56 protein-coding genes and 4 tRNA genes (2 of these 60 running past the window's edge) are annotated in these 55756 nt (G+C 65.1%); 42 read left to right on the forward strand and 18 right to left on the reverse strand.

Annotation, left to right across the window (positions count from 1 at the left end; translation table 11 throughout):
- Nucleotides 1-818 carry the 5' portion of a hypothetical protein gene (locus tag AB4Y63_RS15625; protein ID WP_441791984.1) on the reverse strand. Its footprint begins 757 nt before the window's first position, so the window shows 818 of its 1575 coding nt (coding positions 1-818); the start codon lies at nt 816-818; its stop codon lies beyond the left edge, outside the window.
- A gap of 287 nt (nt 819-1105) precedes the next feature.
- Between AB4Y63_RS15625 and AB4Y63_RS15630 the strand changes: the two genes are divergently transcribed.
- The 3 genes from AB4Y63_RS15630 (at nt 1106) to AB4Y63_RS15640 (ending at nt 4274) form a co-directional block, all read left to right on the forward strand.
- Nucleotides 1106-2332: an O-antigen ligase family protein gene (locus AB4Y63_RS15630; RefSeq protein ID WP_441791985.1), complete on the forward strand. Its 1227-nt coding sequence runs from the start codon at nt 1106-1108 to the stop codon at nt 2330-2332.
- Between the two features lie 91 nt (nt 2333-2423).
- Nucleotides 2424-3335, forward strand: a complete 912-nt coding sequence (locus AB4Y63_RS15635) for a glycosyltransferase family 2 protein (RefSeq protein WP_441792049.1) — start codon at nt 2424-2426, stop codon at nt 3333-3335.
- Between the two features lie 39 nt (nt 3336-3374).
- Nucleotides 3375-4274 (forward strand): glycosyltransferase family 2 protein, encoded by a 900-nt coding sequence (locus AB4Y63_RS15640; protein ID WP_441791986.1) that lies wholly within the window; start codon nt 3375-3377, stop codon nt 4272-4274.
- Here AB4Y63_RS15640 and AB4Y63_RS15645 read toward each other — a convergent pair.
- From AB4Y63_RS15645 to AB4Y63_RS15665, 5 genes are all read right to left on the reverse strand, one after another.
- Nucleotides 4271-4768, reverse strand: a complete 498-nt coding sequence (locus AB4Y63_RS15645; protein WP_441791987.1) for an adenylyltransferase/cytidyltransferase family protein — start codon at nt 4766-4768, stop codon at nt 4271-4273. The two genes, AB4Y63_RS15640 and AB4Y63_RS15645, sit on opposite strands and share 4 nt — an antisense overlap.
- A gap of 44 nt (nt 4769-4812) precedes the next feature.
- A complete protein-coding gene (locus tag AB4Y63_RS15650; protein WP_441791988.1) occupies nt 4813-6363 on the reverse strand; it encodes a sugar transferase in 1551 nt (516 codons plus the stop codon).
- 449 nt (nt 6364-6812) lie between these two features.
- Nucleotides 6813-6885: transfer RNA gene (locus AB4Y63_RS15655), tRNA-Phe, on the reverse strand.
- Nucleotides 6886-6950: 65 nt separating this feature from the next.
- A tRNA-Asp gene (locus AB4Y63_RS15660) sits at nt 6951-7027 on the reverse strand.
- 94 nt (nt 7028-7121) lie between these two features.
- Nucleotides 7122-7194: transfer RNA gene (locus AB4Y63_RS15665), tRNA-Glu, on the reverse strand.
- A gap of 285 nt (nt 7195-7479) precedes the next feature.
- Between AB4Y63_RS15665 and AB4Y63_RS15670 the strand changes: the two genes are divergently transcribed.
- Both AB4Y63_RS15670 and AB4Y63_RS15675 read left to right on the forward strand, forming a co-directional pair.
- Entirely contained in the window at nt 7480-8802 is a 1323-nt protein-coding gene (locus tag AB4Y63_RS15670) for a peptidoglycan DD-metalloendopeptidase family protein (RefSeq protein WP_441791989.1), read from the forward strand.
- 25 nt (nt 8803-8827) lie between these two features.
- The gene (locus AB4Y63_RS15675) at nt 8828-10147 is read left to right on the forward strand and encodes a C40 family peptidase (protein ID WP_441791990.1); all 1320 of its coding nucleotides are present in this window, start codon (nt 8828-8830) and stop codon (nt 10145-10147) included.
- A gap of 77 nt (nt 10148-10224) precedes the next feature.
- Here AB4Y63_RS15675 and ppa read toward each other — a convergent pair whose 3' ends face one another.
- Nucleotides 10225-10716 carry an inorganic diphosphatase gene (gene ppa, locus AB4Y63_RS15680; RefSeq protein ID WP_441791991.1) on the reverse strand — a complete coding sequence of 164 codons (492 nt, stop codon included), beginning with the start codon at nt 10714-10716 and terminating at the stop codon, nt 10225-10227.
- A 181-nt stretch (nt 10717-10897) separates the two neighbouring features.
- Between ppa and tilS the strand changes: the two genes are divergently transcribed.
- The 17 genes from tilS (at nt 10898) to cls (ending at nt 26440) form a co-directional block, all read left to right on the forward strand.
- On the forward strand, nt 10898-11965 hold the full coding sequence (gene tilS / locus AB4Y63_RS15685; protein ID WP_441791992.1) for a tRNA lysidine(34) synthetase TilS: 1068 nt from the start codon (nt 10898-10900) through the stop codon (nt 11963-11965).
- Nucleotides 11946-12497, forward strand: coding sequence for a hypoxanthine phosphoribosyltransferase (gene hpt / locus AB4Y63_RS15690; RefSeq protein ID WP_441791993.1), 552 nt, complete (start codon nt 11946-11948; stop codon nt 12495-12497). Before tilS ends, hpt begins: the two co-directional genes overlap by 20 nt.
- A gap of 107 nt (nt 12498-12604) precedes the next feature.
- A complete protein-coding gene (ftsH, locus tag AB4Y63_RS15695) occupies nt 12605-14617 on the forward strand; it encodes an ATP-dependent zinc metalloprotease FtsH (protein ID WP_441791994.1) in 2013 nt (670 codons plus the stop codon).
- Nucleotides 14618-14623: 6 nt separating this feature from the next.
- A complete protein-coding gene (gene folE, locus AB4Y63_RS15700; protein WP_441791995.1) occupies nt 14624-15193 on the forward strand; it encodes a GTP cyclohydrolase I FolE in 570 nt (189 codons plus the stop codon).
- The gene (gene folP, locus AB4Y63_RS15705; protein ID WP_441791996.1) at nt 15190-15996 is read left to right on the forward strand and encodes a dihydropteroate synthase; all 807 of its coding nucleotides are present in this window, start codon (nt 15190-15192) and stop codon (nt 15994-15996) included. The genes folE and folP overlap by 4 nt, the downstream gene beginning before the upstream one ends.
- Complete coding sequence (gene folB / locus AB4Y63_RS15710) at nt 15993-16403, forward strand: dihydroneopterin aldolase (protein ID WP_441791997.1); 411 nt, start codon at nt 15993-15995, stop codon at nt 16401-16403. Before folP ends, folB begins: the two co-directional genes overlap by 4 nt.
- Nucleotides 16400-16975, forward strand: coding sequence for a 2-amino-4-hydroxy-6-hydroxymethyldihydropteridine diphosphokinase (gene folK, locus AB4Y63_RS15715; RefSeq protein WP_441791998.1), 576 nt, complete (start codon nt 16400-16402; stop codon nt 16973-16975). Before folB ends, folK begins: the two co-directional genes overlap by 4 nt.
- Complete coding sequence (locus AB4Y63_RS15720; protein WP_441791999.1) at nt 16972-17457, forward strand: DUF3180 domain-containing protein; 486 nt, start codon at nt 16972-16974, stop codon at nt 17455-17457. Before folK ends, AB4Y63_RS15720 begins: the two co-directional genes overlap by 4 nt.
- Nucleotides 17450-18031, forward strand: coding sequence for a PH domain-containing protein (locus AB4Y63_RS15725; protein WP_441792000.1), 582 nt, complete (start codon nt 17450-17452; stop codon nt 18029-18031). The genes AB4Y63_RS15720 and AB4Y63_RS15725 overlap by 8 nt, the downstream gene beginning before the upstream one ends.
- The gene (locus AB4Y63_RS15730) at nt 18028-19830 is read left to right on the forward strand and encodes a PH domain-containing protein (protein WP_441792001.1); all 1803 of its coding nucleotides are present in this window, start codon (nt 18028-18030) and stop codon (nt 19828-19830) included. Before AB4Y63_RS15725 ends, AB4Y63_RS15730 begins: the two co-directional genes overlap by 4 nt.
- Nucleotides 19827-20603: a Rossmann-like and DUF2520 domain-containing protein gene (locus AB4Y63_RS15735; protein WP_441792002.1), complete on the forward strand. Its 777-nt coding sequence runs from the start codon at nt 19827-19829 to the stop codon at nt 20601-20603. Before AB4Y63_RS15730 ends, AB4Y63_RS15735 begins: the two co-directional genes overlap by 4 nt.
- Nucleotides 20603-21541, forward strand: a complete 939-nt coding sequence (panC, locus tag AB4Y63_RS15740) for a pantoate--beta-alanine ligase (protein ID WP_441792003.1) — start codon at nt 20603-20605, stop codon at nt 21539-21541. The genes AB4Y63_RS15735 and panC overlap by 1 nt, the downstream gene beginning before the upstream one ends.
- Nucleotides 21542-21773: 232 nt before the next feature.
- On the forward strand, nt 21774-23243 hold the full coding sequence (gene lysS, locus AB4Y63_RS15745) for a lysine--tRNA ligase (protein WP_441792050.1): 1470 nt from the start codon (nt 21774-21776) through the stop codon (nt 23241-23243).
- Nucleotides 23243-23407: a hypothetical protein gene (locus tag AB4Y63_RS15750; RefSeq protein ID WP_441792004.1), complete on the forward strand. Its 165-nt coding sequence runs from the start codon at nt 23243-23245 to the stop codon at nt 23405-23407. Before lysS ends, AB4Y63_RS15750 begins: the two co-directional genes overlap by 1 nt.
- A gap of 265 nt (nt 23408-23672) precedes the next feature.
- The gene (locus tag AB4Y63_RS15755) at nt 23673-24554 is read left to right on the forward strand and encodes an endonuclease domain-containing protein (RefSeq protein WP_441792005.1); all 882 of its coding nucleotides are present in this window, start codon (nt 23673-23675) and stop codon (nt 24552-24554) included.
- A gap of 227 nt (nt 24555-24781) precedes the next feature.
- Nucleotides 24782-24958 carry a hypothetical protein gene (locus AB4Y63_RS15760; RefSeq protein ID WP_441792006.1) on the forward strand — a complete coding sequence of 59 codons (177 nt, stop codon included), beginning with the start codon at nt 24782-24784 and terminating at the stop codon, nt 24956-24958.
- A 27-nt stretch (nt 24959-24985) separates the two neighbouring features.
- The gene (cls, locus tag AB4Y63_RS15765) at nt 24986-26440 is read left to right on the forward strand and encodes a cardiolipin synthase (protein WP_441792007.1); all 1455 of its coding nucleotides are present in this window, start codon (nt 24986-24988) and stop codon (nt 26438-26440) included.
- Between the two features lie 76 nt (nt 26441-26516).
- Here the strand turns inward: cls and AB4Y63_RS15770 are convergent, their stop codons facing one another.
- A complete protein-coding gene (locus tag AB4Y63_RS15770; protein ID WP_441792008.1) occupies nt 26517-27491 on the reverse strand; it encodes a pirin family protein in 975 nt (324 codons plus the stop codon).
- A 280-nt stretch (nt 27492-27771) separates the two neighbouring features.
- Here AB4Y63_RS15770 and AB4Y63_RS15775 point away from each other — a divergent pair, with 280 nt between their 5' ends.
- Nucleotides 27772-28149 (forward strand): SHOCT domain-containing protein, encoded by a 378-nt coding sequence (locus tag AB4Y63_RS15775; RefSeq protein ID WP_441792009.1) that lies wholly within the window; start codon nt 27772-27774, stop codon nt 28147-28149.
- Nucleotides 28150-28286: 137 nt separating this feature from the next.
- On the opposite strand, the gene AB4Y63_RS15780 is transcribed toward AB4Y63_RS15775, so the two are convergent.
- Complete coding sequence (locus AB4Y63_RS15780; RefSeq protein ID WP_441792010.1) at nt 28287-28523, reverse strand: helix-turn-helix domain-containing protein; 237 nt, start codon at nt 28521-28523, stop codon at nt 28287-28289.
- Nucleotides 28523-29140: a hypothetical protein gene (locus tag AB4Y63_RS15785; protein WP_441792011.1), complete on the reverse strand. Its 618-nt coding sequence runs from the start codon at nt 29138-29140 to the stop codon at nt 28523-28525. Before AB4Y63_RS15785 ends, AB4Y63_RS15780 begins: the two co-directional genes overlap by 1 nt.
- Nucleotides 29141-29337: 197 nt before the next feature.
- On the opposite strand from AB4Y63_RS15785, the gene AB4Y63_RS15790 reads away from it, so the two are divergent.
- From AB4Y63_RS15790 to AB4Y63_RS15805, 4 genes are all read left to right on the forward strand, one after another.
- Complete coding sequence (locus AB4Y63_RS15790) at nt 29338-31863, forward strand: ATP-dependent Clp protease ATP-binding subunit (protein WP_441792012.1); 2526 nt, start codon at nt 29338-29340, stop codon at nt 31861-31863.
- A 219-nt stretch (nt 31864-32082) separates the two neighbouring features.
- Complete coding sequence (locus tag AB4Y63_RS15795; protein WP_441792013.1) at nt 32083-32595, forward strand: amino-acid N-acetyltransferase; 513 nt, start codon at nt 32083-32085, stop codon at nt 32593-32595.
- Between the two features lie 163 nt (nt 32596-32758).
- Nucleotides 32759-33385, forward strand: a complete 627-nt coding sequence (locus AB4Y63_RS15800; RefSeq protein WP_441792014.1) for a hypothetical protein — start codon at nt 32759-32761, stop codon at nt 33383-33385.
- Nucleotides 33386-33458: 73 nt separating this feature from the next.
- Nucleotides 33459-33908, forward strand: coding sequence for a dehydrogenase (locus AB4Y63_RS15805; RefSeq protein ID WP_441792015.1), 450 nt, complete (start codon nt 33459-33461; stop codon nt 33906-33908).
- Between the two features lie 65 nt (nt 33909-33973).
- On the opposite strand, the gene radA is transcribed toward AB4Y63_RS15805, so the two are convergent.
- Both radA and AB4Y63_RS15815 read right to left on the reverse strand, forming a co-directional pair.
- Nucleotides 33974-35335, reverse strand: coding sequence for a DNA repair protein RadA (radA, locus tag AB4Y63_RS15810; protein ID WP_441792016.1), 1362 nt, complete (start codon nt 35333-35335; stop codon nt 33974-33976).
- Nucleotides 35336-35345: 10 nt separating this feature from the next.
- The gene (locus AB4Y63_RS15815; protein ID WP_441792017.1) at nt 35346-36212 is read right to left on the reverse strand and encodes an SGNH/GDSL hydrolase family protein; all 867 of its coding nucleotides are present in this window, start codon (nt 36210-36212) and stop codon (nt 35346-35348) included.
- A 156-nt stretch (nt 36213-36368) separates the two neighbouring features.
- Here AB4Y63_RS15815 and AB4Y63_RS15820 point away from each other — a divergent pair.
- Together AB4Y63_RS15820 and AB4Y63_RS15825 are read left to right on the forward strand one after the other, a co-directional pair.
- A tRNA-Ser gene (locus AB4Y63_RS15820) sits at nt 36369-36458 on the forward strand.
- A 252-nt stretch (nt 36459-36710) separates the two neighbouring features.
- Nucleotides 36711-37439: a GNAT family N-acetyltransferase gene (locus AB4Y63_RS15825; protein WP_441792018.1), complete on the forward strand. Its 729-nt coding sequence runs from the start codon at nt 36711-36713 to the stop codon at nt 37437-37439.
- Between the two features lie 140 nt (nt 37440-37579).
- On the opposite strand, the gene AB4Y63_RS15830 is transcribed toward AB4Y63_RS15825, so the two are convergent.
- Nucleotides 37580-38065, reverse strand: a complete 486-nt coding sequence (locus tag AB4Y63_RS15830) for an Lrp/AsnC family transcriptional regulator (protein WP_441792019.1) — start codon at nt 38063-38065, stop codon at nt 37580-37582.
- A gap of 149 nt (nt 38066-38214) precedes the next feature.
- Here AB4Y63_RS15830 and ald point away from each other — a divergent pair, with 149 nt between their 5' ends.
- Nucleotides 38215-39330 carry an alanine dehydrogenase gene (ald, locus tag AB4Y63_RS15835; protein WP_441792020.1) on the forward strand — a complete coding sequence of 372 codons (1116 nt, stop codon included), beginning with the start codon at nt 38215-38217 and terminating at the stop codon, nt 39328-39330.
- Between the two features lie 137 nt (nt 39331-39467).
- On the opposite strand, the gene AB4Y63_RS15840 is transcribed toward ald, so the two are convergent.
- Nucleotides 39468-40463, reverse strand: a complete 996-nt coding sequence (locus AB4Y63_RS15840) for a LacI family DNA-binding transcriptional regulator (RefSeq protein ID WP_441792021.1) — start codon at nt 40461-40463, stop codon at nt 39468-39470.
- Nucleotides 40464-40620: 157 nt separating this feature from the next.
- Here AB4Y63_RS15840 and AB4Y63_RS15845 point away from each other — a divergent pair, with 157 nt between their 5' ends.
- From AB4Y63_RS15845 to AB4Y63_RS15875, 7 genes are read left to right on the forward strand one after another with little or no spacing between them, the layout of a single operon-like run.
- The gene (locus AB4Y63_RS15845) at nt 40621-41898 is read left to right on the forward strand and encodes an adenosylhomocysteinase (protein WP_441792022.1); all 1278 of its coding nucleotides are present in this window, start codon (nt 40621-40623) and stop codon (nt 41896-41898) included.
- Entirely contained in the window at nt 41895-43130 is a 1236-nt protein-coding gene (locus AB4Y63_RS15850) for an adenosylhomocysteinase (RefSeq protein ID WP_441792023.1), read from the forward strand. The genes AB4Y63_RS15845 and AB4Y63_RS15850 overlap by 4 nt, the downstream gene beginning before the upstream one ends.
- An 18-nt stretch (nt 43131-43148) precedes the next feature.
- Complete coding sequence (locus tag AB4Y63_RS15855) at nt 43149-44459, forward strand: ABC transporter substrate-binding protein (RefSeq protein WP_441792024.1); 1311 nt, start codon at nt 43149-43151, stop codon at nt 44457-44459.
- Between the two features lie 42 nt (nt 44460-44501).
- Nucleotides 44502-45578, forward strand: coding sequence for a carbohydrate ABC transporter permease (locus AB4Y63_RS15860; protein ID WP_441792025.1), 1077 nt, complete (start codon nt 44502-44504; stop codon nt 45576-45578).
- Nucleotides 45575-46405: a carbohydrate ABC transporter permease gene (locus AB4Y63_RS15865; RefSeq protein ID WP_441792026.1), complete on the forward strand. Its 831-nt coding sequence runs from the start codon at nt 45575-45577 to the stop codon at nt 46403-46405. Before AB4Y63_RS15860 ends, AB4Y63_RS15865 begins: the two co-directional genes overlap by 4 nt.
- On the forward strand, nt 46395-47720 hold the full coding sequence (locus AB4Y63_RS15870) for an amidohydrolase family protein (protein WP_441792027.1): 1326 nt from the start codon (nt 46395-46397) through the stop codon (nt 47718-47720). Before AB4Y63_RS15865 ends, AB4Y63_RS15870 begins: the two co-directional genes overlap by 11 nt.
- 4 nt (nt 47721-47724) lie before the next feature.
- The gene (locus AB4Y63_RS15875) at nt 47725-48126 is read left to right on the forward strand and encodes a hypothetical protein (protein WP_441792028.1); all 402 of its coding nucleotides are present in this window, start codon (nt 47725-47727) and stop codon (nt 48124-48126) included.
- A gap of 30 nt (nt 48127-48156) precedes the next feature.
- Here the strand turns inward: AB4Y63_RS15875 and AB4Y63_RS15880 are convergent, their stop codons facing one another.
- Nucleotides 48157-48564, reverse strand: coding sequence for a hypothetical protein (locus tag AB4Y63_RS15880; protein ID WP_441792029.1), 408 nt, complete (start codon nt 48562-48564; stop codon nt 48157-48159).
- Nucleotides 48565-48785: 221 nt separating this feature from the next.
- Here AB4Y63_RS15880 and AB4Y63_RS15885 point away from each other — a divergent pair, with 221 nt between their 5' ends.
- Entirely contained in the window at nt 48786-49841 is a 1056-nt protein-coding gene (locus tag AB4Y63_RS15885) for an ATP-binding cassette domain-containing protein (protein ID WP_441792030.1), read from the forward strand.
- Nucleotides 49838-50704, forward strand: a complete 867-nt coding sequence (locus tag AB4Y63_RS15890; RefSeq protein WP_441792031.1) for an ABC transporter permease — start codon at nt 49838-49840, stop codon at nt 50702-50704. The genes AB4Y63_RS15885 and AB4Y63_RS15890 overlap by 4 nt, the downstream gene beginning before the upstream one ends.
- A 24-nt stretch (nt 50705-50728) precedes the next feature.
- Here AB4Y63_RS15890 and AB4Y63_RS15895 read toward each other — a convergent pair whose 3' ends face one another.
- Nucleotides 50729-51526, reverse strand: a complete 798-nt coding sequence (locus AB4Y63_RS15895; protein ID WP_441792032.1) for a LysR substrate-binding domain-containing protein — start codon at nt 51524-51526, stop codon at nt 50729-50731.
- A gap of 86 nt (nt 51527-51612) precedes the next feature.
- Here AB4Y63_RS15895 and AB4Y63_RS15900 point away from each other — a divergent pair, with 86 nt between their 5' ends.
- A complete protein-coding gene (locus tag AB4Y63_RS15900; protein ID WP_441792033.1) occupies nt 51613-52050 on the forward strand; it encodes a DUF5997 family protein in 438 nt (145 codons plus the stop codon).
- A gap of 99 nt (nt 52051-52149) precedes the next feature.
- Here AB4Y63_RS15900 and AB4Y63_RS15905 read toward each other — a convergent pair whose 3' ends face one another.
- On the reverse strand, nt 52150-52806 hold the full coding sequence (locus tag AB4Y63_RS15905) for an alpha/beta hydrolase (RefSeq protein ID WP_441792034.1): 657 nt from the start codon (nt 52804-52806) through the stop codon (nt 52150-52152).
- A 151-nt stretch (nt 52807-52957) separates the two neighbouring features.
- Between AB4Y63_RS15905 and AB4Y63_RS15910 the strand changes: the two genes are divergently transcribed.
- Nucleotides 52958-53539, forward strand: coding sequence for an NUDIX hydrolase family protein (locus AB4Y63_RS15910; protein ID WP_441792035.1), 582 nt, complete (start codon nt 52958-52960; stop codon nt 53537-53539).
- A 115-nt stretch (nt 53540-53654) separates the two neighbouring features.
- Here AB4Y63_RS15910 and AB4Y63_RS15915 read toward each other — a convergent pair whose 3' ends face one another.
- Complete coding sequence (locus AB4Y63_RS15915; RefSeq protein ID WP_441792036.1) at nt 53655-55115, reverse strand: carboxylesterase/lipase family protein; 1461 nt, start codon at nt 55113-55115, stop codon at nt 53655-53657.
- A gap of 185 nt (nt 55116-55300) precedes the next feature.
- Between AB4Y63_RS15915 and AB4Y63_RS15920 the strand changes: the two genes are divergently transcribed.
- A protein-coding gene (locus AB4Y63_RS15920) for a TetR/AcrR family transcriptional regulator (RefSeq protein ID WP_441792037.1) crosses the window boundary here: on the forward strand, nt 55301-55756 show its 5' portion. 165 nt of this gene lie beyond the right edge of the window; the window shows 456 of its 621 coding nt (coding positions 1-456); the start codon lies at nt 55301-55303; the stop codon falls past the right edge of the window.

Below are 55756 nucleotides of genomic sequence, written 5' to 3' on the forward strand. Positions count from 1 at the left end.
TCCTGGGCGTTCCGGAGCCGACGGTCAAATGGGTTGACGATGAAGGCGGCGATGAGGCCCAGAACGCCGCCGACCAGCAATCCGGCTCCCAGTGTTTGTGTCTTGCTCGGTTTCACCACGACGTCATTCTGGGAGGCCGTGGTGAGCACCGATCCTCCGGCAGTGTCGATCTGAGCCAGCACGCTCTTCTGGGTGAGAAGGGTGTTGAGCTCCATGGTGATGAGGTCGCGATCGCTTGCCGCCTGGTTCGCTTCGGTCGTTCCCGATTTCGATGAGCTGATCCGGGAATTCGCATTCGCGAGCTCCTCGCCCAGCTGGGTTCGGCGAGTTTCGACTCCTTTCAGGAGCGCGTCGAGTTTCGTTTGGGCTTGGGCAGTGCGATAGGCGAGGTAAGCGCCGGCGACGGCATCGGCACCGGCCTGCGCCTCGGCCGCGGTGGGAGCGGTGAACGCGATGTGCACGACCGAAGCGCCGGTGACCGCATCGACCGAAACGTTGCGTCGTACCTCGGCAGCCGACGCCCCCGTTCCCATCTCGTTCGCGGCATCCTTTGCAACCGAGTAAGACGTTGCGATCTGGGTCTCCGTCGTTCCGTCGAGAAGGCTGGATGCCTGCTTGGACGCATTGAACGGATCGGTCGAGATGATATTGATATTGACGTCGGCGGTGGCGGTGGCTCTAGTCGGAGTCAGCAGGAGAAAGAACCCAGCAATCAGGCCGCCGAGAAGCACTGATGCCACGATCACCAGCCACTGCCGTCGAAGTACGCGGACGTAATATTCCAGGCCCAGTGTCGATCCCTCTGCTGACTGCGACATGCTCTGCGTACCCCCACTGTCGGTCAGGCTCGAGCCGGCTGCTCAAATGCACCTAGTTGTGTCGGTTCGCCCGGAATTGACTCCCTCCGGGGTGTAGCTCCATATACTAATCTCCTCGAGAAGCAAAATCGGTGCCAGAGGGCGGTGTTCGTCCGCAGGAGGTGGCCACAAGCGTGCGAGACGGATTCGCAGGTCGGAGCGCTGTTCGAGCGTCAGAGTCCGAACTTTCCGCGCGCTTTGGCGGTACCGGGCGAGTCGATCAGCTTCCCCGCTGGCCGTTCACTGCGATGTTCGTGCTCTTCCCGCTCTGGTGGCTGCTGGGCCCGGGCGAAGCAGTCTGGATCGGGCTGGCCGCGGTGATGGTTTTCTATCTGGCGCGCCACGGGCATGTCGAAGTGCCTCGTGGTTTCGGGATCTGGCTGCTCTTTCTGGTCTGGATGGCCTGCTCGGTAGTCGGGATCGATACCGGTGGGCGTCTACTCGGTTTTCTCTACCGGGCGCTGCTCTATCTCACCGTCACCGTAGTGTTTGTCTACGTCTACAACGCCAGATCGAGATTGACCGTGCGCTATGTCGCGGGGGTGTTGACGGTGTTCTGGCTGATTGTCGTCGCCGGCGGGTATCTGGGAGTGCTCGTTCCGCTGTTCACCGTGCACACTCCGTTCGGCCTCCTCTTCTCGCCGACGATCAGCTCGAACGAGTTGGTGCAGGAAATGGTGGTGCGCCGCGTCTCTCAATACAATCCGACGGGTTGGCTCAAGCTCGACCCGCGACCGAGCGCGCCGTTTCTCTATACCAACGGCTGGGGCAATGCGTACTCGATGCTGACGCCGATCGTGGTCGGTTACCTGGTTCTCGTGCGGAGGGAACGACGGTTCTGGTGGTTACTCCTCGCCATCCCTGTGTCATTCGTTCCGGCATTTCTGACCTTGAACCGGGGGATGTTCATCGGGCTCGGGCTCGCCGTCGTCTACGTCAGTGTGCGGGCAATTGCCCGGGGCAGCCTCAAAGCGATTCTCATGGTGGCCGGGTTGGTGATGCTGGTGGCGGTGGCCTTCGCCGTGCTTCCGATCGAGCAGCGGCTGACCGACCGCGTCGAGATGAGTTCGTCGACGCAGGACCGGGCGAGTCTCTATGCGGAGACGTTCACGCGCACCCTGGATTCGCCCCTGTTCGGGTACGGAGCACCCCGGCCGTCGGCGTCACCGTACATACCGGCGGCCGGCACCCAGGGTCAAGTGTGGATGGTCATGTTCTCGCACGGATTTCCGGCGGTGATTCTCTTCATGGGGTGGCTGGTCTGGGCTTTCTGCGCGTCGTTTCGGGCACGGGATCCGGTGCGAGTGGCATGCAACACGGTCTTACTCGTCGTCATCGTGGAGTCGGCCTATTACGGAATCATGGCGACGGGCCTGTCGCTGGCGATGATCGCCGCAGCGCTCACCATGCGTCCCGGATCGGATCGAGCGCCGGAAACTCAAGCTGAGCTGTCCTCAGTTCGTCGGCTACACTAACGCCACGGTTGTCGAACCATGGTTGTCACACGTGTCGACTTTTCGACGCGCAGGAGGCGGGGACAGGGTGGCAGAGCAGCAGGGCGAGCAGATGCCTCGCGTCAGTGTCGTGATTGCGACTCGAGGCAGGCCCCAGATGCTGCGCAATGCAGTCCGAGCAGTGCTCGGCCAGGACTATGCCGGTGCGATCGACGTGACCGTGGTCTCTGACCGCATTGAAATCGATCCACTCGACGACGTCGAGGTTCCGCTCCTGCGACGCCGGTTGCGAACCGTGGCGAACACTCGTTCACCCGGCCTGGCCGGCGGCCGGAACACCGGAATCCTCGCCTCCGATGGCGAGCTTGTCGCCTTCTGCGACGATGACGACGAATGGTTGCCATCGAAACTCGCTCGTCAGATCGAGCTGTGGAGGGAGCATCCCGACGCGATTCTCATCGCGACGGGCATCCGGATCGCCACGTCGGGCCGACTCGTGGACCGGATTCCTCCGGAACGCACCGAGTTCGCCGACTTGATCAGATCCCGGCTGACGGAGCTTCACCCGTCGTCATTTCTGTTCCGGAGATCAGACGTGACCGGCCCGATCGGCCTGGTCGACGAGGAGCTGCCCGCTTCCTACGGGGAAGACTACGACTTCCTCCTGCGGGCGTCGCGCGTCGGGCTCATCCGGGCAGTGCCGGAGCCCCTGGTCGTTGTGCATTGGAACCGCACGTCATTCTTCGACGGCAAGTGGGAAGGGATCGTCGACGGTCTCACCTACCTGCTGAACAAACATCCCGAATTCACCCAGAGCGCGATCGGGTCAGCGCGGATCGAAGGCCAAATCGCGTTTGCGATGGCGGCGCTCGGGCGACGGCCGGAGGCGAAGCAGTGGGCCAGACGAACGATCGGACATGATCGATCTCAATTGAGGGCTTACGCGGCGTGGGCGATTGCAACAGGTCTTGTGCCGGCGGGCCCTCTGGTGTCGGCGGTCAACCGGCATGGTCGCGGGCTGTGAGATGAGCCGACAGAGTGGCCTCGGCGGAGGTGTTCCTCCATGCCACGGTTGAGCGTGATCGTTCCCGTGAAGAACGGCGAGCTGACGATCGCGAGGGCCCTCGACTCCACGCTGAGGGCGCTGCCCGCCGATTCCGAAATCGTGGTTTTCAACGACGGAAGCACCGACGCTACTCTCTCGCTCGTGCAGTCCTACGATTCCCGGGTGGTGCGCGTGATCACCGCACCTCAGTCGGTGGGGGTCGCGACCGCGTTGAACCTGCTGCTTGAACACACCGACAGCGAATTTGTCGCGCGCATGGATGCCGATGACATCACACTGCGGGGGAGATTTCACTATCAGCGCCGCGCGATATCTCCGGCGGCCGAGGTCAACTTCACGACGGTTCTCAATTGGCGACCGGATGCCCGCCGAATTGGTCTTGCGGCTCCGCTGGCGATCAGCGCGCGCGCGCTTCCATTTCACCTGTTGCTGACAAATCCGGTTTCACACCCCACCATGTTCGCGCGACGCGACGCGCTGACACGAGTGGGCGGATATCGGCCAGTGCCGGCGGAGGACTATGACCTGTGGCTGCGCCTAGCTGCAGCCGGTGTGGGGATACGGCGCCTGCCGCGGCCGACTCTGCTGTACCGCGTGCATCCGGGGCAGGTCACTGCCTCGCTGGCGTGGAGACATGCGTCGTGGACCGACCCTGACGTTGCGTCGGCGTTCGCCGACCTCAGCCAGTCGGTTCTTGGCCGTTCATTCAGAAGGCTGACCACGCTCGGCTTCAGCCCAGACATCACTCCGGCGGATTTCGAGCGTTCGCTTGCCGACTTCGCACGGGCGTTTCGAGCGTCGACGATGCGCTTGCCCCGATCGGAGCAGCTCATCGTCAATCGAAAACTCGGCCAACGAATCGAAACGGTGCGCGCAATGAGAGCGAATGTTGGTTAGGCCTGACCGTGCCGGGGCGCCGACCTCGCGAGCCGTGGAGGGAAGCCCCGGCGGCGGAGGAGTGTGGCGGAACCGAGGGTGTCGAGCGAGTCCAGGGCGCGCCGGAGGGTCGTGCTCGACGTCTCCATGGTGTACGGGAAGTAGACGACTTCGACACCGACCGCGGCGAATTCGCGCTCGAGCTTCCGACCGCGCTCTGTGCCCTTCCAGTCGTCGCCCTTGAAATAGACGTCGAAACGCACCTCGCGCCAGGTGTCGAGCTTGTTCGGGAGCCGCTCTTCCACCGCCTCATCGACGAACGAGATATGTCGCACGATCTCCAAGCGTTCCCCCAGGGGGACCACCGGTCCGCGGCCTTTCGTCTGCAGGAGCATTTCGTCGGAGACGACGCCGGCGATGAGGTGGTCGCACTGGCTTTTCGCATGCTTGAGAATGTTCAGGTGGCCGACATGGAACAGGTCGAAGGCCCCGCCGGCATATCCAACACGTGACACGTTCACTCCTCGTACAATTCGATTCAGGATGCCTTCGGCGCCGGTCAGTAGGCGCCAACGGGACGAATGACTGTCTTGACAGTGCGCCAGATGATCATCAAGTCGCCGGCAAGCGACCAGTTCTCGACGTAGTAGAGGTCGAGCCTGACGCTGTCTTCCCAGCTCAGGTTCGAACGACCATTCACCTGCCACATTCCGGTTAGTCCGGGCTTGATGTAGAGGCGGCGATGCACATGGGTCTCGTAGGACAGCACCTCGGCCGGCAGCGGCGGTCGCGGACCGACCACACTCATCTGGCCGACGAGGATGTTCCAGATCTGCGGAAGTTCATCGAGGGAGTACTTGCGGAGCACCCGGCCGACCCGCGTCACCCGGGGATCGTTGCGCAGTTTGAAGAGAACTCCGGAAGCCTCGTTCTGGTCGAGAAGGCCGGCCAGGTCGTCTTCGGCAGTGGCCACCATCGACCGGAACTTCAGAATGCGGAAGGTGCGACCGCCGCGTCCGCATCGCTCCTGCCGGAAGAGCACAGGGCCGGGGCTGTCGAGCTTAATCAGCAGCGCGATGAGGAGCAGCAAAGGCGCAAACACGAGGAGGGCTGTCGCGGACAGCACGACATCGACGAAGCGTTTCAACGCGTGCTTGGCGCCGTCGAAATGGGGGATTTCGACATGGATGAGGGGAAGTCCCTCAACCGGCCGAAAATGGATTCGTGGTCCGGCGATGTCGGTCAACCGGCTGGAGAGGACGAGTTCGGCCGACGTGGATTCGAGGTCCCAGCCGAGATTGCGGATGAATTGGCTGCCGCCTTGCGGTTGGCCCGCGACGACGACAGTGTCCACGCCCAGTGTCGCGGCCGCGGCCGCCACATGCTCAAAATCGGACACGATGGGAACGCAATGGCCGCCCACGGTGATGGTCTCTGGCTGATCCGACTCGAGGGCCACGCCGACGACGTAGTAGGCGGCACCGGATTTGTCATCGATCTGACCGACAACGTATTCGACGTCCTCGCGATTGCCCACGACGATGGCGCGGGCCAGGTAGTGGCCGAAGCGTCTCTGGCGAAGCAGCCATTTGCGCCAGAGCCACCGTTCGAGCAGCAATCCGACCATGCCGAGCGGAAGCGCAAGCATGAAGTAGCCGCGTGCGATCTCGACCTGGAAGACCAGGAAGCCGATGGCCAGCAGCCCGAAGGCGAGCGCGCTCGCATTCATCACCTGGCGGTACTCGGCAGCTCCGACGCCGATCACCCGGGAATCGCGGGTGTGAAACGCGCCGAGGGCGACAATCCACGCGGCAATGATGAGCACCGAGATCGACCAGTACTCGACGTGAAGTGAACTCGGGGTCACGGTGCTCGCGCCGCCGAAGCGCACGATCAACGCGAGGCTGACGGCGATCATGATGATGCTGATGTCGGTGAACTGGAGACGTGCGCGATAGCGCTTCGCCCAGACCAGCCCTGCCGAGAGGGCGTCGACAGGGGGAAAGAACACCGCCGGTGCCGGAGGTGGCGTCGGGATCAGACGAAGAACCGGCGGGGGTGCGCTCGCCGCGCTCGATGAGGCCTGATCGCGTGGCTTCGGGTCAGTCATCCGGCGCTCACCCCCCATGCAGCGCGGTGCCCCTGGGGGTGTCGCTGCGGAGGCGCTGACGCGCTCGTCCTGATGGATTCGGGCCTATTGGGTCGACAGAATCGTCGACACATTGTCGATGTTTTCACTAGCCATTCCCTGCAATTCGGGTGTACAGGTTATGTTTCAGGTTGCATCGGGCTCACGGCCTAGGGGACCGATCCGCCGACGATGAATAGCTGACAAATTCTCAGCTAGACACAGGCTGACATTAGCGTGAATCGCGCGCGGGGCGCTGTGCCCCAATCGGGGGGCGTGAAGTGAGCCCACGGTCATCGACGTGAATGAGGGCTGGATCCGGCGACGGCCTCGAGCGCTGCATCGGCTGGGCGGGCGGAAAAGTCACGCCTGATTCGAGCCGGCTTAAATGAATAATGGCCACCCGCGGTAGAAGCCCGCAGATGGCCAAGTGGCTCCGACCGGCATCGATCCGGTGACCTTTCGATTTTCAGTCGAACGCTCTACCAACTGAGCTACAGAGCCAGAAAACTGCTTCGAGAAGCCGCTTTCTAAGGCAAAAGCCCTTCCTCTCAGAAGGGCTTTCAGCCTGGCGACCCTGACGGGACTTGAACCCGCGACCTCCGCCGTGACAGGGCGGCACGCTAACCAACTGCGCTACAGGGCCTCGATGTAGACAAGTCTACATTTAGTTTTACAACTCGAGATTTACTGCTATTTGTTCACTTGCTTGATATTACTATACTGCGTATTTAATTGTGTGACCCCAACGGGATTCGAACCCGTGTTAACGCCGTGAAAGGGCGCCGTCCTAGGCCGCTAAACGATGGGGCCGAGAGGTCATAACGTGTATGACTTCCGACGCATAAGCATACGCAGAGTTCGGCCGAATGCCCAAATCGAAAACCGCCTGGCGTGTCGCGTGACACCTCGAGGTGGTCTCCGGCAGGCATGCGTTGATTTGGCGACCCTCGGCGAATGGTCGAAGGTTTTCGGTGCCTCCGAGATAGATTCGGGATTCTTGCTGGGCGAGAGTTGCCTGGAGTTGTTAGTGTGAAAAAAGACGACGCGAGTGACGGAAGTCAAGATCACACGCCCGAACGGGGAGTTATGTACCGGATGCCGACCGCACTGAGCACGAAGATGCGAGAAAAACGCGCACGCATCCTGTCGGTGGTCGGGCTGGCGACATCGCTTGTTCTCGCATTCAGTTTGATTGCGCCGTCGGTCAGCGCTCAGGCCGCCGCCTACCCCAGCTGGCAGGACCTCCAGGCCGCGAAGTCGAATACCGCCGCCGCCGCCGCGCAAGTTGAGTCGATCAAGGCGCTGCTCGTTGGGCTGCAAGCGGAGAAGGCACGGACCGAAGCCGAGGCGCTCGCTCGCAGTATCGAATTCCAAACGGCCCAAGACAAATTCGATGCGGCGGCGCGCCGGGCCACAGATCTGCAGGAACAAGCCGACTCAAGCAAGACCACCGCCGACACCGCGACGCGCCAAGCCGGTCAACTGGCCGCCCAGCTCTATCGCAGCGGAGGCACCGACCTCAGCGTCAATCTGCTTCTCGACGGAACTGGCGCCGGTGAAGGGGCCACTGAGCTTTTGTCGAAGCTGGGCAGCATGAGCAAACTCGTGCAGCGCAGCTCCGAGGTGTATGAACAGGCCCAGAGCGCCACAAATATTGCCCGGTCGCTGGGTGACCAAGCAACTGTCGCTCGCGCCGAGCGGGAAAAACTGCGGGTCGCTGCAGAAACGGCCATGGACGCAGCGCAGGCCGCGTCGGATGCGGCAGGGGTCGCACTTGCCGAGTCAGAAGCGAAGAGCATCGAACTAGACCAACAGCTCAAGTTCATGCAGGATGCACAGGCGACAACAGCCAATGCGTATGAGGCTGGTGTTGCGGAACGTGCCCGGCTCGCCGCGGAGGCGGCCGCCGCTGCGGCCGCGGCTGCAGGAGGTGCCGGAGGCGGTGGTGGCGGGAGCGGCAGCGCCGGGCCGGGCCTTGGCGGGGGTTACATCAGTTCACAGGGGTGGGCTGTTCCGGCCAGCGGGCGCATCACTGACGTCTTCGGTCAGCGACCAATCATTTGCGGTGGGGGCAGTTGCAGCAACCCTTATCATTCAGGCACCGACATCGGAACCGGCTGCTACTCACCGATCTATGCCGCGAACGGCGGCGAGGTGACATACTCGGGCCGCAATGGGACATACGGAAACTACATCCAGATCGACCACGGGGGTGGAGTGTCAACCGGATACGCGCACATTCGGGACGGAGGACTTTTTGTCAGTAAGGGACAGCGAGTCGACGTGGGGCAGAACATTGCGAGTTCCGGCACGACCGGTGCCTCCGACGGCTGCCACCTGCACTTCGAAGTACGAATCAACGGGCAACGTGTCGATGCCCAACCGTTCATGGCATCGATGGGAGCACCCCTTGGCTAGTAACAAGACTCGACCTCTGTCGCGTGTGAAACCGGCCACACTCTTCGCGGCAGTCGCCGTGGGCGCCGTCACGGCAACCGTCGGCATCTCTGCCCCGGCGGCGATCGCCGACCCGGGATACCCGAGCTGGGATGAGGTCGCGAAGGCCAAGCAGAACGAGGCCGCGAAGCGCGCACAGATCGACGCGATCTCCGGACTGCTCGACGGGCTGCGGGCATCCGCTGAAGCTGCCACCAAGACGTCGCTGATCGCCGCAGAGGCCTATCGAGTGACCCAGGACAAGCTCGACGCCGCGACGCTGCGTGAGGCGACGCTGAAAACACAGGCAAAGGATGCGCAGGCCGCTGCGGAAACCTCACGGATGCGCGCCGGGTTGATTGCCGCGCACCTGGCGAAGTCCGGTGCGCAGGATCTCTCGGTCAAGTTGTTTCTCAACGGCAGCTCCGCCGACGATCTGCTGCAGCAGCTCGGCACCGCCAGCAAACTCAGCGAGCAGTCAGCGACCATCTACCGCACGGCGATGCAGGACAAGAACGAGGCGACGTCGCTCGGTGAACAGGCGACTGCGGCCACCGCGGAGCGCACCCGGCTCGTCGGCGAATCCAAGTCGACGTTCGAAACGGCCAATGCAGCCTCGCAAGCCTCTAACGCCGCCTACGAAACCGAGCAGAAGAAGTCGAACGAGTTGTTCGAGCAGCTCGCGCTGTTGAACGACACGACGGCATCGGCCGAGCGCGAGTACCGTGCGGGGCTCGATGCCAAGAAGGCCGCCGATGCTCTGGCCGAAGCCGAAAAGAACAAGCCGGGGCCACCGCCCACGAACCCGAACCCGCCGACGAATCCCAACCCGCCCGTGAACCCGCCGGTCACGCCGCCGGTGAACCCGAACCCGCCCGTGACTCCGCCCGTGACTCCGCCCGTGACTCCGCCGGTGAGTCCGCCGGTTGTCGCACCCCCGAACGCGAGCGCGGTGGAGACGGCGATCGCCTTCGCCCGCAACCAGCTCGGCAAGCGGTACCAGCTCGGCGGTGCGGGCCCGGATGAATGGGACTGCTCCGGGCTGACGATGAAGGCCTACGGTGCCGCCGGTGTCTCCATCGGGAGTCACTCGGCGACGAATCAGTACTACACGATGATGAATCGGAACCGCCTGGTTCCGTTCTCGCAGGCTCAAGTTGGCGACCTGGTCTTCTGGGAAGGTCGCCCCGGCGACTTCTATCACGTCGCGATTTACATGGGCGGCGGTCAGATTCTTGAGGCCCCCGATGTCGGCAAGCCAGTGCGCATCCACTCGATCTGGAGCTGGAACGACGTCGCGGCGTACGTCGGTCGTCCGACCGGCTAGCCGATCGCGACATCCATTGAATTGAAGAAGGCCCCCTGGATCTCGATCCAGGGGGCCTTCTTCACGTGTGCAGGAGGCTAGTGGCCTTCGGTAGCCAGCTTCTCGATGCCGTCGCGGATGATCTGGTCGGCCTCAGCGGCGTCGCCCCAACCCTCGGTCTTGACCCACTTGCCGGGCTCGAGGTCCTTGTAGTGCTCGAAGAAGTGCTCGATTTCCTTGCGGGTGAACTCGGGGATGTCGTTGACGTCCTGGATGTGGTCCCAGCGCGGGTCGCCGGCCGGAACTGCGATGACCTTGGCGTCTGAGCCGCCATCGTCGGTCATGTTGAAGACGCCGACCGGGCGAGCCTTGACGCCCACGCCCGGGAACAGCGGGTAGTCGAGCAGCACGAGCACGTCGACGGGGTCGCCGTCGAGGCCGAGCGTGTTCTCGAAGTAGCCGTAGTCGGTCGGGTAGACGAATGCCGTGTAGAGCACGCGGTCGAGGTAGACGCGACCGGTCTCGTGGTCGACCTCGTACTTGTTGCGGCTTCCGCGGGGGATCTCAATGACTGCGGTGTATTCGGCCATGGCCGGTTCTCCTCTGATTCAAGGTTTCGGATCAACGTTTCGTGGTTCTACGTTGATGGTTCAACGCGCCTGAATGAGCACATCGATTGGACATCTGCGTGATCGACGGCCGGCTGCCTCGCGCGAGTGAATGCATCCGGATGCCGCAATGGCCGTCGAAGTCTGGGGATAACGTTACTGGATGGACTCTGAACGCCGCCCGCGATTGACCCCCGCCATCGCCGACGTACGCCGAGCCGTGCGTGAATCGCTCGCCGCGGCTGTGGCGGGTTTGCCGGATTCCGGTGATTCACGGGTGGTGCTCGTTGCGCTGTCGGGTGGAGCGGATTCGCTCGCGCTGGCCGCAGCGACGGCATTCGAAGCGCCCCGCGCCGGTCTTCGCGCGGGCGCGGTGATCGTCGACCACGGTCTGCAGTCCGGATCGGCCGAGGTCGCCGCCACGGCTGCCCAGCAGGCGCAAGCACTCGGACTCGACCCAGTTCTGGTGCGCCGGGTGCACATTGACGGCGGAGGGGGAGACGGGCCAGAAGCTTCGGCCCGTGCCGCCCGGTATGCGGCGCTCGATGCGGCGCGCACCGAGACCGGCGCCAGTCACGTCGTGCTCGGCCACACCCTCGACGACCAGGCCGAAACGGTGCTGCTCGGCTTGGCGCGCGGCTCCGGCGCGGGCAGTTTGCAGGGGATGGCCGCGATCGCCGGGCCGTATCTTCGACCGATGCTCGGCATCCGTCGTGCGATGACTCGACAATTCTGCATCGACGCGGGAATCGAGCCGTGGGACGACCCGCACAATCTCGACCCCCGCTATGCCCGGGTGCGGGTGCGGAACGTGGTACTGCCGACCTTGGAGGCTGAGCTCGGCCCCGGGATCGCGGAGGCACTCGCGCGCACCGCCGATCAGTTGCGGGAGGACTCCGCCGCGCTCGACGCGATGGTGGTCGAGATCATCGAGGAGATCTGCGAACCAGCCGAAGCCGGCATTGCCGTGTCGGTCGGGGTGCTGGCGGCGAATCCGCCGGCCTTGCGCCAACGCATTGTCAGGTACATGGTCGAAAGTGAGTTCGGCGTGTCGCTCGAACGAGTGCACACGCTCGCCGTACTCAGTCTCGTGACCGATTGGCACGGGCAGAAACCGCTCGACCTGCCAGGCGTTAGAGTTAATCGTCAGGACGGAATGCTGGTCTTTTCAGCACCGGGCACCCCACCGAGCAAAGGACTCTTTCGTTCCCATGGAACCTCGCGACATTGATGGCGACCTCACTGAAATCCTGATCGACCAGGAGCAGATTCGCGCTCGCCTGGCCGAGATGTGTCGCAGCATCGAAACCGACTACGCCGGCAAAGACGTGCTGCTCGTCGGTGTGCTGAAGGGCGCGGTCATGGTCATGGCCGACCTGGCCCGCGAACTCACGCTGCCGATCACCATGGACTGGATGGCCGTCAGCTCCTACGGCTCCGGCACCTCGTCCAGCGGAGTCGTGCGCATCCTGAAGGACCTCGACACCGACCTCATGGGGCGCCATGTTCTGATCGTCGAGGACATCATCGACTCAGGACTCACCCTGTCCTGGCTGCTGGCCAACCTCAAGTCGCGTGGCCCCGCATCCGTCGAGGTCTGCGCGCTGCTTCGCAAGCCCGAGGCGGCAACCGTGGAGATCGACGTCAAGTACATCGGCTTCGACATCCCCAACAAGTTCGTCGTCGGCTACGGCCTCGACTACGCGGAGAAGTACCGTAACCTGCGTTCGGTGGGGATCCTTGCTCCTCACGTCTATTCCTAACGTTTAGCCGCAACCTAGCCGCAACGCACCATACTTTCTAGAAACTGTTCCCCTCACGGCGAACATGCGGCATTCGTTCAGTGCTGGGGCGGTAGCCTGTGAGCACCATGAACGTCAAGAAGCTTCTTCGCGGCCCGCTCCTCTACATCGTGCTTGCAGTCATCGCTGTGTGGGTGGGCTCGAGCCTGCTCACCATGTCGGGATTCAAGGAAGTCACGACCCAGCAGGGTCTTGAGCTTCTGAAAGACGGCAAGGTGAGCGAGGCGACGATCATCGACGGTGATCAGCGCGTCGACCTCACCCTGGCTGAGGCCGACGGTGACCTCGGCAAGCAGGTGCAGTTCTACTACGTCGCGCCGCGAGGCACGGAGGTCGTCGAGGCTGTCACCAGCGCGAACCCGAAGGACGGCTTCACCGACGAGGTGCCGCAGGCCAACTGGTTCCTGTCGCTGCTCGGCATCCTGCTTCCCGTTCTGCTCATCGGCGTGTTCTTCTGGCTGATGCTCTCTGGCATGCAGGGCGGCGGAAACAAGGTCATGCAGTTCGGCAAGTCGAAGGCGAAACTTGTCACCAAGGAGACACCGCAGGTCACCTTCGCGGATGTCGCCGGTGCCGATGAGGCCATCGAAGAACTTCATGAGATCAAAGACTTCTTGAAGGACCCCGCCCGTTTCCAGGCGGTCGGTGCCCGCATCCCGAAGGGAGTGCTGCTGTACGGCCCTCCCGGAACCGGCAAGACGCTTCTCGCCCGCGCTGTGGCCGGCGAGGCCGGCGTGCCGTTCTACTCGATCTCCGGTTCTGACTTCGTCGAGATGTTCGTCGGTGTCGGTGCCAGTCGTGTGCGTGACCTGTTCCAGCAGGCGAAAGAAAACGCTCCGGCAATCATCTTCATCGACGAGATCGACGCCGTCGGCCGCCACCGTGGGGCCGGAATGGGCGGCGGTCACGATGAGCGTGAGCAGACCCTGAACCAGCTGCTCGTTGAGATGGACGGCTTCGACGTCAAGGCGAACGTCATCCTGATCGCCGCGACGAACCGTCCCGACATCCTCGACCCCGCGCTTCTTCGCCCCGGACGCTTCGACCGCCAGATCGGCGTCGACGCCCCCGACATGCTCGGCCGCAAGCACATTCTTGAGGTGCACGCCAAGGGCAAGCCGATGGCTCAGGGCGTCGACCTCGAGGTGCTCGCCCGCAAGACGCCGGGCTTCACCGGCGCCGACCTCGCCAACGTGCTCAACGAGGCTGCCCTGCTCACCGCGCGCTCCAACGCGCAGCTCATCGACAACCGGGCCCTCGACGAGGCCGTCGACCGCGTGATGGCCGGCCCGCAGCGTCGCACCCGCATCATGCGCGACAAAGAGAAGCTGATCACCGCCTATCACGAGGGCGGTCACGCCCTGGTGGCAACGGCGATGAACAACACCGACCCGGTGACCAAGATCACGATCCTCCCGCGTGGACGGGCCCTCGGCTACACGATGGTGATGCCTCTCGAAGACCGCTACTCGGTTTCGCGCAACGAGCTTCTCGACCAGCTCGCCTACTCAATGGGCGGCCGTGTCGCCGAAGAAATCATCTTCCACGACCCGACCACCGGTGCCTCGAACGACATCGAAAAGGCCACCTCCACGGCCCGCAAGATGGTCACCGAGTTCGGCATGAGCGCGGCCGTCGGCCCGCTCAAGTTGGGTCAGGCATCCGGCGAAATGTTCCTCGGCCGAGACATGGGTCACCAGCGCGACTATTCGGAGCGCCTCGCCGAGCGCGTGGACACCGAGGTACGCGAGCTGCTCGAAAACGCCCACGACGAGGCCTACCTGGTGCTGAACCAGAACCGGGAGATCCTCGACCGGCTGGCGCAGGCACTGCTCGAGCACGAAACGCTCGACCAGGTCGCACTCGCCCCGATCTTCGAAGGCGTCGTCAAGCTTCCTCCGCGCCCGCAGTGGCTCTCAAGCGACAAGCGTCCCGTCTCCGACGTTCCGCCCATCGCCATGCCGGAGCCGAAGGCGCCCATCGATGCGGGAGCAGTCGACGGGGGAGTTTCCAGCGGCGCGGCGGCAGACGCCAAGCCCAAGCGCGAGCCCAACCGGGCACCGCGTCCCGCTACCGCCTAGGCCGCCGTGGCAGTCGACAAGGCACGCGTTGAGGCCGCCGTCGCAGAGATTCTGGCCGCGATCGGGGAAGACCCGGGTCGCGCCGGCCTGGAATCGACGCCGCGGCGCGTGGCCGAGGCGTACCGCGAGTTCTTTGCCGGAATCGGGCAGAATCCGCTCGATCATCTGACCGACACGGTGGCGGTCGGCGAGCACACCGGCGAGCTGGTGCTGTTGCGCAACCTGGTTTTCCGGTCGATTTGCGAGCACCACCTGCTTCCGTTCCACGGCGTCGCCCACCTGGCCTATCTGCCCGGTGACCGCGTCGTCGGCCTCGGACGCCTTCCCGCCGTGCTTGAAACTCTGGCGGCTCGGCCGCAGATGCAGGAGCGTCTGACCGAGGAGATCGCCGACGCCCTGCAGACGGGGTTGGACCCTCAGGGGGTGCTCGTCGTGCTGGATGCCGTGCACGGATGTGTTTCAGCTCGTGGCCCGCGCCAGACCGGCAGCTCCACCGTCACGCTGGCCTCGCGGGGCGCACTGACCGACCCGGTTGCCCGCGCCGAGATCATGGCCCTGATCGGGGCCGGGGCGTGACACTGATCATGGGAGTGCTCAACGTCACTCCCGACTCGTTCAGTGACGGCGGCCTTTTTTCACACACGGATGCCGCACTCCGGCACGCTCACACACTCCTCGCCGAGGGCGCTGACCTGATCGACGTCGGCGGTGAGTCGACCCGGCCGGGCGCCGGCCGCGTTTCGCCCGCCGACGAGCAGCGTCGCGTGCTGCCGGTGATCACCGAGCTCGCGCGGCAGGGTGTCGTCGTGAGCGTCGACACCCTCAACTCGTCGACCGCCCGTGCTGCCGCCGCCGCCGGTGCCAGCATCATCAACGACGTCTCCGGTGGTTTAGCCGACCCGCTGATGGCATCCATCGCGGCCGAGACCGGCCTGACCTACGTGGCGATGCACTGGCGCGGCCACGCCGATGAAATGGATTCGCTCGCAGAGTACGGCGACGTGGTCGCCGAGGTCACCGGTGAGTTGGCGGCACGCGTCGATGCACTCACCGCGGCCGGCGTGGCCAGAGACAAGATCGTGCTCGACCCCGGGTTCGGCTTTGCCAAACGCGCGGAGCACAATTGGCGACTGCTCGCCCACCTGTCGGCACTCGATGAACTGGGGTTGCCGGTCTTGGTCGGTGTCTCGCGCAAACGCTTTCTGGCAGAGGTTCTGCCGGCCGACGCGTCGTTCGCCGATCGAGACCTGCCGACCGCGGTGCTCAGTGTGCATGCTGCGCAGGCCGGAGCCTGGGCGGTGCGGGTGCATGACGTGCGGGCGACGCGAACGGCGCTGAACGTGCTTGATCACCTCACGTCGGCCAGAATGGACCCATGAGCACCGACTCGATCACCCTCACCGGACTGCGCGTGAACGCACACCACGGCGTCTTCGACTTCGAGCGGGAGAACGGGCAAGATTTCATCATCGACGTCACCGTCTGGCTCGACCTGCGCAAGGCGGCGTCGGGAGACGACTTGGCCCAGACCGTGCACTACGGCGAACTGGCCGTTGCCGTGACCGATGCCGTCGCCGAGAATCCGGTCGATCTCATTGAAACCGTTGCCGAACGCGTGGCCGGGGTGGCCCTCGGCTTTGCAGCTGTCGAACGTGCGCGCGTGACGCTGCACAAGCCGCAGGCGCCGATCCCGGTGTTCTTCGAGGATGTCGCGGTGCAGATCGAGCGCACGCGCGCCGACTATCCGCACGCTGACGCGTCCTCGGGTGCCGAGGCGTCCGAATGACGCCGTCCCTGGGCCGTGAGGGGTCGCAGATCGACCTTCCCGAGCCCAACGAAGGTCGATTTGGCGACCGAGCGGCGACCCTGGCGGCGGCTGTGCGGGAGATCGCTGCGCTCGACGGTGCTGAGCTCGTGGCCGCCTCGCCGATCTATGAATCGGCAGCGGTCAAACTCCACGGCGTCGACGCCGATGCCCCCGAATATTTGAACGCGATGATCCGCATCCGTTACCGCGGCACGGCCGACGATCTGCTCGGTGCGGTCAACCGCATCGAAGCCGAGCACGGACGGGTGCGCGCTGAGCGGTGGGGAGACCGCACCCTTGACATCGACCTGATCACGTTCGGCACAGTGCAGCAAGACGACCCGCGCTTGACACTGCCGCACCCACGTGCGGCCGAGCGTGATTTCGTTCTCGCTCCGTGGCTCGACATCGATGCTGAGGCTGAGATTCCCGGGGTGGGCCGGGTTGCCGACCTGCTGGCAGCCATGCCGAACACTGTGCGGCGTCAGGCCGCTTCTGGTACGGATGATTCCGCTTCCGCTTCGGCACGCACCGGGGAGGCCGCCCGATGAAGCGCACTCATGCGACACCACTGATCGCGCTCGCCCTGGTCGGACTCGTGCTCGGTTTTCTCCTTGAGATCGCCGCTGCGGCATCCGGTTTTCCGCACATTGTTCCGCCGATCTCATTGCCGATCACCCTGGTTGCCGTCGGAAGCATCGTCGTGGCGCTCGCCTGGCCGATTCGCCAGGCCACGCGCGCGAACGGCACAGGAAAGGCCGTCAAGCCGGTTAACCCCTTCGTCGCGATGCGGGTGGCCGTGCTGGCGAAGGCATCAAGTTTGAGCGGAGCGCTGCTGCTCGGCGGCTCCAGCGGGATCGTGCTCTACATCCTGACCCGCTCGGTGGTGCCGGCGGTAACATCGTTATGGCTGGCAATTGCTGCGGCGGTCGGAGCGGCACTTCTGCTCGCCGGCGGACTCATCGCCGAACATTTCTGCACACTGCCGCCGTCGGATGATGACCAGAACGAGCATGGAGCGACACATGTCTGAGCAGGTCGAATCGAAGCAGGTCGAATCGGACCAGGTTGAAACGCAGGTCGAATCCGACCAGGTCGCCGCTGCGCGCGCCGCCGGGACCGACCGAAACGTGAGGATCGGTGCCGATGACGCATGGAAGCGTGTCGCACCGCGATACGTCGTCGTCGAAATCGTCAGCACACTGCTGTTCGGCGTCATCGTTTGCGCCATTGCCGCATTCGTATGGCTCGCCATGGACCTGCAGTGGGCGGTCTACGTGGGCGCTGCGGTGGCGTTGATCACCCTCGTCTCGTTGATCGTTCTGCCGCGGCGAGTGCGCTCAATCGGCTATCAGTTGCGCCAGGATGACCTGCTCTTTCGTCGCGGCATCATGTTCCAGCGTTTCGTGTCGGTTCCCTACGGCCGGATGCAGTTGGTCGACATCACCCGTGGCCCCGTCGCTCGGTGGCTCGGCCTGGCCGACCTCAAGTTCGTGACGGCCGCGGCATCCAGCGGGGTCGCAATCCCGGGGCTGGCTGAGGCCGACGCCGAGGCCCTCCGCGACCGGCTGGTCGAGCTGGCGGAAAGCCGCCGGGCCGGGCTGTGAGTTCGCCGGCTCGTACCGATTCGGCTCCGGCCTCGCTGGCCGACGGAGAGTGGCACCGTCTCTACCCGGCCAGCCCGTTGCTGCGTGGAGGAATTTTCGTCTTCGCGGTTCTCGGGTTCATCATCGCGAACCTCCGCGAGCGACTCATCGACCTGTTTTTCGGGGTGCCGAGCTACAGCGGTGATCCGATCGACGAGATCGTGCGCCGCGGGGCGGTCGGTTGGGCGCTCGGCGGCGTCGCCGTTGTCCTCATCGTCATCCTGATCGGGTTCTATCTCTCCTGGCGGATGCACACCTTTCGGGTCAGCGACGAGTCGGTCGAAGTGCGCAGCGGCATTCTCTTTCGCAGCCACCGCAAGGCGAGGCTCGACCGCATCCAGGGCGTGAACATTGTGCGCCCGCTGATCCCACGCTTGTTCGGAGCGGCAAAACTCGAGATCAGTGTCGCCGGCCAGGATGCGAATGTGCAACTGGCCTACCTCGGCTCGGCGCTGGCCGACGGGCTGCGGCGGGACATCCTGCGGCTCGCCTCCGGGGTGCGGCAGGGCGAGGCGCGTGCTGGTGCCGGGACCTCGGCGGGTGCAGGTGTGACCGACGCAGGTGCGGCCACTGCAACTGCGCTGCCGGCCGCGCCCCTCCTCGCCGCGGGACCGAATTCAGGAACGGAGTGGCGTGTCGCCCCCGAAACCGATGCTGGGAGTTCACAACACACCTCCGTTCCTGAATTCGGTCCCGGTGCAGACGCGGGCGTCGCACAGACCAGTCCTGGGGTGACTGGTCCGGCTGCGACGGGGGTTGGTGCCACGATCGGCAGCTTCGCCTCAGACCGCGTCGCCGAGTTTCTGGCCCCCGAGCTCGACCCCGATGCCGCACCGCCCGCATCCGTCGTGTCGATCCCGGTTGGGCGACTGATCGGCTCGATTATTTTCAGTGGCTTCACACTCTTTCTGCTTGCCGGGATCGTGGCGCTCATCGTGATCGTGAACACCGGAGCCTCGAACTGGATTCTGTTCGCGATTCTGCCCGGCCTGATCGGTAGCGCCACTTACTACTTCTCGCGGTTCACGAAGTCGCTGCGCTACAGCATTGCCGGAACACCCGACGGGGTACGTGTGGGATTCGGCCTCTTCACCACCAGCAACGAGACGCTGCCGCCCGGGCGCATCCACGCGATCAGCGTGAGTCAGCCACTGCTGTGGCGCCTGTTCGGATGGTGGGAGATCCGCGTCAACAAGGCCAGTCATTCTTCGAACTCGGGGGCCGCCGGCCAGGCCAATACCACGATCCTCCCGGTCGGTAGCTTGGCCGATGCTGCCCGCGTGCTCGAACTCATCCTGCCGAGTTTCACGGCCGAGGAGCAGCATTCGCTCGTGACCGCGGGCCTGCTCGGGACCGGTCGTGCCGATCGGACCGGCTCCGCCGGGTCCGCCGGCGATGACGGTTACAGGAACGCGCCCCGCCGGGCCGCGTGGCTCCGGCCCTTCTCCTGGCGCCGCACCGGCTATTCGGTGGCCGAGGATGTCGTGTTGATTCGGAGTGGTCAACTCTCGCGCCAACTCGTGCTGATTCCGCTCGCCCGCCTGCAGAGCGTCGCCATCGAGCAAGGACCGGTGCGACGGATGCTGCGCCTCGCCTCGGCCCGCCTGCACACCGTCACCGGCCCGGTCTTCGGCACTCTGAGCGTTGTCGATGTCGACGAGGCGTCGCGGTTGTTCGAGCACGTCGCCCGGGGCGCCATTGAGTCGGCCACCTCCGATACCAGTCATCGATGGAACGAACAGAGCGGAATGAACGCATGACACCCCGTCCCGGACGCCTCGGCATCGGAATCATCGGCGCCGGCCGTGTCGGTCCCATTCTCGGTGCCGCCCTCGCCGGCGCCGGCCACGCGGTCATCGGTATTACCGCCATCTCCCAGGCGAGCCGCGACCGGGCCGACGCCATCCTTCCCAACGTGCCGATTCTGACCGTGCCCGAGATCGTCGAGCGCAGCGAACTCGTCATCATCGCCGTGCCCGATTCCGAGCTGGCCGGTCTGGTCGCGGGACTTGCGGCAACCCAGACCTGGCGGCCCGGCCAGCTCGTGCTGCACACCTCGGCGCAGTTCGGCACCGCGATTCTCGCTCCCGCCCAGGCGGCCGGAGCGATCCCACTCGCGATTCACCCGGCGCTCACCTTCACCGGCACGAGCATCGACCTGGCCCGGCTCGCGGACAGCTATTTCGCGGTGACCGCCTCGAGCCCGGTTCTGCCGATCGGGCAGGCACTCGTCGTTGAAATGGGTGGGGAACCGGTGATCGTCGCCGAGGCCGACCGGCCCGGCTACGCGGAAGCGATCGAGACGGCCACTGCCTTTTCGAGCTCCATTATCGAGCAGGCCACCAGCCTGCTGGCGGGCATCGGGATCGAGCATCCGGGCGCAGTGATCGCGCCCCTGGTGCGCTCGGCCATGGAGAACGCCCTGGCGAGCACCGGGCCGGATCGGCGCACCTTGCGGATGCGGGGCCGTGACGAACTCGGCGACGGTCCGTTTCCGTTCGACCAGTTCAACCAATTCGACCAGGAGGACTGATGAGCGCAGAGAGTCAGGTCGAGCCGACCGCGCCGCAGGTGATCGGGTCGATCAGCGAACTGCGTCAGCGTCTGACCGAGGCGAGGCTGCAGGCATCCGCCGCCACGTCACGCCGCGCCGGCGACACGCGGCGATCCCCGCGCGTCGTACTCGTGCCGACCATGGGCGCCCTGCACGCCGGGCACCTCTCGTTGGTCGCCCGGGCACAGGAACTCGGCGACATCGTTGTCGTGTCGATCTTCGTGAACCCGCTGCAGTTCGGTGCCGGTGAAGACCTCGACAGCTACCCGCGCACGTTGCAGGCGGATGTCGCCGCACTGGCTCCGCTCGGCGTTCCGTTCGTGTTCGCTCCGACGGCGCTCGAGATGTACCCCAACGGTCCGACCGCGACCCGCGTCACGGCGGGGGACGCCGGGACGCTCTATGAGGGTGCCGCCCGCCCCGGACATTTCGACGGGATGCTCACCGTCGTCGCGAAACTGTTCAACATCGTCGGCTGCGATGCCGCGGTGTTCGGCCAGAAGGACGCACAACAGGTGTTCTTGGTTCGGCGCATGGTCGCCGATCTCAACCTTCCGGTCGAGATTGAGGTGGCCCCGACGGTGCGGGAGAGCACCGGACTCGCACTCTCGAGCCGCAACCAGTACCTCACCGAGGCCGAAAAGCTGGGCGCCGGGGCGATTTCGGCGGGGCTGCGCGCGGCGGAAGCTGCCGCGCCGAACGCACGCGCGGCGGTCGCGGCGGCGCACGGAATCATCGACACCCAGCCACTGGTTAAACTGGAGTACCTCGTTGTCGTGCATCCGCAGAGTTTTCTACCGGTCGACGACGGCTATCGCGGCGCGGCCAGGATGCTCGTCGCCGCGTATGTCGGAACGACCAGACTCATCGACAACGTCCCACTTGACCTCAACTCACCACCAGCACGGGTTTCGTAAGCCGGCCTAGCCGGCTTCAGACAGCCATCCGACGGAGAACCGCATGACCGAGAACATCGCAGCAGACGCCACCCCCGCTCAGTTGGAGCTGGCCGCAAAGCGCGCAGCAAAAGCGGAAGCGAAAGCTGCGGTGAAGGCCGCTGCCAAGGCCAAGGCGGCTGCCGCGGCAGCTCCCGAGGCCGACGCTATTGCTGAAGCCGAACTCGTCGACGGTGGGTTCACCGCCGCCGAGATGAACGAGCAGAAGGCCGTGCGCCTCGGCAAGCGGGAACGCCTGAACGCCCTGTCGACAACCCCCGGCGGCGGCGCGTACCCGGTCTCCGTGCCGATCACCGACACGATCCCCGCCGTGCGCGCGCGCTTCGGCAACCTCGAAGCGGATGCCACCACCGGCGTCACCGTCGGGCTCGCCGGCCGTGTGGTGCACCAGCGCAACACCGGCAAGCTCTGCTTCGCGAGCTTGCAGGCCGGAGACGGCAGTCGCATCCAGGCCATGGTCTCGCTCGCCGTCGTCGGCGAAGAGTCGCTCGCGAACTGGAAGGAACTCGTCGACCTCGGCGACCACCTCTTCGTTTCGGGTGAGGTCATTTCTTCTCGCAGCGGCGAGCTGTCGATCATGGTCGCCGAATGGCAGATCGCCACCAAGGCACTGCTGCCGTTGCCGAACCTGCACACCGAGCTCAGCGAAGAGACCCGCGTGCGCAGCCGCTACCTCGACCTGATCGCCCGCGAGCAGGCCCGCCGCAACGTGGTCAACCGCTCGAAGACCGTCGCCAGCCTGCGCAAGACCTTCACCGACCTCGACTTTCTTGAGATCGAGACGCCGATGCTGCAGACCATGCACGGCGGCGCATCCGCTCGCCCGTTCGTGACACACAGCAACGCGTTCGACACCGAACTGTTCCTGCGCATCGCGCCGGAACTCTTCTTGAAGCGCGCCGTCGTCGGCGGCATCGACCGGGTCTACGAGATTAACCGCAACTTCCGTAACGAAGGCGCCGACTCCACGCACTCGCCCGAGTTCGCGATGCTCGAGGCCTACCAGGCCTACGGCGACTACAACTCGATCGCCAATCTCACCCAGCTGCTCATCCAGAACGCGGCCGAAGCCATCTCGGGCGGCCATGTCGTCACCTGGGCCGACGGCACCGAGTACGACCTGGGCGGTGAATGGGATCGGATCAGCATGTACGACAGCCTGAACGCTGCCGCCGACACTGCGTTCACTCCGCAGACTCCGCTGGCCGAGCTCAAGGCGCTCGCTGACCGCGAGGGCATCGAAATCGATCACCCGATTCACGGCAAGTACATCGAAGAGCTCTGGGAGCACTTCGTGAAGGGCGACCTGGTTCGCCCCACCTTCGTGATGGACTTCCCGGTCGACACCAGCCCGCTCGTGCGCGGCCACCGTTCGATCGACGGCGTTGTCGAAAAGTGGGACCTCTACATTCGCGGCTTCGAACTGGCCACCGGCTACTCCGAGCTCGTCGACCCCGTCATCCAGCGGGATCGCTTCATCGAACAGGCCAGCCTGGCCGCCGGCGGAGACCCTGAGGCGATGCGCCTCGATGAGGAGTTCCTTCGTGCGCTCGAGTACGGCATGCCGCCGTCGGGCGGTATGGGCATGGGCATCGACCGCCTGCTGATGGCGCTGTCGGGCCTCGGCATCCGCGAGACCATCCTCTTCCCGTTGGTGAAGTAATGAGCTTCCTGCCGAAAGACGAGCTCGAGCCCAAGCGCGACGGCGCCGATGACAAGGGCAAGCGCCCCCGCCCGTCGATGAACCGGATCATTCTCTGGGTCGTCGTGGGCGGCGTCGGTGTCTACATGGTCGCCTCGGGCCTCATCGGGGTGCTGACGAAGTAGCGCCGCGCCGCTCGCCCGGGGCGACCTGCGGCAAGCAGTAGCAAATGACGCAAGGATTGCACGAGTGCCACCGGATGTCGCACAGATTGTGCGTCATCCGGTGACGGTTGCGTTTTCTGCGGCGGATGGGGCGTCGCGCGGGTTGCGCGCAGTACGCACGTTTCGCGCGGGGCCCGGCATCCCTCCACAGTAGAGCCGGAGCGCCTGCGTATACAGATTTCGGAACTTCCTTTCGCACCCGCCGATCCCGCGGCAGTGTCGGAGGATGAATCGTTCGCTCAGCGCCGACATGGCTCGGTTCGGCAACCTGGCCACGCGCTCACAGGTGCGTGAGCTCGGCTACTCAGACCGTGACATCCGTGGTGCCATCGCCGAGCGGCTGCTCTGGCCCGTTCGACAGAGCTGGATCGTGCATCGCGGTGCAGACGCGAAGGCGGTGCGCGCCGTTGCGCTCAAGGGACGATTGGCAGCGTCGTCGGCGCTGGCCAGCCATGGGGTCTGGGCAACGGACGTCACCGGATTGTGGATCGGAACTCGGCAGGGAGCCACTGCAATGCCACCAACCCGATACGGCGAACATCGGCTCTGGGTGCGCGAGCATTTTCCAAGCGAAGACGACCGCCGGTGGCGGATGTCGGTGGGTGATGCCCTCATACAAGTCATCAGCCGTGAATCGGCAGGCAACGCCATTGCGTCGATCGACAGTGCCCTCAATCAGCATCTGCTCACGCACCAGCAGCTTGACGAGGTTTTTGCCCGGCTGCCTCGTCGGCTACAGCGCCTCCGTCAGAGGGCCAACGCGAAGTCGCAGTCGGGGCTCGAGTCCATTTTTCGAATCGCTGCAGAGGATGCCGGTTGGCGAGTAGACATCCAGGTCAAGATTTCTCGCGTGGGGCACGTCGATATTCTCATCGACGGCTGGCTCGTCATCGAACTCGACGGCGCCGAATGGCACGACGAAGACTCTGCGCGGGACGAAGATGCCCGACGGGACGCGGAACTGATCCTTCTCGGCTACCGCTACCACCGTTTTCGCCACGGCCAGGTTCTCACACAGATGTCACTATGCCTGGAAGTCGTGCGCACGATCCTGGCTGGCGGTCGGCCGCGCGCAAGCTCTCGTAGCGCCGCCGCGGCGGGCCAGTGACCGCGGGCGGAAGCAAACGACGCAAGAATTGCACCGCTGTCACGAGATGGCGCACAGATTGTGCGTCATTCGGTGCCGGTTGCGTCTTCTGCGGTCGACTGGCGCCGACGCCTCCCGTGACGGATGCCGTGTGGCCGCGGCTCCACATCCGTCGCCCATCACCGCACCTGCGGGCGCGCCGCCGCTCCCAGCCGCGGCGGAACATTTTCGCGTATCCTGAGAGGGCTATGGATAATTTTTGGGCAAACGCCGCTTGGTCGCTCGCGCCGACTGTTCTCGTCGGTCTGATCTTCTGGCTGGTCATGCGCTCGATCATTCATGCTGACCGCACGGAGCGCCGCGTCTACTCGGAGATTGAAGCCGAAGAGCGCGCGCGACTCGGGCTCGATAAGCCCACGAGCTAGGCCGCAGGCTCAGCGACCATGGGGGGCATGGATATCGCGACCATTTCTGTTCTGGTCGCCTTGGTCATCGACTTCGTCATCCGTGTCGTCGCGGTAATTGTGGTGCCGCGTAACCGCCGGCCGACCTCGGGAATGGCCTGGTTGCTCGCCATTTTCTTCATCCCCTACCTCGGGGTGCTGCTCTTTCTGCTGATCGGCTATCGCACGCTGCCCAAGAAGCGCTTGGCCATGCAGGCCGAGATCAACCAGTTCATCCTCGACAACACCGAGGGAATGGAACGGCCACCGCGTGGTGAACAGTGGCCACCGTGGCTCGCCTCCGTCGTCGAACTCAACCGCACCTTGGGAGCACTTCCGCTCGTCGGCGACAACAGCGCCACCTTGCTCGGCGATTACAACGGCACGTTCGCGTCGATGATCGCCGACATCGACAGGGCCGAGCGGTATGTGCACGTCGAGTTCTACATCCTCTCTTTCGACACCACGACTGCACCCTTTTTCGACGCTCTCGAGCGTGCCGTGGCGCGAGGAGTGTCGGTGCGTGTGCTGATGGATCACATCCAGTCGATGCGCAAGCCCGGCTACCGGAAGACCAAGCGGCGGCTGACCACGGCGGGTGTGCGCTGGGAGCTGATGCTGCCGTTGCAGCCGTTCAAGGGCAAATGGCAGCGGCCCGACCTGCGCAACCACCGCAAGCTGCTCATCGTCGACGGAGCCGTCGGATACATGGGCTCGCAGAACGTGATTGATCGCACGTACAACGAGCGCAGCAACATCCGTCGCGGGCTGAAATGGAAAGACCTGATGACGCGGGTCGAGGGCCCCATCGTCGGCGAACTGAACGCGATCTTCTTGACTGACTGGTACAGCGAGACGCAGGAGCTGCTCTCCCGAGATCTCGACCCGGTGCATCCAGCAATCGTTTCGGACCCGCTTGACTGCCAGGTTGTTCCGAGCGGCCCCGGGTTCAAAGGGGAGAACAACCTCCGACTCTTCTTGGCGCTGCTCTACTACGCGCAGGAGCGCATCATCATTACGAGCCCGTACTTCGTGCCCGACGAGTCGATTCTCTACGCGATCACCACGGCGACCCAGCGCGGCATCCACGTGGAACTTTTCGTCTCGGAGATCGGTGACCAGGCGTTGGTCTACCACGCACAACGCTCGTATTACGAGGAACTGCTCCGCGCCGGGGTCATCATCTACATGTACAAGGCACCGTACATTCTGCACGCCAAGCACTTCACCATCGACGACGACGTGGCCGTGATCGGCTCGAGCAACATGGACATGCGCTCGTTCAGCCTCAACATGGAGGTATCGATGATGGTGCGCGGCAAGACGTTTGTCCAGCAGCTGCGCGCCGTCGAAGACTCTTATCGCAAGGACAGCCGCGAACTCACCCTCGACGAATGGATGAAGCAGCCGCTGCGTTCGACAATTCTCGACAACCTGGCCCGCCTGACCTCGGCGGTTCAGTAGGCGGATCTGGGCGGATCTAGGCGGATCTGCGCGGATCTAGCGCGGATCTAGCGCGAAAACGGATGCGCCGCGCGGGTCACTCGCGCGGCTTCAGGCGCACATTCGGCATCGGGGGTGCGGGCAGCGGCGGCCCGTCGAAGTTGGCGACGGTGCCGAACCGACCGTCGGCATCCGTGCCGTCAATCACATCTGACTGCCAGGCCGTGCGAAAAGCGGCGACCTCGTCGTGGCTGCGGCCGATGAAGTTCCACCACATCACGATCTGCTCGTGCAGCGGCGCCCCGCCGAGCAGCAGCACGCGGGCCGGTTCGTCGCCGGTCGCAAGCACGAGGACGTCGGCGCCCGGAGCCCGATAGCCGATCGCGTGAAGGGGGACCGGCTCGTCGTCGAGCGCCACCGCGCCGGTGTCAAGAAGCACCCCATGTTCGAAGCCGGCCTCGACGGGCAGCGCGATCTCGGTGTGCGGCGGCAGATCGATCTGCGCGCCGAGCAGGGGGCTGAAGGTGGTCGCTGTCGAAACCTGACCCAGCAGGCTGCCGAGAAACACCCGCACGACCGCGCCCTGATGGTGAACGGGCTGCGGCACGTACCGTTCGAAGAACGGAGCGGTGTGGCGGTGTGCGTCGGGAAGGGCCGTCCACAGCTGGGCGCCGTGCAGACTCGTCGTGGCCGGCGTCGACACTTCGGAGTGCGAGATGCCGGCTCCGGCCGTCATCAGATTGAGTTCGCCGGGGCGTACGAAGGCGTGGGAACCGGCGGAGTCGCGGTGTTCCACTTCCCCGGCGAAGAGCCAGCTCACGGTCTGCAGACCGGTGTGCGGGTGCGGCGGCACGTTCATCGACCGCTCGCCGAGGGCATCCGGTCCGTAGTGATCGACGAAACACCAGGCGCCGATGAACGAGCGTTCACGCTGTGGCAGCGTGCGCCGCACGGTCATCGCGCGCGGCCCGCCGAGCGGCACCAGTCGCGGTTCGAGAATCTGGATGCCGTTGGTCGTCCCGGGCAGGTCGTCGCAGATGCGCTCTTCCGGTTCGGTCTCGAGATTGCTCATAGGGGAAGCCTAATCCGAGGAGTGCCGAAACCCGGGGCCAGCCAAGGGTGATAACCGAGCATTCTTCTGGAAGGTGACCGGAGGCATGCCGCTGAATCGGCGCGGATTCCGTTCATCGAAAATTCGTACCCCGGTATGACGCGGTTCTGGCCTCCGTTGCACCATACTTGGGGGTTGTCGTTGGGGGGAACTGACACCTGTCTTCTCTCATCGCGCCTCGGCGGCATTGCCCGCCGGAACGATTTCTGCACCGCGCAGAATCAGTGAAAGGAATCACCGCATGAGCAACATCTGGGATGTCATCTGGACGTTCTTCTGGATCTTCGCCTTCGTGGCCTACCTGATGATCCTCTTCTCGATCATCGGAGACCTCTTCCGCGACCACAAGCTCAACGGCTGGTGGAAGGCACTCTGGGTGATCTTCCTGATCTGGGTTCCGTTCGTCACCGCACTCGTCTACCTGATCGCGCGTGGCCGCGGCATGGCTGAGCGCACGATTGAGGCCCAGAAGCGCGCCCAGCAGGCCGCTGAGTCCTACATCAAGGAGGTCGCCGGTTCGAGCACCGCCGACGAGATCGCCAAGGCGAAAGCCCTGCTCGACTCCGGTGCAATCACCGCCGACGAGTTCGCGGCGCTGAAGGCCAAGGCTCTCGTCTAGAGCTTCACCACTTTGAAGGGCCGGTCGCGATTCGCGACCGGCCCTTTTGCGCGTCGCGAGTGCGCCGAGTTTGTCAGTTGCGGTCGACTTTCCCCGTTCTGCCGGGCGAACTCGACCGCAACGCTCAAACTCGGCGGCTAAGCAGGCCGGTCAGAGACGAGCAGGTCGCCAACTTCGCAATTCAGCGCCGCACAGATTGCCGCGAGGGTTGAGAACCGGATGGCGCGGGCCCGGTCGTTCTTCAGAACCGACAGATTCACGACACTGACGCCCACCAACTCGCTCAGCCGGGTGAGTGTCATCTCGCGTTCGGCGAGCAGCTCGTCGAGCCGGCAGTGGATCCCGCTGGCCTCGTCGATCTCGGCGGGCGTCACTAGACGAGACCTTCGGTGTCGCGCTGCATCCGCTCGCCCGCGCGGAAGGCGAGCGCGAGAGCGCCGACCATCATCGCGAAGACGAAGGGCAGCCAATCGATCGTCATGACCACCTTGTCGAAGCTGTTGTCGCTCAGCGTCGCAACGGCTCCGTTCGTGCCCATGGTGTTGAGCAGAAGTCCGAGCAGCCAGCCGGTGGCGATCGTGACGCTTGACCCCCAGACGAGCCGGGAGTTCACCCGGCTGAACATCATTCCACTCAGCATGTTGCGGCACAGCAGGCAGATGAGAGCGGTCACGATGAGCACGGTGAGTGCGCCGCAGAGTGCGGACAGAACGAGTGATGCAACCACGACGGGTGGCATGTTTGACACCGTGACGGTGGCCTGGTCGATGGCAACCGTGACGTCGGCGCCGTCGGGGCCCAACGGCAGCGATGTGGTCGTATCGGCGAGGGGGACGAGTACAGAAACGTTGGTGTTGGGCAGCACGTGAACGATCCGGAGCGTTGCGGTGACGATGGTAATGACCGCGACGATGAGACCGACGGTGATCGTGGCATAGAGATCGGCACGGTTGCTTTTACTCATGGTGTGATCGCGGGTACGTGTCTTCATGGAGCATCCTAACGTTTATCGATACTAACGATAATCGTTACGGTAGCGACTTCAGGAGCTGAATGCAACCTGCCCTGATCGTTGTGCTCCCTCTCAGGCATCACGCTGGGGGCGAACAGAGGCATCTATCCCAGCTTCGGCTGGTTACTCTTTTTGTATCGGTGCCACTACTGCCCTGGTGCCAAGGGAGCAATCACATGTTTGAGAGATTTACCGACCGAGCTCGTCGCGTCGTCGTTTTGGCCCAGGAAGAGGCCAAGATGCTCAACCACAACTACATCGGTACCGAGCACATTCTGCTCGGCCTGATCCACGAGGGCGAGGGAGTCGCCGCCAAGGCGCTGGAGTCCCTCGGCATCTCGCTCGACGCCGTGCGCGAGCAGGTTCAAGACATCATCGGTCAAGGTCAGCAGCAGCCGACCGGCCACATTCCGTTCACCCCGCGCGCCAAAAAGGTGCTCGAGCTGAGCCTCCGCGAAGCGTTGCAGCTCGGCCACAACTACATCGGTACCGAGCACATCCTGCTCGGCCTGATCCGCGAGGGCGAAGGCGTTGCCGCTCAGGTGCTCGTCAAGCTCGGTGCTGACCTCAACCGGGTGCGCCAGCAGGTCATCCAGCTCCTCTCTGGTTACCAGGGCAAGGAGCAGGTGCAAGTCGGAGCCAACGAGCAGACGGGTACTCAGGCGGGCAGCCAGATCCTCGACCAGTTCGGACGCAACCTCACGCAGGCTGCGCGCGACAACAAGCTCGACCCGGTCATCGGCCGTGAGAAGGAAATCGAGCGGGTCATGCAGATCCTCTCGCGCCGCTCGAAGAACAACCCCGTGCTGATCGGTGAGCCCGGCGTCGGTAAGACCGCCGTCGTTGAGGGCCTCGCCCAGGCCATCGTCAAGGGCGATGTCCCTGAGACTCTGAAAGACAAGCAGCTCTACTCGCTCGACCTCGGTTCGCTCATCGCCGGCAGCCGCTACCGCGGTGACTTCGAAGAGCGTCTGAAGAAGGTCACCAAGGAGATCCGCGCTCGCGGCGACATCATCATCTTCATCGACGAGATCCACACTCTCGTCGGAGCCGGCGCGGCTGAGGGCGCGATCGATGCCGCCAGCATCCTGAAGCCTCTGCTCGCCCGCGGTGAACTGCAGACGATCGGTGCCACCACCCTCGACGAGTACCGCAAGCACTTCGAGAAGGATGCCGCGCTCGAGCGTCGCTTCCAGTCGATTCAGGTCGCTGAGCCGTCGCTGCCGCACACCATCAACATCCTCAAGGGCCTGCGCGACCGTTACGAAGCGCACCACAAGGTGTCCATCACCGATGGTGCCCTCGTGGCCGCGGCGAACCTCGCCGACCGGTACATCTCCGACCGCTTCCTGCCGGACAAGGCCATCGACCTGATCGACGAGGCCGGTGCTCGCCTGCGCCTGTCGATCCTCTCGAGCCCGCCCGAGCTGCGTGAGTTCGACGAGAAGATCGCTGTCGTGCGTTCCGCCAAGGAAACCGCGATCGAAGACCAGGACTTCGAGAAGGCCGCCAGCCTGCGCGACGAGGAGAAGAACCTCCTCGGCGAGCGTCTGCGCCTCGAGAAGAAGTGGAAGTCGGGCGATGTCAAGACCACTGCGGTCGTCGACGAAGGTCTGATCGCCGAGGTGCTCGCACAGGCCACCGGCATTCCCGTGTTCAAGCTCACCGAAGAGGAGTCCTCACGTCTCGTCTTCATGGAGAAGGCACTCCACCAGCGCGTCATCGGTCAGGAAGAGGCCATCTCGGCGCTCGCCCGCACCATCCGTCGCACCCGTGCCGGCCTGAAGGACCCGAAGCGTCCGAGCGGTTCATTCGTCTTCGCCGGCCCGACCGGTGTCGGAAAGACCGAGCTGGCCAAGGCGCTCGCCGAGTTCTTGTTCGACGACGAAGCCGCCATGATCTCGCTCGACATGAGCGAGTACGGCGAGAAGCACACCGTTTCGCGTCTGTTCGGTGCTCCTCCCGGATTCGTCGGCTTCGAAGAGGGCGGCCAGCTCACCGAGAAGGTGCGCCGCAAGCCGTTCAGCGTCGTGCTGTTCGACGAGATCGAGAAGGCTCACCCCGACATCTTCAACTCGCTGCTTCAGATTCTTGAAGAGGGCCGGTTGACGGATGGTCAGGGTCGCGTCGTCGACTTCAAGAACACCGTGATCATCATGACCACGAACCTCGGTACCAAGGACATCAGCGGCGGACCCGTCGGTTTCCAGATCGAGGGCGACACCTCGACCAGCTACGACCGGATGAGCGGCAAGGTGAAGGAGGAGCTGAAGAAGCACTTCAAGCCCGAGTTCCTCAACCGTGTTGACGAGATCATCGTCTTCCCGCAGCTGTCGAAGCCGGAACTCCTGCAGATCGTCGACCTGTTCATCAAGCGTCTGTCCGTGCGTATGCTCGACCGCGACATGACCGTCGAGCTCACCACCGCGGCGAAGGAACGCCTGATCGAGGTCGGCTTCGACCCCGCTCTCGGCGCCCGGCCGCTGCGTCGCGCGATCCAGCACGAGGTGGAAGACCGCCTGAGCGAGAAGATCCTGCAGGGCGAGCTGAACGCGGGCGACCACGTGCACGTGGACTTCTCCGGCACCGAGTTCGTCTTCACGACGACCGCGCGGGCCACGTCTGCTGCGATCGGGATCAATAGTTCCGCCGCGCTCGGCACCGGTTCGGTCACGCCGGACCTGGCCATCTCCGGCGAGTAGTTCGCAACACCAGCGCATTCAGCGTTCACGAAGGGCCCGGCAGTTTTCTGCCGGGCCTTTCGGCGTCCCAGCGGGCCTACCGGCACTCCCTTTCGACGGAGATTTCGGCCAATTCGGGCAGTTTCGGCCCGAAACACCTCGCTTTCGTGAAAATCTCCGTCGAATGGGATCTCTAGACTGAGTAGTTCATTTGAACTCAACACGAGAGAGGTGCCGGGCGTGAGCGAACAGAGGTTTACCGTGCGCCGTGCGCGCACCAGCGATGTGCCGGGGATCAGGGCGCTCGTCGAGCCTCTCGTGCAGGAGCGCATCCTGCTCGGCAAGGACATGGTTGTGTTCTACGAGGCCGTGCAGGAGTTTCGTGTGGCCGAGGATGCCGATGGCCGGCTGATCGGCTGCGGCGCCCTCCACGTGATGTGGGAGGATCTGGCCGAGGTGCGCACTCTCGCCGTCGACAAGGATTGGCTCGGCCACGGCGTCGGCCACGCGCTTCTCGATCGCCTTGAGGCCGACGCGCGCGAACTCGGGCTCAGCCGCCTCTTCTGCCTGACCTTCGAGGTGCCGTTCTTCACCCGGCACGGCTTCGAAGACATGGGGACCGAGACCGTTGACCCCTCGATCTACGCCGAACTCGTGCGTTCACCCGATGAAGGCGTCGCCGAGTTTCTCGACCTGGCCCGCGTGAAGCCGAACACCCTCGGCAACACCCGGATGGTCAAACGTCTGGTCTGAACCTGCGGAGGCGCCTTGTGCCTCGCGCGGTGAGCCGTGCTGCGGGTGAGCTTGAAGCGCACGCCCGCAGCAGGCAACCCGTATCGCGAGCTCGCAGCTGACACTCAGCGGGCGCGCCGCGACCGATCCCTGGTTTTCACCGGCCGCTCGCTAGCCTGGGGGCATGTCGACGATCAAGCATCCCGTCGGACCTCAGTCTGACAAGGTTTACCGCCGCCGGCGCGCCGTGGTGGGCCTCGGCCTGCTCGCCGTGATCATCATCGTCATCTTGATCATCGTGCGCCCCGGTGCGAGCGTCGGCGAGCCCGACGGCTCGCCCACGTCGAAGCAAGGCACGTCGACGGATGCGCCGTCCCAGTCAGCGAATCCGGCCGCGGCCGCCGGTGCGTGCGATCCGGCCGCGATCAACGTCGAGGCGCTGACCAACGCACCCGACTACAGTGCCGACCAGCTCCCGGAGCTGACGCTTAGCGTGACCAACACCGGAACGACCGCCTGCGTGATCGATGCGGGAACGTCGAAGCAGGTGTTCACCATCACGAGTGGCGATGACGTCTGGTGGAACTCGACCGATTGCCAGACCGGCGCCGTTGACGCCAAAGTGACGCTTGCGCCCGGGGCGACCGAGAAGTCGACGGCACCCCTCACCTGGGACCGCACACGGTCGGCGAAAGACACTTGCGAGTCCGACTCACGAGAGCTTGCCCCGGCCGAAGGCGCCTCGTACCACTTGAGTGTCACCGTCGACGGGATTGCGGCGAAGACACCCACCCAGTTCCTGCTCAACTAGCCTCCCGGTTCCCGCCCTCCTCCGAAAGCGACGTTCGGGAGAGCCTCGCTGCCGCTCGGGCTAGGCTTGAGGCATGGCGAAATCAGCGCGAAAGAAGTCCAAGAACGGGTCGAAAGCACCCGTCGAGTTTCGCTCTGAAGCGCTCGCCCAGGCGCTCGAACGCCAGGACATGGCTGCGATCGCCCTCGCGCTGAAGCACGGCAACACTGTTGTGCCGCTCACTACCCCTGGAAACCGGGACAGCCCGCTGAAGTCGGGCGAGGTGTGGACCTACCGCGACCCGAACACGCAAGAAGTCGCGCTGCTGCTGTTCAGCTCGGCCGACAACAAGCCCGACAATCTGCCGCCGACCGTTGGCCTGCAGAGTCCCGACTGGTTGCGCGCGTTTTTGACCCGCTACGTCGATGAAATCACGACAGTGTTCTTTGACATCGCCGGACCGCATCCGTTGCAGGCATCGCCAGCCGACTTGCTCGCGGCAATCGGCTCAGCGCCCGGCTCCGACCTGCCGGATGCCGATTAGCCTGCCGGATAGGCCGGCCGGGAGCGGGCGGGGCGCTCTGACCTCGCTCGCAGGGATCACACGCCCTAGAACGACCGGTCGAGCTCGACCTCACGCGGCGACGCCGCTGTTGACAGGGCGCGACCGATCGCGACGCGAATCGCTTCGCTGCTGGCGTCGATTCGGTCGGTGAAGCCCAATCGAGCGGCCTCGCTTGCGCGTTGCTTCGCCGCCGATGCCGGCCGGATCTCACCTGCCAAGCTGATCTCCCCGAAGGCGACGACATTGTGGGCGATGGGAACATCGCGAACCGCGGATGCGATGGCGAGGGCGATGGCGAGATCGGCGGCAGGTTCGATCAGCCTCACCCCGCCCACCGTCGAGACATACACGTCGTGGCCCGACAACGAGTAGTTGGCACGTTTCTCGAGCACCGCGAGCAGCATGGCCACGCGCGAGGAATCCACCCCATTGGTCACCCGCCGCGGGTTGGGCGCTTTCGTGTCGACCACCAGTGCCTGAATCTCGACCGGCATTGCGCGGCGTCCCTCGAGGGCCACAGTGACGCAGGTGCCCGAGACCGGGGCCGTGCCACGGCTCAGGAAGAGCCCACTCGGGTCGGGCACCTCGGCGATGCCGTCGCCGGTCATCTCGAAGCAGCCCACCTCATCCGTCGGTCCGAACCGGTTCTTCAGTGCGCGCACGAACCGCAGCGCCGTCTGCCGGTCGCCCTCGAACTGGCAGACGACGTCGACGATGTGCTCGAGCAGGCGCGGCCCGGCGATCGAGCCGTCTTTGGTGACGTGCCCGACGAGCAAAATGGGCAGATCGCGGTCTTTCGCGACCCGGATCAGAGTGGATGCGACCTCCCGCACCTGGCTGGGCTGGCCGGCGAGGCCGTCGGAGAGCGCACTCGACACCGTCTGAACGGAGTCGATGATGACCAGGTCGGGCTTGACCGCGTCGATCTGCCCGAGGATGGTGCCGAGGTCGGTCTCGGCGGCGAGGTAGAGCTCGGGCTGCAGAGCGCCCGTGCGCTCGGCGCGGAGGCGTACCTGGCTCACCGATTCCTCGGCGCTGACGTAGAGCACGCGAGACTTCGCCGCGGCGGCTTTCGACGCGACCTCGAGCAGCAGAGTCGACTTGCCCACACCCGGCTCGCCACTGAGCAGGATCACGGCGCCGGGAACGATGCCGCCGCCGAGAACTCGGTCGAACTCGCCGATGCCGCTTGGCCAGTGCTCGACGGCCGTGGTGTCGACGTGGGTGATCGGGCGGGCCACGCCGGCGCCGCTGACCGCCGACGCCTTGACCAGTCGTGAGAGGCCCGGCTTTTCGGTGGCATCGGCGACGGTGCCCCATTGCTGGCATTCGGCGCACCGGCCGGCCCACTTCGCGGTGGTCCAGCCACACTCGGTGCAACGAAAGGAGGAGACGGGTTTTGCCATGCTTGCGAGCCTAGCTCGCGCCGCTGACACCCTCCGGTTCGGTGGCGTTTGCCGGTGCAGAAGCGTCGCCGGTCTGCCCTTGTGCAAACCGCCCGGGCGGCGTGGGCGGAGCGGCCGGCACGCGCAGCCGAAGATCGGCGCCGAGCGCCGGGAGAAAGGCCTGTGCCCAGACCCGGTAGCCGCGATCATTCGGGTGGAACATGTCGTTGGCGAACTGGGTGGCGATGCTGCGCCACCCCTGTCGCTCGGTCGTCGCGTGCAGCGGCACGACCGTGAGGTGGTGTTCCGCGGCGACCTCCCGCAGAATCCGGTTGGCTTCAGCCACCTTGCGCTCATTGTGCGGAAAGTGGAAGCAGGGCAGATCGGCAACCAGCGCGTGCTCCGGCACCGCGGCCAGAATCTCGCGGATTCCCACTTCAAACACCGCCGCATCCCACAGTGCAATATCGTTGGCGCCGATCGCGACGGTGACGACATCCGGCTTCAGTTTGCGCAGTCGGGGGAGCTGGTCGCGCACCGCTAGGGCGACCGTCGCGCCAGACACGCTCAGATTGACCACGCGTACCGTGCGGCCGGTGGCCTGACGGATGTAGTCGGCCACGATTCCGACGTAGCCGCGGCTCGGCGCACTGGCTCCGATTCCCTGAGCCGCGCTGTCACCGATCGCGACATAGAGCAGCTGGCCGGCATCCTTTGCCTGGTCGCGCCACCATTTGGAGTTGATCGGCAGGGTTTCGTTGAGCACCGCGGCGTTTTCGGCGATGCGGTGGCGGAACCGCCGGTAGCCGGCGAAGGCTGCAGCGCTGACGGCGACCGACGCGGCGACGGTGCTGCCGGCGACGGCGATGGTGCGGAGTCCTGGGTTCGCGGATGTCACCCGCTGAGGGTACAACGCGGGGCCGGGTTTTCGCTGCCCCGTGGCGAGGAGATGTCGACGGTGCAGCGACGTGCAACCCCGCGCTCGGGTCACTGCGGCACGCCCGGCTGCCGCTCAATTGGCGTCGGGGTTGAAGTCTCGACTACAATCGTCCTCGGTACCGTGTCCGAGCGGCCGAAGGTGCAACTCTCGAAAAGTTGTGTGGGGGAGACTCCACCGTGGGTTCAAATCCCACCGGTACCGCCACAGAAAACCCCCTGATTCCCGGTGTGAGAACACCGAGGTCAGGGGTTTTTGTTTTCGAAAGCTGCGCGGCTGAAAACATCACACGTCAGGGAAAATGCCCTGAAACATGATGTTTTGGAGCGCAGGCTGCAAACGGTGATGTTTTGGCGTTTGCCGCCCGAACCGCGGCACCCGTCGCCTGTCCGGCCGACCTGCAGGCGAGACGTGACCGTCGGTTCGGTCTGCAAACTATCGCCGCGCTACGATCGACCGATGATCCTCCCGTCGCCAGCGAAGCACCCGACAGGCCCCTCCACGCCCGCGCGATTCACCCCGGTTCCCGATGCGCGTCCCGATGACACCGCGTGGCCCCCGCTCGCCTGGCCACCGGCATCCGACGTGCTGCTCGTCGGCGAGCACGTTCGTCTCATGACGCTGAACCCCGAGCGTCACGCCGCCGAACTCTTTCAGGCGCTCGACGACGATGCGACCTGGCAGCACCTCTCCCACCGGCCGCGCACGGCCGATGACTATGCCGCGTCACTCGCCGAGTCCCTGACCGGGCCGCTGGCGCCGGGGCCCCACGGCGGCCGATGGCGCTGGGCCGTGCAGCTGACCAAGCCGTTTGGGCCGTTTGCCGCCGACGCTCTCGTCGGCACGACATCCTTCCTCGACGTTTCGCCCTCAGGCGGCCGACTCGAGATCGGCTCGACCGCCTATGCGCGGCCGTGCTGGGGGAGCGCGGTCAATCCTGAAACCAAACTGCTGCTTCTGAGCTACGCCTTTGACGAGCTCGGCGCCGGCCGCGTGCAAATCAAGACAGACGCGAGAAACTCGCGATCCCAGCAGGCCATCGCTCGGTTGGGCGCCACCTACGAAGGCACATTGCGCCGCCACCAGCGCCGGGCCGACGGAAGTATCCGGGACACCGTGATGTTCTCGATCATCATCGAGGACTGGCCGGCCGTGCGCGACGGGCTGCAGCGGCGGCTCGACGCCTGACCGAGCGAGCGTTCTGCGAACGAGCGCGTCGCCTCGCGTCGAACGCAACAGGCAGGACGCGGGTCCAAAACCACCGCGCGCACTGAATTGATCGCGCGCCGCGGTTTTCGACCCGCGCAAGGCAGAAACGGCACCGGCCGTCAGCCGAGCCCCGGCCCGATGTAGTGGTGCTCGAACACCATGCTCGTGCGGGTCGAGGCGACCGCCGGGTTCGCCGAGAGGTTCGCGACGACGAAGTCGCGCACGTCGTCGGAGTCCTCGGCGAGCAGGTGAATGATGAAGTCCTCGGCGCCGCCGAGAAAGAACACCTGCACCACGCGCGGCATCGCCCGGATCTCGTCCCGAAAGGCGGGGATCTGTGTGCGAGCACCCGAGCGGATGTTCACGCTGATGAGCGCCTGCAGCCCGAGCCCCAGCGCCTTCGGGTTCACCTCCGCCGTGAACCGGGTGATCACTCCACGGCTCACCAGCGATCGCACCCGCACCACGCAGGTCGACTCGGCGATGCCGGCGGCCTGGGCCAAGCGGCTGTTCGTCATCCGCGCATCGGCCTGCAACTGGGCGACAAGAATACGGTCGACGTCGTCGAGCTCAGTCGTGGTCTGAATTCTCTTCAGCTCGGCCATCGATTTTCTCTCCAATTCCGCAATTTCCACTGCGTGAGTGCCAATTCTTGTAGATTCCGCGGAGTAACGCTATACCCAGCGAGTAAAACGCAAAATTAATGAATTGAAACCGGAGATTCCCGGGCACGACGATGAAGACGGAGCAGCAGATGCGGGTTGGCATTCCCACCGAGATCAAGAACAACGAGAACCGCGTTGCGATCACCCCAGCCGGAGTTCACGAGCTGGCCCGCCGCGGTCACGAGGTGTTCATCCAGGAAGGCGCCGGACTCGGCTCCAGCTTCAGCGACGACGAGTACCGCCTCGCCGGCGCGACGATTCTCGGATCGGCAGAAGAAGTCTGGGCAGCAGGCGACCTGCTGCTCAAGGTCAAAGAGCCGATCGCCTCTGAGTACAGCCTCATGCGCAAGGACCAGGTGCTCTTCACCTACCTGCACCTGGCCGCCTCCCGCCCCTGCACCGACGCGCTTCTCGCGGCCGGCACCACGGCGATCGCCTACGAAACCGTGCAGCTGGCCGACCGCAGCCTCCCGCTGCTGTCGCCGATGAGCGAGGTTGCCGGACGACTGTCAGTTCAGGTCGGCGCCTACCAGCTGATGAAGGCAGCCGGCGGAAAAGGCATCCTGCTCGGTGGCGTTCCCGGAACTCCGAAGGCCAAGGTCGTCGTCATCGGCGGCGGCGTCGCCGGCGAGCACGCCGCGGCAAACGCACTCGGCATGGGTGCCGATGTCACGATCATCGACCTCTCGATCCCGCGCCTGCGCCAGCTGGAGAACCGCTTCAACGGTGAGATCCAGACCAGGGCCTCTTCGCAGTACGAGATCGCCGAGCAGGTGCGCGACGCCGACCTCGTGATCGGTTCGGTGCTCATTCCCGGTGCGCAGGCGCCCAAGCTCGTCACCGACGCGATGGTGGCGTCGATGAAGCCGGGCAGCGTGCTCGTCGACATTGCGATCGACCAGGGCGGATGCTTCGAAGGCTCCCGTGCGACGACCCACGACGACCCGACCTTCGCCGTGCACGACAGCATCTACTACTGTGTCGCGAACATGCCGGGCGCCGTTCCGGCCACGTCGACGCGTGCGCTGACCAATGCGACCCTGCCCTACGTGGTCGCGCTGGCCGAGAAGGGCTGGCAGAAGGCGCTGGCCGACGACGCTGCTCTGGCGAAGGGGCTCAACACCCACGCCGGTCGCGTCACCAATGAGCACGTTGCAGCAGCACTCGATCTGCCGCTGCTGCCGCTCGCTGAGCTTGTCGCATAACGACTGACGCTCACACAGGAGATTCTGCGACACTCCGTCGCCGGCCGACCGTTGGCCTCGGGGTGTCGCAGAATCTCCTTCTTTGCGTTTCCGGTCCGATCGCCGGTCGGCCGATCAGCGAATGCGGGAGAGAACCGTCAGTGCGCGCCGCAGGTGTCGCCGACGATGAGCGATCCGGCGAGCACGTGGTGCTGCGCATCGCCCTGATCGAGCCAGGCGTCGAGCGTCTCGTAGGCGGTGACCGCCAGTTGCTGCAGCGGGAGCGCAACCGTCGTCATCCGGATGCTGCCGCGCAGCGTCTCCCGGATACCGTCGAACCCGACGACCGCGAGATCCTCCGGCACGCGCAGCCCGAGCACCGCTGCCGCGCGCATCGTCGCGAGGGCCTGTTCGTCGGTCGTCGCGAAGATAACGCGCGGGGCGTCGTCGCCATCGAGAATGTCCAGCACGGCTGATTCGGCGTCGAAACGATCGTAAGAAACGCGGCGTAGGCGCCCTTCGGTGGGCAGCCCCGCCTCGGTGAGAGCGCGCAGCCAGCCCAGTTCACGACGGCCGGCCGGCCCGACGTCGTTGGGCCCGGTCAGGCAGTGGATGTCTGTGTAGCCGTGTTCGATCAGGTGGTTGACCGCCGCGTAGGCCCCGCCGGCATCGTCAAAGAGTACGCGCGGCCCCTCGGAGCCGATGGGGGCGGAGTGCAGGTAGATGCGCGGGCAGTCGTCGGTATCGGCGCCGCCCTGGCCGACGCTCGTGACGAAGATTCCGCGGGCACGCAGGTCGGAGAACGCGTTCTCGTAGTCGATCTCGGTCTCGCGCTTGTAGGCGGTGTTGCCGAGCAGCGTGAGCAGCCCGCGGCGGCGGCCCTCGGCCTCCAGATGGCGGGAGAGTTCGCTGAAGAACGCGTTGGACGAGTCGGGCACGAGCAGACCGACGAGGTTGGAGCGCCCGGCGCTGAGCGCGCTGGCGAGCGGGTTGCGGCGGTAGCCGAGTGTAGCGATCGCGCTCTCGACTTTGGCCCGGGTCGTCGGCGATACCGTGCGTGGCCCGTCGTTGATGACGTAGCTGACCACCGCCGTTGAAATACCGGCCAGGCTGGCCACATCGGCCAGCGTCGGTCGTCGTGTCGGTGTGCTCACGCAGACCACTCTAGTCATCGCGAGCCCCCGAAAGCCGTCTTGACAATGGTGAATCTAAGCGCTTAGTATTTCGATCAGTTTCCCGAATCCTCCTGCTGTGCCGACGCGTTTGTGGCGCCTGGGAGTTTTTCTCACCGACGAGAAAGTCGAAAGATCGATGAACGAAGTAGCCGCGACGCTCAGTGAGTCGACGACGTCCCCCGTGGGAGACGCATCCGTCGGCCAAGCCAAGATCGAATGGGTACGCCGGCACTCGCCCGTGCTCAACGGATTCGTTCGCGAGACTCTCGCTGACGGAGCCCTGACCGGCGTGCGCATTGCCGTCGTCGTTCACCTCGAAGCCAAGACGGCGTTCCTCGCCACGGTGCTCGCCGACGCCGGAGCCGAGGTCATCGTGGCCGGCAGCAACCCGCGCACGACCAACGGCGACGTCGTCGAGGCACTGCGCGCACAGGGCCTGACCGTTGTCGCCGAGCCGGATGGCGACTACGACAGCTGGGAGCGCGAGCTTCTCGCCGCCGCCGACTACGCGCCCGATTACATCATCGATGACGGTGCAGAGCTGACGATGCGGATGGCGCAGTTCCGGCCCGAGCTGTACCAGCGTCTGCAGGGCGTCTCCGAAGAGACCACGACCGGCACCTCCCGCCTGCACGCTATGTCGGCGGCCGGCAAGCTGCCGTTCAAGACGCTCACCGCCAACGACGCGCGCTGCAAGCACCTCTTCGACAACAAGTTCGGCACCGGACAGACCACGCTCCAGGCGATGCTCAACCTGACCAACCGCCAGATCGCCGGCGCCCGCGTCGTCGTCGTCGGCTACGGCTACGTCGGCCGCGGCATCGCCCAGTACGCCCAGGCGATGGGCGCTCGCACCTTCGTGATGGAAACCGACCCGGTGCGCGCGCTCGAAGCGCACATGGACGGCCACACCATCGGCTCGGCCCGCGACGTGCTGCCAACCGCGACGATGGTCATCACCGCCACCGGCGGCATGCGCGCCATCGGCGAGGCCGACTTCCCCTACCTCCGCGACGACGTCGTGCTGGCCAACGCAGGTCACCATGACCTCGAGGTGGATGTCGACGCGCTCGCCGCCGCATCCAGCCTGACCACGGAGCCGCGCACGAACATCGTCACCTACCGACTCGGTGACCGCGACATCCACGTGCTGAGCGGCGGTGCCCTGGTCAACATCGCCGGCGGCAGCGGCCACCCGGTCGAGATCATGGACCTCACCTTTGCGGTGCAGGGCCTCGGCATTCACTACCTCGCCACCACCGACCTGGCCGACGGGGTGCACATCATTCCGAAGCACCTCGACGACGCGATTGCTGCGGCGAAGCTGGCCAGCCTCGGCGTGACCCTCGACGAGGTTCGCCCCGAGCAAGAAGACGACTCCGCTGACTGGCTCGAAGGGATTCCCAGCGCATGAACGCACTGCTGACCGAAACTGTCACCCCCTCTGCCGGAGCGGGGCGCATCGACTGGGCCCTGCGCGGCATGCCGGTGCTGAAGGCCATTGAGAAGCGCCTGACCGAGGCGGGCACGCTCGTCGGCCTCCGCGTCGGCGTGGCACTCGTCTTGGAGCCGAAGACCGCCAACCTGGCCCTGGCCCTGAACCGTGCCGGCGCCGATGTGAGTGTCTACTGCGTCGGTCGCAACACCGACGGCCGCGTCGCCTCTGCCCTGGCCGACGCCGGCCTGCAGGTCTTCGCCGAAGAGGGCGCCGGTGACGAGCGCGACCTGGAGCTCGCCCGCGACTTCCTGCGCACGAAGCCGGACATCCTGCTCGACGACGGCGCCGCGCTGATCCGTCTCGCACACCGCGAGTTCCCCGAACTCGTCGCCAGCATGCTCGGCGCCGCCGAAGAGACCACGAGCGGCGTGCGTCCGCTGCGCGCGATGAATGACGAGGGTGCCCTGCACATCCCAGTCATCGCCGTCAACGACGCCAAGACCAAGTACCTCTTCGACAACGTCTACGGCACCGGCCAGAGCTGCGTCATGGCCATGCTCGACATCACCAACCTGCAGTTGGCCGGTCGCAACGTCGTGGTCATCGGCTACGGCTGGGTCGGCACCGGGGTGGCCAAGCACGCCGCCGCGATGGGCGCCCGTGTGATCGTCACCGAGCTCGACCCGATCAAGGCTTTGCAGGCGCTCCACGACGGATACCGTGTGCTGAGCCTCGCCGACGCCGCGCCCCAGGCCGAAGTCATCTTCGCGGCCACCGGCATTGCCGGTGTCGTCACCGCCCTGCACCTGGCCGGCCTGCCGAGCGGCGCCATCCTCTGCACCGCCGGTGGCGGAGCGTTCGAACTGCCGATGGAATACCTCGACGCGCTCGGCACCGGCCGGATCGTGCGCGAGGCAGTGACCGAGTACACGCTCCCGTCGGGCAAGACGGTTCAGGTCATCAGCGAGGGCGACTGCCTCAACTGTGCCGACGCCGAGGGCAACCCCATCGAAGTGATGGACCTGTCACTGTCACTCCAGGCGCTGGCCGCCGAACAGATCGCCACCGAAGCCACGAGCATGAAGTCGGGCGTCTACCCGATCTCTGTCGACGCCGAAAACGCCGTCGCTGTGATCAGACTGCACCACGAGGGCGCCACCCTCGAACCAATGACCGATGAGCTCACCGCTGCCATGCGCAGCTGGTAACGAGAGGACACAGCACACATGTTCGGTTCGAAACTTCGAAAGCGTGGCGTTGCAGCAGCCGCTGCGATCGCGCTGTCCGGCCTGCTCCTGACCGCATGTTCCAGCGGTTCGGCAGCGCCCAAAGAACTCACCCCCGGCACTGTTCCCGACGCCAAGACCACGCTCACGGTGTGGTCGTTCCTGCCCGGCAACTACGACAAGGGCGTTGAAGCCTACGACGCCATCGCCGAGGGCTTCAACAAGAAGTACCCGCAGGTCACGGTCAAGGTCGTCGACATGCCGTACCCGACCTACTTCGACCAGGTGCGCAACGCCACCGTCGCCCAGAAGGGCCCCGACGTCATCACGATGTACGGCGGCGCGCAGGCGATGAGCTACAAGAACGGCTTGTTCCCGCTGCAGAACGCCATGGAACCCGACGTTAAAGAGAACCTGAAGTTCGTCGCCGACAACTTCTCCAAAGACGGCAACCTCTACATCCTGCCGACCGGAACCTACGGCTACGCGATGATGGTCGACCAGGCGAAGTTCGCTGAAGCCGGCGTCGACCCTGTTGCCGGAATGAAGGACTGGGACAGCCTGCTCGACACCTGCAAGACCCTGAGCGCGAAGGGCATCCAGCCGATCGCATCCGGTTGGAAGGACGGCTTCCTGTTCGAGACGTTCATGTACATGATCTCGAGCCAGATGATGGACACCGAAACGCTGAACGAGTGGATCGCCGGCAAAATCCCGCTGGACGACCCCATGTTCGCCGACGCGACGAGCTACATCACCGGTATGAACGACGCCGGCTGCTTCGGCGATGATGCGGCGCTCGGCCGCAACATGTACGACGACGCGTTCAACCAGTACTACGCCGGCGAAGCCGCGATGATGGTGACCGGCTCGCTGAACACCGCGCAGCAGGCCTACGACACGATCCCCACCACCACGGTGATGGCGCTGCCGCAGGTCCCGTCGTCGCAGCACGAAGCCCTGATCGACGCCGGTGCTGAAGCCGGCTGGTCGGTGACCAAGTGGACCAAGAGCCCCGAAGCATCCGTCGCCTTCGTCAACTACATGGCGGGCCCGGAAGCTCAGAAGATCCTCTGGGACAAGGCCGGCGTGCCGCCGAACCTGAAGAACGTGCAGGTTGAGCCGACGAGCCCGATGCAGCAGGCATTCTTCCCGCTGCTCGCGAACCCGGAGAACCACACCGGCTTCGCCGCCTTCCCGCTGCCCGTTCTGGCCACCTTCGAACGCAATGCAGCGCCCCTGATGGGCGGCACCATGACCGAGGAGAAGTTCCTCGAGCAGGCGCAGGCTGCCTTCGTCAAGGCCAAGTAACCGCCGCGACATCGATAGCAACTGACAGCAACAGGAACAGCCATGACACCTGCCCCACTCTCTGGAGGCACGCCCCGGCGGCCGCGGCGGTCGAGCACTTCGCTCGACCGCTCGCGGGTCATGGGCAGCGGACTCTTCCTGCTGCTGCCGGTCGTCATCCTCGAGGTCGCACTCTTCTTCGTGCCGCTCGTCTACATCTTCTTTCGGTCGACGTATGACTGGCAGCCCGGCGGAGAGTCGACCTTCATCGGGATCGACAACTACACGGCACTCTTCGCCGACCCCGAGTTCTGGGAAGTCGTCGGCAACCAGCTGTTCTACCTGCTCGGCCTGCCGCTCTGGGTGATCTCCCCGCTGATCGTGGCGTACCTCCTGCGGGAGAACGTGGCCAAGGCCGGCCTCTTCCGGTCGATCTACTTTCTGCCCGCGGTCATGTCGCCGGCGATCGTCGGCCTCGTCTTCCGTTCCTTGCTCTCCGGAGACGGCCCGGTCAACTCCTTCCTGAACAACATCGGCCTCGGCGAATTCGCGCTGCCGTGGCTGACGGATGCGGCGCTGGTCAAGCCCGTGATCATCGTCCTGGTGCTCTGGGCCGGGTTCGGCACCGGTGTGCTCATCTTCTCGTCGGCGTTCGCCGCGGTGCCGCAGAGCCAATTCGAGGCCGCGCGCCTCGACGGTGCCGGGTTCTGGCGTGAGTTCTGGTACATCGCGATTCCGAACATCCGCTCGACCATCGTGCTCTGGACGATGTTTCAGGTCATCTCGATCTTCTTGTTCATGTTCGCCTGGATCTACGTGCTCACCGGCGGCGGCCCCGGCCTCGCCAGCACGACGATGGACTACGCGATCTACCAGAACTTCATGCGCTTCGGCTATTTCGGAACTGCCGCCGCGCAATCGGTGGTGCTCGTCGTGATGATTCTGGTGGTCGCGAGCTTGACCGTCGTGATCCCCGCGCTGGTGAAGTTCGTCACTGGTCGGCTGCACCCCGGCGCCGCGGCCGGCGTCGGAGCGACGGCCATCGTCAGCGAGACGGACATCGCCGTGACGCCGCAGCCGGTGCTCGTGGCAGATCGCACGGCCGAGCTCGCAGATATCGCGGCAGGAGACGCCTCATGACGACAATTGCCACCGAACGCAAGGTGAAGACCGGCATCGCGGTGCTCATCGCGATTCCGTTCATCATTCCGTTCTTGTTTCTCGTCTCGACCACGGTGCGGAGCCCCGCCGACTACGCCGCCAACCCCGGCGGCTTGCCCCGCTCGTTCACCCTCGACAACCTCGTGAATGCCTGGAACGACGCCAATCTCGGGATGGCTCTGCTCGCGACGCTGTTCGTCTCGGTCATCGCCTGCCTGGTCTGCGCGTCGACCGCGCTGGCCGGTGCCTACTGGTTCCGGATCCATGAGGGGCGCTACATCGGAATGATGCGGGCCGTCTTGGTCGCCGGCTACGCGATCCCGATGATCGCCTGGTTGATCCCGGTCTTCGTGATCCTGGCGAACGGCAATATGACGGGCAACCTGCTGGTCGCCGGAATCGTCAACGGCGTGTCAAGCCTGCCGTTCGCGCTCTACCTGGTGCACACCTTCTACAAGCAGGTGCTCACCGCCGAAATTCTCGAAGCCGTGACCCTCGACGGGGCCGGAACCCTCAAGGCGTTCTGGCACGTCGCGATTCCGATGTCGCTGCCCGCCCTCGCATCCGTTGTCGCACTGGTTTTCGTCTGGAGCTTCGGCGACCTGCTCATCTCAGCAACGCTGCTGCAGTCCGATCCCGCCGTTTACACGGTGACCCTTGCCGCTACTTCGCTCTCCACGCGAGAAGAAGTCAATTTGCAGGGGCAGGCCGCGGCGGCCCTCGTCGCGCTCCTGCCGACAATCATTGTGTTCCTTTTCGCCCAGAAGTCTCTGGCGAAGGGTTTCGGAGGCGGAAGTGAAAAGTAAGGTTTTTGCGGCGGATTGGGTACTTCCCATTTCGGCGCAGCCGATTCGAAACGGCGTTGTCGTCGTCAGCAACGATCGGGTGCTGTGGCTCGGTGCGGCAGTGGATCTGCCGGCTGAATTTGCCGACAGCCCCACTGAGACACGTTCCGGCGTGCTCATGCCCGGGCTGGTCAACGCGCACACGCACCTGCAGTACACGCACTTCGATGAGGTCGGTCGCGGCAGTTACACCAGCTTCGAAGACTGGTCGGATGCCTTCGGGCTGGTCTACGACGAGGTCACCGACCCGTCGGACTGGCGTACCGCCGCGCTCGACGGAGCCCGCCAGGGCATCGCGACGGGCACCACGGTGTTCGCCGAAATCGTCACCAACGATGAGGCACGTGGCTCGCTCGACGCGTGCCAGGTCACCGGAATCGAATACCTCGAAGCGATCGGCGAGTTCGGGAACTCTTGGCGCGACGGCGGACGCGACACCTTCCTTGCGCGGTTGGAACAGACATCCGCTGTTCCGTTCGGGGTGTCGCCGCACGCTCCCTACAGCCTCGATGGCGCCGTGATCTCCGACCTGATGCAGATCGCGGCGGAGCGCAACCTGCGGGTGCACTCGCACGTCGGTGAGTCGGCCGTCGAAGCCGACCTGTACCGTTCCGGCGTCAACACCGTTCTGACCGCCTACGGCGACCTGCGCGACGAGTTCGAACTGGTGCGCAAGGGCGGCGTCGGCCACACCACTGCCGAGTACGCCGACTCGATCGGGCTGCTCGTTCCGACCACGCACCTCGCCCACGCCATCTATCTCGACCGCGCCGAGCGGGATCTGCTGCGTGCGCGCGGCACCCAGGTTGCCCTCTGCCCGCGCTCGAACAAAGTCATCGGTCTCGACGCCCCACCGGTCGCGGCGTACCTGGCCGAGGGCCACGAGATCGCCGTCGGCACCGACTCGCTCGCGTCGTCGCCGTCAATGGATCTGATGGCGGATGTCGCGCTGCTGGCCGTCTTGGCGCGCGAGCAGGGCTACACCGACGACGACCTCTACGAGCGCTTGGTGCGGGCGGTCACCCTCGGCGGCGCGCTGGCGATGGGGGTGGCTGACAGCCTGGGCTACGGTTCGCTGACCGTTGGCGGGCCGGCCGATCTCGCCGTGTTCGAGGTTCATGTGCAGGGCGACGACGTAGAACGGGCGGTCGTGGAGCAGGCCGCAGGACGCTGCACGCTCACCGTCTCGGCCGGACGAATCGTTCACGACTCGTCGTTGGCCCCGGCTGTGTTGAAGTCGACTGACGCGAAGCTTGCAGCCCATTCGTTAGCATGAGGGTGTGAACACCGCCTTCGACTACCTCGGAAACCTCGCTGAGCTTTTCAGCTGGATCGGGCTGGGCCTCGGAGTGGTGTTCTTGGTGTTGTGGCTCATTGTGCGCTCGGTCAGCGGTCGGTGGATCGAGACCGATGCGGAGGTCGTCACCGACTCCGGCGCCGTCTGCCTGCGCTGGATGTCGCGCGACGGCTTGCACGAGCGGCGGCTCAGTGCGGCCGACCACGACCAGCTTCATCAGGCCGACCGCGTGCGGCTGTTCTACAGTCAGCACGCGCCCGATCGCATCCGTTTTGACCGGATCGGGCACGGCGAGAACACCCTGCGGCTGCTGACCGGGCTGCTGCTGGGACTGGGCGCGGTGGCGTTCGTCGCCTCGATGGTGCTGCTGATCGTCGAGGCCTAGCCGGCCTCTGTCGGTCTCTGCCGGCCTCGCTCAGATCGGGAGGTTGGTGGAGGAGTTTCGTGCTTTCTGCACGCCCTTCTTGAGCATGATCATCGGCAGGAAGAAGGTGGCCAGAGCGGTCACCAGCCAGACGATGAGGGTCGCGAGAATCCAGGTCTGCCAGCCGGAGATGTGCAGCCCGCCGGTGAACAGGGTGGCGAGCAGCAGCGCGACAAATGTCGACAGCAGGCCGACGCCGCCGAGGAATGCGGGGGCATTCCGGGCGGTCACCTTCATGATGAACGGCGAGAGCACGTTCTGGGCCAGGGCGAACACGACGATCGTGATGATGAATCCGCTGACCGAGAGCACCACGTCCGGCAGCAGCCAGCTCGCGACCAGAAGGCCGAGCGTGGCGGAGAGCAGAAAGATCAGGGTTCGAAGCAGAAGGCGCACCATGTGCCGATGTTAACGTATGGCCAGTGGGCGGGCGGGGACCCGGGCGGGGAGTCGTTTCGACCGTTGCCTCCCGAGTGACGATTCGTTAAACTTGGTTTTTGCCGTGTCGCCCAGCTCCAGGGGGAGCACGTCGCTGACATGCACCCCGGCATCCGAATCGCGCACAACACAGGCGAGCCGGCGATCACTCATCGATAAGCACCTCTGGCAGGAGCTCACTCATGACAATCATCGAGGCGACAGGCCTCACCAAGACCTACCGCTCGAAGAGCGGCCCCGTTCATGCTCTGGCGGGACTCGACCTTTCGGTGCCGCGCGGCACGGTGAAGGCATTGCTCGGCCCGAACGGGGCCGGCAAGACGACAGTCGTCAAAGTGCTGACCACTTTGATCAGGCCGGATGCCGGCACCGCGTTCGTCGACGGAATCGACGTCGCGCAGAACCCGAAAGCCGTGCGCCGCATCATCGGAGTCTCCGGCCAATACGCGGCGGTCGATGAAAACCTGACCGGCCTCGAGAACCTGGAGATGGTCGGCCGGCTCTACCACCTGCGCTGGGCGGTGGCCAAGCGCCGAGCCCACGAACTCATCGACCTCTTCGATCTGACCGCCGCCGGAAACCGACCCGTCAAGGGCTTCTCCGGCGGGATGCGTCGCCGCATCGACCTCGCCGGCGCGCTTGTGATCAATCCCAAGGTGTTGTTTCTCGACGAACCGACGACCGGACTCGACCCGCGCAGCCGCCTCGCCATGTGGGACGTCATCACGAAACTCGTCGCCGGGGGCACCAGCGTGCTGCTGACCACTCAATACCTCGAAGAGGCAGACCAGCTGGCCGACAGCATCTCGGTGATCGACGACGGCGTCGTCATCGCCGAGGGCACCTCCGACCAGCTCAAGGCTCAGATCGGCGGGCACCGGGTGGTCGTGGCTCTCGTTGACGCCGCCGACGGTGAGGCAGCGCGCGAGATCCTCGCGCGCTACGGCTCCGGCGAGGCGGTGCTATCCGCCGACGGCCGCGGGGTCGAGGTGGCCGTGAACGATGGGCCCGGTGCCCTGCAAAGCGTGCTCGGTGACCTCGGTGAGGCGGGCATCCTGTTGCACGACGCCGGGATGCGCAGACCGACGCTCGACGACGTGTTCCTGAAACTGACCGGGCACGCCGCGGAGCAGGAGGCAGAGTCGCCCGACGACGCCCCGGATGCAGACGGCACCACCAAGAAGGGGCGGAAAGCTCAGAGAGACGCGCGCGACACGAAGCTGGAGTCGGTGCGATGAGCGGGGCAACGACGAGCGCGACGACGCAGTTGCCCACGCCGACGCAGCTGGACAATCCGAACACGAACCCACTCGCGCTCTGGTATTCCGACGGCTGGACGGTCACCAAGCGCAACCTGATCAAGATCAAGCGCTCGCCCGACATGATCGTCTTCGCGGTCATCCAGCCGATCATGTTCGTGCTGCTGTTCAGCCAGGTCTACGGCGGCGCCATTCAGGTGCAGGGCACCGACTACACCCAGTTTCTGATGGCCGGCATCTTCGCGCAGACCGTCGTCTTCGGTTCGACCTTCTCGGGCAGCGCGATGGCCCAAGACCTGAAATCGGGAATCATCGACCGATTTCGCAGTCTGCCGATGAGCTCCTCGTCGGTGCTGATCGGCCGCACGAACAGCGACCTCGCTTTGAACACCATTTCGATGGCAATCATGATGCTGACCGGTGTCGTCGTCGGCTGGCGGGTGAACTCGTCATTCCTCGACTTTCTCGCCGGAGTCGCCCTGCTGCTGCTGTTCAGCTACGCGTTCAGCTGGGTGATGGCGTTGCTCGGCATGAGTGTGCGCAGCCCGGAGGTCATCAACAATGCCTCGTTCCTCATCCTCTTCCCGCTGACGTTCATCTCCAACGCCTTCGTGCCCCTGGAGACGCTGCCGGAACCGCTCCGCACCTTCGCCGAACTGAACCCGGTGTCGTCACTGGTGCAAGCGGCCCGCGAGCTGTTCGGCAACACGGGCTCGGCACCGGTTCCGGATGTCTGGACGCTGCAGCACGCGACGCTCACCGTGCTGATCGGCGTGGTGGTCATGCTCGTCGTGTTCGTGCCGCTCTGCATCAGAAAGTTCGCTTCGATCAGCTCCCGCTGAGCCTGCGCTCGATCAACGAAAGAGCTAGCTGCGGCGCTTCTTCTTGGGAGCGCCCGAGGTGCGGATGCGCCCGCTGATCACTCCGGGCTTCTTCTTGGCCTGGGCCGGCTTCTTGCGCGCCGCCTCTTCGCGAGCGATCTTGGCCGCGGCTTTCGCCTTCGCCGTCGCCTTTTCCTTCTTCACCGGTTCGCCGCGCACGACGACCGTCGCGCTGCGGGAGCTGGCGGCGCTCCGGCCGCGCACGATCCCAATGAACTCTTCAACGTTCTCGGTCTTCGCGTCGACAGGCCACGCGAGCGCGATCTGCGTCTCGGCGACGCCGTCGACGGCCCGGGAGACGACATCCTTACGGCTGTGCAGGCGGGCGAGGGAGTGGGGGAGGATGGCGATTCCCACGCCGGCGGCGATCTGTTCCATCACCTCGTCGAGGTCGCGCATGATCGGCAGCGCGCGGCGACTGCCGTCGCTCACCTCGGTGGCAATGTCGCGCCATTCGGGCACCGTGTCGGGGTCCTGAAGCAGGTGATCGTCGGCCAGGAGGTCGAGCGACACCGTGCCGTTCTCGGCGATGGCGGCGATTGCGTGATCCTTCGCCGCGACGACGACGGCGATTTCGGAGTACAGCGTGATGGCGCCGAGACCCTCACGGTCGATCGGCAGACGCACCAGGCTGACGTCGGCGCGACCGTCGTGGAGCACCTCGATCTGCTCGCCCGGATCGGTGCGAAAGACCTCAAGGTCGCGGTCGGGAAAACGTTCGGCCCAGATGCGCGTCCACTTGGTGGGCGTGACGCCGGCGACGAAGGCGATTGAAAAGGTCACCGGCATCCTCTCTTCTTGGTGCGGTTCTGTGTGCGAGGCAGGCATTCAACCAGTTTCGCGGTGCTCCCAGGCTATACGCTTGGACTATGACGTCCGAAAAGAAGCCCCAGACCATGAAGTCCGCCACGGCGGCACAGAAACTCGGGATTCTGCTCGAGGCCGCGCCCGCCACGTTCCAGACCGCTGAAATCACCCGCACCGAGCTGGCCGAGTTCACCGCGAACCCGCCCGCGTGGTTGACCACGCTGCGTGCGGATGGCCCCCACCCGCGTCAGGTCGTCGCTGCGAAGCTCGGCGTGTCGATCTCGGGTCTCGCCCGCGCCGGCGTCGACGCGCCGCTGACCACGGTTGAGATCAAAGAACTGCTGCAGGCTCCGCCCGCATGGCTCATCACCGAGCGTGCGACCCAGGCCGAGGTGCGTGCCGAGCAGATCCGCGTGAAAGACGCGAAGATCGAGAAGGCCGCCAAGAAAGAGCGCGCCGACCGCGGAGCCGCTCAGCGCGCTGCGCACCGGAGCGCGTAGCCTTCACCGCTTTCCTGTCGCCGAGTTTGAGACTTGCGGTCGAGTTTGCCTGGTAGAACAGGGCAACTCGACCGCAACGCTCAAGCTCGGTGCAGTGCGTTAACGGCGCGCGTACTGCTCGCGCAGAAACGCCGAGACATCGGCGAGCTCGGCCTGCGAGATCGAGTGCGGCATGCCTTCGTAAATGCGCTCGACCGTCGTGGTGTGGTCGGCGAGCCAGAGCGCGGTGCGGTCGACCGCATCGGCCGGAATGACCGGGTCGATCGTGCCGCGGCCCCAAAACACCGGCGGGCGTACGGTGCGCAGCTCGGCATCGCCAGCTGACCCGCCGTCGGCCACGAATCCGGAGAGCTGCACGGCGAACGCGAACCGCTCGGGAGCGTGACGCAGCAGCTGCAGCGTCATTGCGCCGCCCTGAGAGAAGCCGAGCAGGCCCACGGATGTCGGCTGTTCCGGCAACGCGTCGAGCCAGGCGAGCACGGCCACCGTCGCCGCATCGACGGCCGAGGGATCGGGCCGGCCAGGCTGATTCGAGATCGGAAACCACGCCGCACCATCGCCGACCGGCAGCGGCGCACGGAGAGACGCGATCACCGGCTGCAGCGGCAGGTACGGCGAGAGCGAGAAGAGGTCGCCCTCATGCGAGCCGTAGCCGTGCAGGACGATGAGCAGCGGGCGTCCGACCCGATCTGCCGCGCTTGCAGACCAGAGCACGGCATCCGCGTCGATGCTCAGGATGTTGTCACTGTCGGGCATCTCACACCTCACGTTGGGGGAGTCGAAGCGAAGAACCCCGACAGCCTCAATCCTTTCATTCTCTGCCTCCCGTCAGCGCCGGCCGGCGAATTCGCGGCGCGCAGACGAGCGCGCGAACTCAGTTGCCAGCCTGCGGGTGCAGAATAAGCAGATGAGCGTGCGCACCCCCGACCCCGACTGGACCCCGGGCCCCGACGACAGTCCGCTGCCGTCGACGAATCCCGGCTGGCTGAGCGACATCGAGCTGGCCGAGGTGCGCGGGCGGCTGCCGCTGCTGTATGTGGAGGCTGTGCCGGTGCGGGTCGATGGACTCGGCCAGGTCGTCGAAGTCGGTGTGCTCCTGCGCGCGACGCCGACCGGCGAGATGACCAGGATGCTGGTGTCCGGCCGGGTGATGTACGGCGAGACGCTGCGCGAAGCCCTGTTTCGGCACCTCGAGAAAGATCTCGGGCCGATGGCGTTCCCCCAGCTTCCGGCCAGCCCGCTGCCGTTCACGGTGGCCGAATACTTTCCCATGCCCGGTGTCTCGGCATTCACCGACGAACGCCAGCATGCGGTGTCGCTCGCCTTCGTGGTACCGGTCACCGGCACCTGTGAACCGCGGCAGGATGCCCTCGAGCTGACCTGGATGACTCCGCAGGAAGCGGCAACCGATGCGGTGTCCGCTGAGATGGAAGGTGGCCGCGGCGCACTGCTGCGTACCGCACTGGCCACGCTCGGCTGCTTGCGCTGATCCGCCGGCGCCCGGTCGTGAGCCCGGTCGTGAGCATGGTTCGCCAGGCACACGACAACGGCGCCCGGCTCAGAGCCGGGCGCCGTTTCAGGAGGGGTACTTGTCGAAAAGTGGGTTAGGCGACGAGTGCCCGCACCGCGGCGGTCCCGTTCGACTCGGTCTTCGACTGCAGGTCGAACACGCGCACCGCGTGGCCTTCGGTGAAGCGCGGCCAGCCCGGGTCGCCGCTCTCGACGAACGACACGGCGTCGCCGTGGATTTCGTCGGCGAGTGACTGGGGCGGGTTGTCGCCGGCAATGACGGCAACGCGGTCAAGGCTCAGGCAGTCGAAGAAGAACGGCACGTCGAGGCAGTGCCCGGCGAAGCCGCTCACCGGGGAGCGCCAGGCGAAGCGGTAGAGCCAGGTCGGGGCAGTCCCACGCGCGTCGGCGACGTTCATCGCGGCCACGAGGAACATTTTGTCGGTGACGTACCGACCGAGCACAGCGGCCGTGCCCTTCACATCGCGGTTCGCGGCGCGGTAGGCCGAGCGTGCGCGTCCGCGCAGGCCAAGCTTGCCGAGCAGGAAGTTCGCGGGGATCCACTTGAGCTTGTCTTTGGCCTCGGCGAAGATCATCGAGAACTCGTCGTCGGTGGTGCCGAGCACGAGGGGCTTGTCTCCGCCCACGCCGCTGCGGATCGCCTCAATGGTCGACACCGGGATGAGCTCTCCGTCGATGACCGGTCCGAGCTTGAGGCCGTCGTTGATCATCCCGTTGAGCATGTCCATGGGGTTGCCGCCGGCGAGGCCGCCCTCCATGCCCGTCACCTTGTTCTGCACCTTCATGAGGCGCTCCTCAGAGAGAGTGCTGAGCCCAGCGCGCGTGGGTGCGACACCGGCTTCGGCGGCCAGGCTGCGCCCGAGCTGCTCGGCCGCTTCGAGGGTGAGCGCGCCGAGCGCGCCGGAGATCGAGTACGCGCTGTGGAACAGAGGCTGTGCCGCCGGCATCCCGAGCAGGGTGAACACGGCGCCGCCGCCGGCCGACTGGCCGACGATGGTGACCCGCGACGGGTCGCCGCCGAAGTTCGCGATGTTGTCGCGCACCCACTCGAGGGCCAGCAGCCAGTCGCGCACGCCACGGTTGTGCGGGGCGTCTTCGATCCAGCCGAAGCCGTCAAAGCCGAGGCGATAGGAGACGGACACCGTGACGACACCGTCACGGTTGAAGGAGGCGCCGTCGTACCACGGGCTGGCGGGGGATCCGGAGAAGTAGCCGCCGCCGTGGATGTAGACGAGAACGGGAAGACCGCCGGTGCCGCCAGGCGCCGGGGTGAAGACGTTGACGTTGAGCGTTGATTCGCCCTCGACGGACGGCTCGGGGATCAGAGTGATTTCGCCGTTGCCGCGCTGCGGAGTGGCCCCGTGCTCCAGCGCATCTCGGATTCCCTCCCACGGCTTGTGCGGCACCGGTGCAGCGAAGCGCAGTTCGCCGATCGGCGGTTCTGCAAACGGAATTCCCAGGAAGGCGGCGGATTCTCCCCGCCAGAATCCGCGCACGCGGCCGGCGGTGGTCTGTGCTTCGATGAAGTCTGTCATGCCCTAATCCTTGTCGATGGTGAGGCTGTGGCCGGGAGAAAAGCGGCGAACTCCAGGATCGGATGTGTGGCATCCTGGCTCATCGAAATGATGGCATGCACGTGCGCCTCCTCCCTGAGGGTTCCAAAACCGTACCTCATTCTGTTTTCGACTGCAAGAGGCTTGCGTCTGGCTAAGCTTGCTCCATGAAAGCTCGAGGTTCGTATGCGAAGGGTGTCGCCAAACGCGACGAGATACTGCAGACCGCTCTGGATGTGATCGCCCAGAACGGATACCGCAAGACATCCATTCGGGATCTCGCCGCCGCGGTCGGTCTCTCGCAGACCGGACTGCTCCACTATTTCGGCACCAAAGAAGAGCTGTTCGCCGCGGTACTCCGCAAGCGCGACGAGATCGACGGCGGTGGCTTCCTGGTGATCGACGACGCCAACGAGGTGAGCTTTCCGGATCGCGATGAGTCCGACTTGGGTGACGTCATCGAGGTCATTTCCCGGGTCGTCAAGCACAATGCCGAAGTGCCGGGACTGGTTCAGCTCTATGCACAGTTCTCCACCGAGGCCGCAGAATCGGGGCACCCGGCGCAGGCCTATTTCCAGAAGCGCTACGAGGCTTTCCGGAGCGCCGTCGCGGGGGCGATCCGG

This window comes from Leifsonia sp. YAF41 (genome assembly GCF_052113185.1).
Taxonomy (GTDB): Bacteria; Actinomycetota; Actinomycetes; order Actinomycetales; family Microbacteriaceae; genus Cryobacterium.

Bases quoted from the DNA above. Each gene is read 5' to 3' on its own strand.
- AB4Y63_RS15720 (WP_441791999.1), top strand. From the start codon at position 16,972: ATGAAGCGCACTCATGCGACACCACTGATCGCGCTCGCCCTGGTCGGA.
- AB4Y63_RS15865 (WP_441792026.1), top strand. From the start codon at position 45,575: ATGACGACAATTGCCACCGAACGCAAGGTGAAGACCGGCATCGCGGTG.
- AB4Y63_RS15915 (WP_441792036.1), bottom strand. From the start codon at position 55,115: ATGACAGACTTCATCGAAGCACAGACCACCGCCGGCCGCGTGCGCGGA.
- AB4Y63_RS15800 (WP_441792014.1), top strand. From the start codon at position 32,759: ATGTCGACGATCAAGCATCCCGTCGGACCTCAGTCTGACAAGGTTTAC.
- folK (WP_441791998.1), top strand. From the start codon at position 16,400: ATGACGCCGTCCCTGGGCCGTGAGGGGTCGCAGATCGACCTTCCCGAG.
- AB4Y63_RS15750 (WP_441792004.1), top strand. From the start codon at position 23,243: ATGAGCTTCCTGCCGAAAGACGAGCTCGAGCCCAAGCGCGACGGCGCC.
- folB (WP_441791997.1), top strand. From the start codon at position 15,993: ATGAGCACCGACTCGATCACCCTCACCGGACTGCGCGTGAACGCACAC.
- AB4Y63_RS15670 (WP_441791989.1), top strand. From the start codon at position 7,480: ATGCCGACCGCACTGAGCACGAAGATGCGAGAAAAACGCGCACGCATC.
- AB4Y63_RS15760 (WP_441792006.1), top strand. From the start codon at position 24,782: ATGGATAATTTTTGGGCAAACGCCGCTTGGTCGCTCGCGCCGACTGTT.
- AB4Y63_RS15630 (WP_441791985.1), top strand. From the start codon at position 1,106: ATGTTCGTGCTCTTCCCGCTCTGGTGGCTGCTGGGCCCGGGCGAAGCA.
- AB4Y63_RS15790 (WP_441792012.1), top strand. From the start codon at position 29,338: ATGTTTGAGAGATTTACCGACCGAGCTCGTCGCGTCGTCGTTTTGGCC.
- AB4Y63_RS15725 (WP_441792000.1), top strand. From the start codon at position 17,450: ATGTCTGAGCAGGTCGAATCGAAGCAGGTCGAATCGGACCAGGTTGAA.
- AB4Y63_RS15775 (WP_441792009.1), top strand. From the start codon at position 27,772: ATGAGCAACATCTGGGATGTCATCTGGACGTTCTTCTGGATCTTCGCC.
- AB4Y63_RS15755 (WP_441792005.1), top strand. From the start codon at position 23,673: ATGAATCGTTCGCTCAGCGCCGACATGGCTCGGTTCGGCAACCTGGCC.
- ftsH (WP_441791994.1), top strand. From the start codon at position 12,605: ATGAACGTCAAGAAGCTTCTTCGCGGCCCGCTCCTCTACATCGTGCTT.
- hpt (WP_441791993.1), top strand. From the start codon at position 11,946: ATGGAACCTCGCGACATTGATGGCGACCTCACTGAAATCCTGATCGAC.
- AB4Y63_RS15805 (WP_441792015.1), top strand. From the start codon at position 33,459: ATGGCGAAATCAGCGCGAAAGAAGTCCAAGAACGGGTCGAAAGCACCC.
- ppa (WP_441791991.1), bottom strand. From the start codon at position 10,716: ATGGCCGAATACACCGCAGTCATTGAGATCCCCCGCGGAAGCCGCAAC.
- AB4Y63_RS15635 (WP_441792049.1), top strand. From the start codon at position 2,424: ATGCCTCGCGTCAGTGTCGTGATTGCGACTCGAGGCAGGCCCCAGATG.
- cls (WP_441792007.1), top strand. From the start codon at position 24,986: ATGGATATCGCGACCATTTCTGTTCTGGTCGCCTTGGTCATCGACTTC.
- AB4Y63_RS15905 (WP_441792034.1), bottom strand. From the start codon at position 52,806: ATGCCCGACAGTGACAACATCCTGAGCATCGACGCGGATGCCGTGCTC.
- AB4Y63_RS15845 (WP_441792022.1), top strand. From the start codon at position 40,621: ATGAACGAAGTAGCCGCGACGCTCAGTGAGTCGACGACGTCCCCCGTG.
- AB4Y63_RS15855 (WP_441792024.1), top strand. From the start codon at position 43,149: ATGTTCGGTTCGAAACTTCGAAAGCGTGGCGTTGCAGCAGCCGCTGCG.
- AB4Y63_RS15650 (WP_441791988.1), bottom strand. From the start codon at position 6,363: ATGACTGACCCGAAGCCACGCGATCAGGCCTCATCGAGCGCGGCGAGC.
- tilS (WP_441791992.1), top strand. From the start codon at position 10,898: ATGGACTCTGAACGCCGCCCGCGATTGACCCCCGCCATCGCCGACGTA.
- ald (WP_441792020.1), top strand. From the start codon at position 38,215: ATGCGGGTTGGCATTCCCACCGAGATCAAGAACAACGAGAACCGCGTT.
- AB4Y63_RS15825 (WP_441792018.1), top strand. From the start codon at position 36,711: ATGATCCTCCCGTCGCCAGCGAAGCACCCGACAGGCCCCTCCACGCCC.
- AB4Y63_RS15830 (WP_441792019.1), bottom strand. From the start codon at position 38,065: ATGGCCGAGCTGAAGAGAATTCAGACCACGACTGAGCTCGACGACGTC.
- AB4Y63_RS15770 (WP_441792008.1), bottom strand. From the start codon at position 27,491: ATGAGCAATCTCGAGACCGAACCGGAAGAGCGCATCTGCGACGACCTG.
- AB4Y63_RS15785 (WP_441792011.1), bottom strand. From the start codon at position 29,140: ATGAAGACACGTACCCGCGATCACACCATGAGTAAAAGCAACCGTGCC.
- AB4Y63_RS15900 (WP_441792033.1), top strand. From the start codon at position 51,613: ATGACGTCCGAAAAGAAGCCCCAGACCATGAAGTCCGCCACGGCGGCA.
- AB4Y63_RS15910 (WP_441792035.1), top strand. From the start codon at position 52,958: ATGAGCGTGCGCACCCCCGACCCCGACTGGACCCCGGGCCCCGACGAC.
- AB4Y63_RS15640 (WP_441791986.1), top strand. From the start codon at position 3,375: ATGCCACGGTTGAGCGTGATCGTTCCCGTGAAGAACGGCGAGCTGACG.
- AB4Y63_RS15735 (WP_441792002.1), top strand. From the start codon at position 19,827: ATGACACCCCGTCCCGGACGCCTCGGCATCGGAATCATCGGCGCCGGC.
- AB4Y63_RS15860 (WP_441792025.1), top strand. From the start codon at position 44,502: ATGACACCTGCCCCACTCTCTGGAGGCACGCCCCGGCGGCCGCGGCGG.
- AB4Y63_RS15890 (WP_441792031.1), top strand. From the start codon at position 49,838: ATGAGCGGGGCAACGACGAGCGCGACGACGCAGTTGCCCACGCCGACG.
- panC (WP_441792003.1), top strand. From the start codon at position 20,603: ATGAGCGCAGAGAGTCAGGTCGAGCCGACCGCGCCGCAGGTGATCGGG.
- lysS (WP_441792050.1), top strand. From the start codon at position 21,774: ATGAACGAGCAGAAGGCCGTGCGCCTCGGCAAGCGGGAACGCCTGAAC.
- AB4Y63_RS15880 (WP_441792029.1), bottom strand. From the start codon at position 48,564: ATGGTGCGCCTTCTGCTTCGAACCCTGATCTTTCTGCTCTCCGCCACG.
- AB4Y63_RS15885 (WP_441792030.1), top strand. From the start codon at position 48,786: ATGACAATCATCGAGGCGACAGGCCTCACCAAGACCTACCGCTCGAAG.
- AB4Y63_RS15850 (WP_441792023.1), top strand. From the start codon at position 41,895: ATGAACGCACTGCTGACCGAAACTGTCACCCCCTCTGCCGGAGCGGGG.
- radA (WP_441792016.1), bottom strand. From the start codon at position 35,335: ATGGCAAAACCCGTCTCCTCCTTTCGTTGCACCGAGTGTGGCTGGACC.